General features: G+C 47.0%; 48 protein-coding genes. 13 read left to right on the forward strand and 35 right to left on the reverse strand.

The window, feature by feature from the left end; all coding sequences use genetic code 11:
• Window positions 1-362 precede the first annotated feature (362 nt).
• The 9 genes from Ga0451573_RS16740 to dapF form a co-directional block, all read right to left on the reverse strand.
• Window positions 363-2336 (reverse strand): DUF262 domain-containing protein, encoded by a 1974-nt coding sequence (locus Ga0451573_RS16740; protein ID WP_231685306.1) that lies wholly within the window; start codon window positions 2334-2336, stop codon window positions 363-365.
• Between the two features lie 296 nt (window positions 2337-2632).
• A complete protein-coding gene (gene metK / locus Ga0451573_RS16745; RefSeq protein WP_231685307.1) occupies window positions 2633-3823 on the reverse strand; it encodes a methionine adenosyltransferase in 1191 nt (396 codons plus the stop codon).
• A gap of 92 nt (window positions 3824-3915) precedes the next feature.
• Entirely contained in the window at window positions 3916-5106 is a 1191-nt protein-coding gene (gene coaBC / locus Ga0451573_RS16750; RefSeq protein WP_231685308.1) for a bifunctional phosphopantothenoylcysteine decarboxylase/phosphopantothenate--cysteine ligase CoaBC, read from the reverse strand.
• Between the two features lie 30 nt (window positions 5107-5136).
• A complete protein-coding gene (gene rpoZ, locus Ga0451573_RS16755; protein WP_231685309.1) occupies window positions 5137-5343 on the reverse strand; it encodes a DNA-directed RNA polymerase subunit omega in 207 nt (68 codons plus the stop codon).
• Window positions 5344-5397: 54 nt separating this feature from the next.
• Window positions 5398-6030: a guanylate kinase gene (gmk, locus tag Ga0451573_RS16760; protein WP_231685310.1), complete on the reverse strand. Its 633-nt coding sequence runs from the start codon at window positions 6028-6030 to the stop codon at window positions 5398-5400.
• Between the two features lie 95 nt (window positions 6031-6125).
• The gene (gene remA, locus Ga0451573_RS16765) at window positions 6126-6398 is read right to left on the reverse strand and encodes an extracellular matrix/biofilm regulator RemA (protein WP_231685311.1); all 273 of its coding nucleotides are present in this window, start codon (window positions 6396-6398) and stop codon (window positions 6126-6128) included.
• Between the two features lie 110 nt (window positions 6399-6508).
• Entirely contained in the window at window positions 6509-7387 is an 879-nt protein-coding gene (locus Ga0451573_RS16770; RefSeq protein ID WP_231685312.1) for a YicC/YloC family endoribonuclease, read from the reverse strand.
• 347 nt (window positions 7388-7734) lie between these two features.
• Window positions 7735-8907 (reverse strand): LL-diaminopimelate aminotransferase, encoded by a 1173-nt coding sequence (locus Ga0451573_RS16775; protein ID WP_231685313.1) that lies wholly within the window; start codon window positions 8905-8907, stop codon window positions 7735-7737.
• Window positions 8908-8956: 49 nt separating this feature from the next.
• Window positions 8957-9784, reverse strand: a complete 828-nt coding sequence (gene dapF / locus Ga0451573_RS16780; RefSeq protein ID WP_231685314.1) for a diaminopimelate epimerase — start codon at window positions 9782-9784, stop codon at window positions 8957-8959.
• Between the two features lie 267 nt (window positions 9785-10051).
• On the opposite strand from dapF, the gene Ga0451573_RS16785 reads away from it, so the two are divergent.
• Window positions 10052-11803, forward strand: a complete 1752-nt coding sequence (locus Ga0451573_RS16785) for an Rqc2 family fibronectin-binding protein (RefSeq protein ID WP_231685315.1) — start codon at window positions 10052-10054, stop codon at window positions 11801-11803.
• A gap of 60 nt (window positions 11804-11863) precedes the next feature.
• On the opposite strand, the gene pyrE is transcribed toward Ga0451573_RS16785, so the two are convergent.
• The 24 genes from pyrE to Ga0451573_RS16905 form a co-directional block, all read right to left on the reverse strand.
• The gene (gene pyrE, locus Ga0451573_RS16790) at window positions 11864-12439 is read right to left on the reverse strand and encodes an orotate phosphoribosyltransferase (protein ID WP_231685316.1); all 576 of its coding nucleotides are present in this window, start codon (window positions 12437-12439) and stop codon (window positions 11864-11866) included.
• Window positions 12433-13161 (reverse strand): orotidine-5'-phosphate decarboxylase, encoded by a 729-nt coding sequence (gene pyrF / locus Ga0451573_RS16795; protein WP_231685317.1) that lies wholly within the window; start codon window positions 13159-13161, stop codon window positions 12433-12435. Before pyrF ends, pyrE begins: the two co-directional genes overlap by 7 nt.
• Window positions 13162-13177: 16 nt before the next feature.
• Window positions 13178-14053 carry a dihydroorotate dehydrogenase gene (locus tag Ga0451573_RS16800; protein WP_231685352.1) on the reverse strand — a complete coding sequence of 292 codons (876 nt, stop codon included), beginning with the start codon at window positions 14051-14053 and terminating at the stop codon, window positions 13178-13180.
• A 100-nt stretch (window positions 14054-14153) separates the two neighbouring features.
• Window positions 14154-14909: a dihydroorotate dehydrogenase electron transfer subunit gene (locus tag Ga0451573_RS16805; protein WP_231685318.1), complete on the reverse strand. Its 756-nt coding sequence runs from the start codon at window positions 14907-14909 to the stop codon at window positions 14154-14156.
• A gap of 92 nt (window positions 14910-15001) precedes the next feature.
• Window positions 15002-16117, reverse strand: coding sequence for an aminotransferase class I/II-fold pyridoxal phosphate-dependent enzyme (locus tag Ga0451573_RS16810; protein WP_231685319.1), 1116 nt, complete (start codon window positions 16115-16117; stop codon window positions 15002-15004).
• Between the two features lies 1 nt (window position 16118).
• Window positions 16119-16982, reverse strand: coding sequence for a metallophosphoesterase (locus Ga0451573_RS16815; protein WP_231685320.1), 864 nt, complete (start codon window positions 16980-16982; stop codon window positions 16119-16121).
• A 130-nt stretch (window positions 16983-17112) separates the two neighbouring features.
• Window positions 17113-20337: a carbamoyl-phosphate synthase large subunit gene (gene carB / locus Ga0451573_RS16820; RefSeq protein WP_231685321.1), complete on the reverse strand. Its 3225-nt coding sequence runs from the start codon at window positions 20335-20337 to the stop codon at window positions 17113-17115.
• A 4-nt stretch (window positions 20338-20341) separates the two neighbouring features.
• Complete coding sequence (carA, locus tag Ga0451573_RS16825) at window positions 20342-21424, reverse strand: glutamine-hydrolyzing carbamoyl-phosphate synthase small subunit (RefSeq protein ID WP_231685322.1); 1083 nt, start codon at window positions 21422-21424, stop codon at window positions 20342-20344.
• A gap of 79 nt (window positions 21425-21503) precedes the next feature.
• A complete protein-coding gene (locus Ga0451573_RS16830) occupies window positions 21504-22796 on the reverse strand; it encodes a dihydroorotase (RefSeq protein WP_231685323.1) in 1293 nt (430 codons plus the stop codon).
• On the reverse strand, window positions 22780-23721 hold the full coding sequence (locus Ga0451573_RS16835; RefSeq protein ID WP_231685324.1) for an aspartate carbamoyltransferase catalytic subunit: 942 nt from the start codon (window positions 23719-23721) through the stop codon (window positions 22780-22782). The genes Ga0451573_RS16830 and Ga0451573_RS16835 overlap by 17 nt, the downstream gene beginning before the upstream one ends.
• Before the next feature lie 481 nt (window positions 23722-24202).
• On the reverse strand, window positions 24203-24748 hold the full coding sequence (gene pyrR / locus Ga0451573_RS16840; protein WP_231685325.1) for a bifunctional pyr operon transcriptional regulator/uracil phosphoribosyltransferase PyrR: 546 nt from the start codon (window positions 24746-24748) through the stop codon (window positions 24203-24205).
• Between the two features lie 228 nt (window positions 24749-24976).
• Window positions 24977-25864 carry a copper amine oxidase N-terminal domain-containing protein gene (locus Ga0451573_RS16845; protein WP_231685326.1) on the reverse strand — a complete coding sequence of 296 codons (888 nt, stop codon included), beginning with the start codon at window positions 25862-25864 and terminating at the stop codon, window positions 24977-24979.
• 267 nt (window positions 25865-26131) lie between these two features.
• Window positions 26132-27016 carry a putative beta-lysine N-acetyltransferase gene (ablB, locus tag Ga0451573_RS16850; protein WP_231685327.1) on the reverse strand — a complete coding sequence of 295 codons (885 nt, stop codon included), beginning with the start codon at window positions 27014-27016 and terminating at the stop codon, window positions 26132-26134.
• Window positions 27013-28287, reverse strand: a complete 1275-nt coding sequence (kamA, locus tag Ga0451573_RS16855; protein WP_231685328.1) for a lysine 2,3-aminomutase — start codon at window positions 28285-28287, stop codon at window positions 27013-27015. The genes ablB and kamA overlap by 4 nt, the downstream gene beginning before the upstream one ends.
• Before the next feature lie 429 nt (window positions 28288-28716).
• On the reverse strand, window positions 28717-29727 hold the full coding sequence (locus tag Ga0451573_RS16860) for an RluA family pseudouridine synthase (protein WP_231685329.1): 1011 nt from the start codon (window positions 29725-29727) through the stop codon (window positions 28717-28719).
• A 2-nt stretch (window positions 29728-29729) separates the two neighbouring features.
• Window positions 29730-30188, reverse strand: coding sequence for a signal peptidase II (gene lspA, locus Ga0451573_RS16865; protein ID WP_231685330.1), 459 nt, complete (start codon window positions 30186-30188; stop codon window positions 29730-29732).
• A gap of 177 nt (window positions 30189-30365) precedes the next feature.
• Entirely contained in the window at window positions 30366-31106 is a 741-nt protein-coding gene (locus tag Ga0451573_RS16870; RefSeq protein ID WP_231685331.1) for a TraR/DksA C4-type zinc finger protein, read from the reverse strand.
• Window positions 31107-31126: 20 nt separating this feature from the next.
• The gene (locus Ga0451573_RS16875) at window positions 31127-31672 is read right to left on the reverse strand and encodes a nitroreductase family protein (RefSeq protein WP_231685332.1); all 546 of its coding nucleotides are present in this window, start codon (window positions 31670-31672) and stop codon (window positions 31127-31129) included.
• A gap of 17 nt (window positions 31673-31689) precedes the next feature.
• Entirely contained in the window at window positions 31690-32004 is a 315-nt protein-coding gene (locus tag Ga0451573_RS16880) for a DUF5665 domain-containing protein (RefSeq protein WP_435052297.1), read from the reverse strand.
• Between the two features lie 211 nt (window positions 32005-32215).
• Complete coding sequence (locus Ga0451573_RS16885; RefSeq protein ID WP_231685333.1) at window positions 32216-33667, reverse strand: cytochrome c3 family protein; 1452 nt, start codon at window positions 33665-33667, stop codon at window positions 32216-32218.
• Between the two features lie 159 nt (window positions 33668-33826).
• The gene (locus Ga0451573_RS16890; RefSeq protein ID WP_231685334.1) at window positions 33827-34840 is read right to left on the reverse strand and encodes an SMP-30/gluconolactonase/LRE family protein; all 1014 of its coding nucleotides are present in this window, start codon (window positions 34838-34840) and stop codon (window positions 33827-33829) included.
• Between the two features lie 51 nt (window positions 34841-34891).
• Window positions 34892-35557 (reverse strand): tetratricopeptide repeat protein, encoded by a 666-nt coding sequence (locus tag Ga0451573_RS16895; protein WP_231685335.1) that lies wholly within the window; start codon window positions 35555-35557, stop codon window positions 34892-34894.
• A 14-nt stretch (window positions 35558-35571) separates the two neighbouring features.
• On the reverse strand, window positions 35572-36753 hold the full coding sequence (locus Ga0451573_RS16900; protein ID WP_231685336.1) for a cytochrome c3 family protein: 1182 nt from the start codon (window positions 36751-36753) through the stop codon (window positions 35572-35574).
• A 385-nt stretch (window positions 36754-37138) separates the two neighbouring features.
• The gene (locus Ga0451573_RS16905; protein ID WP_231685337.1) at window positions 37139-37507 is read right to left on the reverse strand and encodes a DUF6385 domain-containing protein; all 369 of its coding nucleotides are present in this window, start codon (window positions 37505-37507) and stop codon (window positions 37139-37141) included.
• A 171-nt stretch (window positions 37508-37678) separates the two neighbouring features.
• Here Ga0451573_RS16905 and Ga0451573_RS16910 point away from each other — a divergent pair, with 171 nt between their 5' ends.
• From Ga0451573_RS16910 to neuC, 9 genes are all read left to right on the forward strand, one after another.
• A complete protein-coding gene (locus Ga0451573_RS16910; RefSeq protein WP_231685338.1) occupies window positions 37679-39670 on the forward strand; it encodes a TPR domain-containing glycosyltransferase in 1992 nt (663 codons plus the stop codon).
• 19 nt (window positions 39671-39689) lie between these two features.
• Complete coding sequence (locus Ga0451573_RS16915) at window positions 39690-41177, forward strand: tetratricopeptide repeat-containing glycosyltransferase family 2 protein (RefSeq protein ID WP_231685339.1); 1488 nt, start codon at window positions 39690-39692, stop codon at window positions 41175-41177.
• Window positions 41178-41282: 105 nt separating this feature from the next.
• Window positions 41283-42293 (forward strand): NAD-dependent 4,6-dehydratase LegB, encoded by a 1011-nt coding sequence (locus Ga0451573_RS16920; RefSeq protein WP_231685340.1) that lies wholly within the window; start codon window positions 41283-41285, stop codon window positions 42291-42293.
• Window positions 42290-43462, forward strand: coding sequence for a LegC family aminotransferase (locus tag Ga0451573_RS16925; RefSeq protein ID WP_231685341.1), 1173 nt, complete (start codon window positions 42290-42292; stop codon window positions 43460-43462). The genes Ga0451573_RS16920 and Ga0451573_RS16925 overlap by 4 nt, the downstream gene beginning before the upstream one ends.
• 24 nt (window positions 43463-43486) lie before the next feature.
• Window positions 43487-44719, forward strand: a complete 1233-nt coding sequence (locus tag Ga0451573_RS16930; RefSeq protein WP_231685342.1) for a phenylacetate--CoA ligase family protein — start codon at window positions 43487-43489, stop codon at window positions 44717-44719.
• Window positions 44720-44823: 104 nt separating this feature from the next.
• Window positions 44824-45909, forward strand: a complete 1086-nt coding sequence (locus tag Ga0451573_RS16935; protein ID WP_231685343.1) for a radical SAM protein — start codon at window positions 44824-44826, stop codon at window positions 45907-45909.
• Window positions 45909-46559, forward strand: a complete 651-nt coding sequence (locus tag Ga0451573_RS16940) for a PglD-related sugar-binding protein (protein ID WP_231685344.1) — start codon at window positions 45909-45911, stop codon at window positions 46557-46559. The genes Ga0451573_RS16935 and Ga0451573_RS16940 overlap by 1 nt, the downstream gene beginning before the upstream one ends.
• The gene (neuB, locus tag Ga0451573_RS16945; protein WP_231685345.1) at window positions 46546-47577 is read left to right on the forward strand and encodes an N-acetylneuraminate synthase; all 1032 of its coding nucleotides are present in this window, start codon (window positions 46546-46548) and stop codon (window positions 47575-47577) included. Before Ga0451573_RS16940 ends, neuB begins: the two co-directional genes overlap by 14 nt.
• The gene (gene neuC / locus Ga0451573_RS16950; RefSeq protein ID WP_231685346.1) at window positions 47568-48734 is read left to right on the forward strand and encodes a UDP-N-acetylglucosamine 2-epimerase; all 1167 of its coding nucleotides are present in this window, start codon (window positions 47568-47570) and stop codon (window positions 48732-48734) included. The genes neuB and neuC overlap by 10 nt, the downstream gene beginning before the upstream one ends.
• On the opposite strand, the gene Ga0451573_RS16955 is transcribed toward neuC, so the two are convergent.
• A complete protein-coding gene (locus Ga0451573_RS16955; RefSeq protein WP_231685347.1) occupies window positions 48731-50119 on the reverse strand; it encodes a B12-binding domain-containing radical SAM protein in 1389 nt (462 codons plus the stop codon). The two genes, neuC and Ga0451573_RS16955, sit on opposite strands and share 4 nt — an antisense overlap.
• A gap of 184 nt (window positions 50120-50303) precedes the next feature.
• Between Ga0451573_RS16955 and Ga0451573_RS16960 the strand changes: the two genes are divergently transcribed.
• Genes Ga0451573_RS16960 through Ga0451573_RS16970 form a run of 3 tightly spaced genes read left to right on the forward strand, consistent with a single transcriptional unit; the run spans window position 50304 to window position 54362 of the window.
• Window positions 50304-51347, forward strand: a complete 1044-nt coding sequence (locus Ga0451573_RS16960; protein ID WP_231685348.1) for a nucleotidyltransferase family protein — start codon at window positions 50304-50306, stop codon at window positions 51345-51347.
• A complete protein-coding gene (locus tag Ga0451573_RS16965; protein ID WP_231685349.1) occupies window positions 51344-52048 on the forward strand; it encodes an acylneuraminate cytidylyltransferase family protein in 705 nt (234 codons plus the stop codon). Before Ga0451573_RS16960 ends, Ga0451573_RS16965 begins: the two co-directional genes overlap by 4 nt.
• Window positions 52032-54362: a 6-hydroxymethylpterin diphosphokinase MptE-like protein gene (locus Ga0451573_RS16970; protein WP_231685350.1), complete on the forward strand. Its 2331-nt coding sequence runs from the start codon at window positions 52032-52034 to the stop codon at window positions 54360-54362. The genes Ga0451573_RS16965 and Ga0451573_RS16970 overlap by 17 nt, the downstream gene beginning before the upstream one ends.
• 155 nt (window positions 54363-54517) lie before the next feature.
• Here Ga0451573_RS16970 and Ga0451573_RS16975 read toward each other — a convergent pair.
• On the reverse strand, window positions 54518-55018 hold a 501-nt coding region (locus tag Ga0451573_RS16975; protein WP_231685351.1), incomplete at its 5' end, for a hypothetical protein.

The following is a 55018-nucleotide window of genomic DNA, read 5'->3' on the forward strand; positions in this document are numbered from 1 at the left end:
ACCCAGGAACTGCTCCCCTCCCATTGTGGCTTAACTACATAAATTTTTGCTGATTTTGGGGAGGGGGAAAGTGCATCCATTGCTTTACCAAATTATATCACAAATGACGTTTTATGTATGAATACTGTCGGTTTTCTGTGTTATCAAGAGTTTAGCCGGGGTTTACAAAACTTTGAATCCCCATAAGTGTTTCTGAACACGCGGCTTCGTCCAACACGTGTTGCCGCAATTGAGCATATTGAGTAATGACTTAACGCCGGTAGGGCCAGTGCTTAGCCGGTGTTTTTGCATGCTCAACTGCGGAAACACGGCTAAAATGTTAGATGATGTTGTGCCTCCCCAATGAATAACCGTAATCTCCTTCACTCTATAGTCTCAACCTGCCATTCATCAGTTGTTAATTCTATAGCTTCTATAGCTTGAAAACAAAATTTTTGGATAACCTGAGCTGACAAGTTAATTTCTATAAAGGCTCCATTCTTTAGCTCCCGAATTGCCCGGAACTTTTTTTTGTCTCGTCCAATAAAGCGAGGAAACTGCTGAATTAACTGTTCAAACTTATCTGGTTCTAGCTCCGCGATTGTATTTGTGGTCTGCTCAAGGACATCTCTCCAAGAATTTACCGAGAATTTTTGACCAAGTATCCATAAGGCCTGAGGAGTTGTTCCGGTAACATCTGCATGCCCATTATATTCATAATTTTTATCCCCAAAATACGGCCAAACTTCCAAAGCTTTTTCAGCAAGAAAGTTAGCACGGCTTAAAATGTCTTCCTTATTCCAAGAGAGCTTGTCCACAAAGTATTTGTTTAGTTCAAGATGACTTTCAGTAAACCGAATCCTCTTGTTTTCAAAATCATCGTTTGACAATTCCGGGTTATATGCGGTTAATGTTAGATTACCGAGGGTATGTAGATGTAAATCGTGTATTATCCCCCAATCATCTCCTAAATGGTCTTGCCACCATTCTGTGAGAGTTTGAGGCATCACATGCTCAATAGTTAATTCTTCAAACGGCACTTGTTCCTTATGATTGTAAGACTCTTCTATGCTCTCTAAAATAATCTTCGTCTTTCTTGCTCTGTCACCAGTACCATATAAGTTTGAATCCTGTAATCTAGCCTTAAATTCGGAATCCTTCGGATAACCTTTTGATTGGAGGATACCTTTTAATTTATCAACAAAACTTCCAGTTTCTTTGTTATTAATTGATGTATAAAGGGGAGGGAATATTTTATTGAGTTGGTTGGTGGGAACGTTACAAACAAAACGACGAATCATAAAGTTTTCTATTACTTTAAGAATTTCTATAAAATCATCGTCCGAGATTTTAGTTTGAGCGTAATCATCGTAACAATTCAATAAGAAAGGATATGCTGTAGTTACCTCAATTCGATTGATGCGCTGTAAAGCTTTCCTCACCCCTAAATTGGTTTCATTATCGGGACAAAGAAGCTTTTGGTAGTATTCTGCAAACCTCGAAAGGTTTTTTAGATGATTAAGTGCATCTTCCTGACCAACAAGCTCTTTAAGCGATAAATAAACATCACTTTGCTTAACCTTGGAGCCAGTTCTCATCAAATAATGACGTATAAATTCAGTTAAATTGTCCCCAAGACCCTCTTGCATAGGTTTCCAGTAATCAGAATAAACATTTTCCTGGTCGTTAATATGAATCCGCATAAAGAAATAGTTACGAATCAAATCAGACTGAGTCAGCGGTCTTCCTTTTGCATTAAGACTCTCAAAAACCAAATGAGGATTATCTTCTGGGTCAAGAACAATACTTACCACTGACAAATAACTAGAAATAACTTTTTGTAGGGTTTGGCAGTCAATATTACTCTGCTTAACTTTTCTTTCAAAGTATTTATATGCTTCTGTAACTTTATCTTCAGGCAGAATAGGTTCTGAGTCTATTAACTTTTTAAAAGAAGCCCGGTCAACCTGTGTTGGCAAGAGTTTATAATGGTCTGACTCCTTTTTATATGGATTAACTAGCAACGTATTATTTATCTCTTCGGCCAGTTCATTTTGTTGAATTTTAGTTAACTGATCGCGTAGAAGAGTAAGCAATATGAAAATCGTTGAAAGACGCTGCTGACCATCAATCAATAGGTACTTTGCTACACCTTCAGGTACCGAAGTAGTAGGCATGGTGACTATTGAGCCTATGAAGTGGTCACGAGGATTTTCCATCTCACTTAATTCTATTAAATCATTCCATAAAATCTCCCATTCCTTTTTATCCCAACTGTAGGAACGCTGAAAAAGAGGAACAACGTACTGTTTCGTCCCTTCAATAATTGGCTGTAACTTTGTTTCGGATGCGTTCATTGAATGACCACCTTCCCAAAAATCAATATATTTTTTGACCCCAAAGAATACTCCGATAGCACAATTTCATCTAACTCCCGCATTTACGCCCAAAGCTTTCGTTTATGCCACCTATAGCCGCCTCAAATCAAACTTCCGCCTTCAATAATAATTTCTTTTTCTCCAAACCTCCCTATAATCCCTTCTTTTTCCACCAATGTCACAATTTGATTTATAACCTCCTAACAACCTGCACAAAAAAAGGTATCCCATTTTTACATGGGACACCCACTTCTGTGCCTTTTGGGTCGCAATATTTAAATTCCGGCATCTTTCCGGAGAGCTTCTGCCTTGTCGGTTTTCTCCCATTTCAGGTCTACATCAGTCCTGCCAAAATGTCCAAATGCAGCAATCTGCCTGTAAATAGGTCTTCTCAGGTCAAGATCCCTGATAATGCCTGCCGGTCTCAGGTCAAAGTGTTTTCTGACCAATTCAACCATTTTTTCCTCTTCCAGTTTGCCGGTTCCGAAGGTTTCCACCATTATGGATACCGGCTGGGCTACCCCAATGGCGTAAGCCAATTGGACCTCACAGCGCCCGGCCAGGCCAGCGGCAACGATATTCTTGGCCACATAACGGGCGGCATATGCTGCCGACCGGTCAACCTTTGTGGGGTCTTTGCCGGAAAAGGCTCCGCCGCCGTGACGCGCCATCCCGCCATATGTATCGACAATTATTTTCCTGCCGGTAACCCCGGCATCCCCCTGTGGCCCGCCAACTACGAACCTCCCGGTGGGATTGACCAGAATCCTTGTTTTCTCATCCATTAATTCGACCGGAATCACTGGTTTGATTACTTTTTCGATGATGCCTTCCCTGATTGTATCCATGGAAACATCAGGTTTATGCTGGGTAGAGATAATTACAGTATCGACTCTTTTGGGGGTATCGCCCTCATACTCGATAGTCACCTGGCTCTTGCCGTCAGGCCTGAGAAAAGTGAGTTCTCTCTTTTTCCTGACATCTGACAGTCTTCTGGTGAGTTTTTGAGCCAGCGAGATGGGTAAGGGCATCAATTCCGGGGTTTCGTTGGAAGCATAGCCAAACATCATCCCCTGGTCGCCGGCGCCGATTGCTTCAATCTCAGTGTCTGACATTTCACCGGATTTTGCCTCCAGAGCCTTGTCCACTCCCATTGCTATATCAGGTGACTGTTCATCAATAGAAGTAATCACCGCACAGGTATCACAATCAAAACCGTATTTGGCTCTGGTATATCCAATCTCCCTGATAGTTTCCCTGACAACTTTGGTGATATCCACGTAACATTTAGTAGTAATTTCCCCCATTACCAGGACCAGACCGGTGGTTACTGCGGTTTCACAGGCAACTCTGGCCATAGGATCCTGCTCAATGATTGCATCAAGTACTGCATCAGAAATCTGGTCGGCTATCTTATCAGGATGGCCTTCAGTTACAGATTCAGATGTAAAAAGTCTTTTTGCCAAGAATATCCCTCCTTCAATGATTTTAAGTCTTGCGGAAAAGTCTTCCTTCGAAAATATCTTTTCCTTTATATTCAAGGATTTGCCCTAATGTTTTAAAACACAGCTATGAGCCTGTCCAAAATTCGGTGGGCAACTTCCTCTTTTGCCATTTTATCAATTTGCTCCATATGCCCGTCTTTGTAGATTAACTTTACAATATTAGTATCTGTACCAAAACCGGCCCCACGCTGAGTAATGTCATTGGCAACTATTAAATCAAGATTTTTTGCTGTAATCTTTTTGATGGCATTTTCCACTACATTATCAGTTTCTGCAGCAAACCCCACCAAGACCTGTTTACCCTTGTTTTCTCCGAGATAGTGCAGGATATCAGGCGTCCTTTCAAAAATTACCTCCAGGTCGCCCGGACCCTTCTTCATTTTGTTGGCAAAGCTTTCTTTAGGGCTGTAATCAGCTACCGCGGCAGCCTTGACGATTATGTCAGCCTCCTGATAATGCTCCTTCACCGCCGCAAACATGTCCCTGGCGCTTAATACAGGAATGTGCTCCACACCCTGCGGCGCCGGGATGTTCACCGGTCCTGACACAAGTATTACCCTGGCTCCTCTGCTGCGTGCCGCCCCGGCAATGGCATATCCCATTTTTCCGGTGCTGCCGTTGGACAGAAACCTAACCGGGTCCAGGTATTCCCTGGTAGGCCCGGCTGTTATCAAAAATGTCTTCCCTGAGAAATCGCCGGATTTACTAACCAGACCGGCAATTTCCTCAAAAATAATATCCAAACCGGGCAGCCGTCCTTTGCCCTCATAGCCACAGGCAAGCCCTCCTACGTCCGGTTCGAGAAAACGGCATCCATAAGATGCCAGCTTTTTGAGATTACTCTGAAAAACGGGATTTTCATACATATGTACATTCATGGCCGGTACAAAAAGAACCGGAGCCTTTGTTGCCATGATTACTGTAGACAGGATGTCGTCAGCTATACCGGCGCTGACCTTGCCGATAATGTTTGCTGTAGCCGGCACAACTGCCAGCAGATCGGCCCTGTCAGCAAGGGAGATATGCTTTACTTCCCACTTTTCGGGTGTTTCAAACATACCTGTTGTCACCGGGTTCCGGGATATCGTCTGCAGGGTCAGCGGCGTGATAAACCGTGTGGCAGCTTCAGTCATGACCACATGGACATCTGCACCTGTCTTAACAAGCCTGCTGACCAGGTCGGGAGTCTTATAGGCAGCTATACCCCCGGTTATCCCAATAACTATGCACTTTCCTGTCAACATCAGCCTTCACCAACTTTTCCGGGCGGGAGATTACTTAATCCCTGCTTTGGTTCTCTCATACTGAATCAGATTTTCAGAAATTTCCTCAAGAGCTACAGAAACAGGTTTATAAGAATCGGATTCAACAAGCTTGGGCATCCCTTCGGTAATTTCTCTGGCCCTTTTCGCTGCAGCTACAACCAAAGTATACTTACTGTCTACGTGTTTCATCAAATCATCCAAAGAAGGCTGCTTCATTTTTTACCCCCTCACCAATTCTTTGTTCCAGTCCTGTCCGGCTGGCTTTTTCTGTTAAGAAAGCTTATCTGCCAGGAGCGGCGCCTCCGGACCAGCATCACGCTGAATCCGGTACCTGTTGGTACGGCTGCTTTCAGCGACAATTATACACTCCACCTTATCCACTGCCTCTTCTAAAATATCATTTACCACTACATAATTATATTCATGCAGGTGAGATAATTCCTCCATGGACTTGCCCAATCTTTTGGTAATAACTTCCATCGAGTCGGTACCTCTGCCTGTTATCCGCGCTCTGAGCGCTTCCATGGACGGTGGAATCACAAAAATATATATACCATCCGGAGCTTTTTGCTTTACTTTAAGAGCGCCCTTAATATCTATTTCCAGCAATACATCACGGCCCTGAGCTAAAGCTTCGTCAACCGGGGTTTTGGGAGTCCCGTAATAGTTATCATATACCGGCGCCCATTCCAGGAACTCATCCCGGGCCAGCATTGCTTCAAAATCTGTTTTATCCTTAAAGTGATATTCCTTTCCATCGGTTTCTCCGGCTCTAGGTAGTCTGGTAGTGGCAGAAACCGAAAGAAATATATCAGGTCTCCGCTTTAAGAGGGACTTGCAAATAGTCCCTTTTCCTGTACCCGACGGACCTGAAATCACAATAAGCAAACCCGGTACTGTCATACCACCATTCCCCTCTATTAAATTTTTTATCGGCCAGGTTCTCCTTCAAATCAACAGACCTCCGGTATTGACCGGCTTTCGCCTGCTGTTGACTCTTAGTCTGCCGGGTCTTCCTGGTGCGAATTATCCTTGTTTGACAGCCGGTGAGCAACTGTTTCGGGCTGAACAGCCGATAGAATGACGTGGTCACTGTCAGTAATGATAACAGCCCTGGTCCTCCGTCCATATGTCGCATCAATCAGCATACCGCGATCACGGGCTTCGGTAATGATCCTTTTTATTGGCGCCGATTCCGGGCTGACGATTGCAATAATCCTGTTGGCAGAAACGATATTGCCAAAACCGATATTGATTAATTTGATATCCATGAAATCTTCCTCCTCAAATGGAATTAGTAAAAACCTGTCTTCTGCAGGTACTTTATAATATTTTCCCCGACAAACCTCCTTTTACTCGAAAAAGTACGTATTGCTCACAGTTATTCTATATTCTGCACCTGTTCTCTTATTTTCTCCACTTCACTCTTTGCTTTTATTACCATGGAGGTTATGTTAACATCATTGGCCTTGGAGCCAATTGTATTGAACTCCCGGTTAAGCTCCTGGACCAGAAAATCAAGTTTTCTGCCGGCAGGTTCGTCCTGTGAAAGTGTTGTCCGAAGTTCCTCAAAATGGCTTCTGAGCCTGACCAGTTCCTCAGATATGTTGCTGCGATCAGCAAAAACAGCAATCTCAGAGGCTAGCCTGGCTTCATCAATATCAACCTCCGCATCCAATTCCTTCAGCCTCAATTTCAGTTTTTCGCGGTATTCGGAGACAACTGCCGGAGCTCTCCCGGTTATTGTTTCAGTGTACTGCTCCAGTCTGCCGGCGCGCATGAGCAAATCTTCTCTCAGCCTGCTGCCTTCAGTTGTACGCATTTCCACAATCTTCTCCACGGCTTCCTCAACCGCTTTTTGCAGGACTGGCCAGATAATGTCGAGATCATCCGGGACATCTTCGGTTACAATCACATCCGGAAGTCTTGCTATATCTATTATTCCGGGTTTATCCGAAATTCCCAGTGTTTCTCCTAAATCCTCCAATGCATTATAATAAGCCATTGCAAGGTCTTTGTCAACTTGAATTGACTTATTTCCCCTGCCCAAATCGCTGACATTTATAAAAACATCCAGCCTGCCCCTGGAGACATATTCCTGAATCAATTTTCTGATACGATCCTCCAGGGCTATGTAATACTTGGGCATTCTTACTACAACTTCACAGAACCTGTGGTTTACGGACCTTATTTCCACCGTAAAGGCCTTTTCCTGAGTTTCGTTTTCGCCCCTGCCGTAGCCGGTCATACTTTTCACCATATCTGTATTTATTCAACCCCTTTTTGTCTTATTATGTACTGCTTTATGCAAAATTTTGTGTCTAATTGCTGTTTTCTTTTTGTTACTCATTATTTCCAGATCCTACACAAAAATTATAGTTCTACTTAATATGAAAAACTCCTTTTAAAATCAAAAAAAATCAAAATATCTCCTTTGGCATTTCCTATATTTCTACATTCTACCGCTTTTTCCTGCAACACCACGTATAACTCTACGGACAAATCCGCTGTCTCTCCCGAAAGAAATGGCCGCCCCACTATTCTTATGTGGGACAGCCTCGTCTATGTTACAGTTTTTTTCAAAACTCCGGTGGTCCAATATCCGTCTTAAAATTCTAATGGTCCGATACTCTTCTTGAAACGGCCAATGGCTTCTTCTATGCGCTCCTTTTCCACTGTCAGGGCAATCCGGAAGAAACCTTCCCCGTATTCACCGTAACCATTGCCTGGAGTAATAACCACCCCGGACTTTGCAAACACCATCTCAGCAAAGGATATTGAGGTATATCCCTTGGGCACGGGCACCCATAGATAAATAGTCGCTTTTGGCATATCCAGGTTCCAACCCATGCTGTTCAATCCGTCAATAACAATTTTAGCCCTTTCCTTATATACTTCGCTCATTTCAGCCGGACAATCCTGCGGGCCTGACAGGGCAGCTATCCCAGCATACTGTACTGCCTGGAAGGCCCCGGAATCTATGTTTGACTTAATCCTGCCAAGGGCCTCAACCACGCGGGAATTACCAACAGCCCAGGCAATCCGCCATCCGGTCATGTTAAAGGATTTTGAAAGTGAGCCAAACTCAATACCAACATCCTTGGCTCCGGGATACTCTAAAAAGCTGGGTGGCCTGTATCCGTCAAAGGCGATTTCCTGATAAGCCGCATCATGACATACAATCACATCATACTTCCGGGCAAATTCGATTACTTTCCTGTAAAAATCATCGTTGGCAATTGCCCCGGTAGGATTATTGGGGTAATTAATAAACATTAGTTTTGCCTTTTGAGCAATTTCCTCCGGTATTGCATCCAAGTCAGGCAGGAAACCGTTTTCTGCCTTTAAAGGCATTGCATACGACTCTGCCCCTGCCAGCAGGGCGCCAATTCCATATACGGGATAACCAGGGTCAGGAATCAAGGCAACATCACCGGGGTCCAGGTAGCATAGTGAAATATGGGCAATGCCTTCTTTCGAACCTATCAGGGTGACCACTTCGCTTTTAGGATCAAGGTCAACCCCAAACCTTTCCTTATAATATTGTGCTACTGAATCACGGTACTTGAGCATTCCCACTGAAGACGGGTAGCGGTGATTCTCCGGGTTATGTGCCTGCTCACAAAGCTTATCAATAATATGTCCGGGAGTCGGCCGGTCAGGATCACCGATCCCCAGGCTGATAACGTCAACCCCTTCGGCTTTTGCCTTTTCAATAGTCTTTTCAATGCGGGCAAACAAGTATGGTGGTAACTGTTTAATTCTCTTTGCCTCTTCCACTTAATAAACAACCTCCTTGTATTTATGGGCAGCAGCCGGTCTGTCTGCCTTAATATTCTCCGGTAAATACGTATTCACCCGGGCCGGTCATATAAACATGGTTATTCTCCGCCCACTCAATAACGAGGTCACCACCTGCCAGGTGAACCGTTACCTTCCTGTCGGTGAGACTGTTCAAAACACACGCTACCCCGGTAGCACAGGCACCTGTGCCGCAAGCCAGGGTCTCCCCGGCTCCCCGCTCCCAGACCCTCATATTAACCTCCTGCCTGTTAAGCACGTGTACAAATTCAACATTTGTCTTCCTGGGAAAAACCGGGTGACTTTCCAGTGCCGGACCAACCTGTGACAGGGGCACATTATTTACATCACTGACAAAAGTAATACAATGGGGATTTCCCATTGATACACACGTTACCCTGTATTTCTCTTCATCTACCGCTACAGGTTCATCAACTACCCTGCCGGCAGCGCCCTCCATGGGGATTAATCCTCGCTCCAAACGCGGTTCACCCATGTCCACCTTAACTGAAGTCACAGTTTCGCCATCCAGGACTAATTCAGGAATAATTATGCCGGCAAGGGTTTCCACCGTAAGCGCCCTTTTCCTGACAATATTCTGTTCATAAACATACCTGGCAAAACACCTTATCGCATTCCCACACATTTCAGGCTCACTGCCATCAGGATTAAATATCCGCATCCGGATGTCGGCTTCCCGGGAGGGAAGAATTAATACCAGACCGTCAGCTCCGACACCGAAATGCCTGTCACAAACTTTCCGCGATAATTCACCCAAATCTCCTGTTAGGTCATATTCTAAAGAATTAACCAGGACAAAGTCATTACCCAGTCCCTGCATCTTAGTAAACTTCATTCTTCCACCCCCTTCCATTAATCGGCGCGCGCCTTTCAGTTCCGCTGCGCGCGCCATTTTATACCTTCATACCTTTGAGCCAAGCATTAGAGGCATATATCTATTTCAATATCTTATAACAACTTTTTCCGTTTTGCAACACCCCACACAATTGTATACAATATATAGCAGTTTACGGCAGGCGAATTGACTGGTTTTTCAATAGAGTGTTATACTATAATGACCGAAAGTTTTTCATTCTATTCCAAGAAAAGGAGGGGTGATCAAATGGCTTTTGACGGACTGGTAATGGCCGCTGTCCGCGAAGAACTCAATAGAATCGTCATTGGCGGCCGGATTGAGAAAATTTATCAGCCCCTAGCTAGGGAAATACTCCTGGTAATTCACAAGGACCGCACCAAATACCGGCTCCTGATATCGGCAGATGCCGGCAAGGCCCGGATCCATGTTACCAAAACCGTGAGGGAGAATCCCCTGACCCCTCCCCTGTTTTGCATGGTCCTGAGAAAGCACCTTGAAGGAGGAAAAATCTTTGGTGTGGAACAGCCGGGTCTGGAAAGAATTCTTAAAATACGGGTAGAGGCGGCAGACGAACTGGGCATCCTGGCGGAAAAAACACTGATCTGCGAGGTAATGGGAAAACACAGTAATATTATCCTGGTTAATCCCAGTTCCAACACTATCCTTGACGGGATCAACCGTTATTCATATGCCACCAGCAGACACCGCGAAATACTGCCCGGCAGGCAGTATGTTTCCCCGCCGGAATCAGAAAAGCAGGACCCGTCTATTGTAACCGAAGACCTTTTCCGCTCAAAGCTGTGGAATCCCTCCCAGGACCTGTCTGTTGAGAAAATACTGCTTAACAGCTTTGACGGGCTCAGCCCGCAAACCTGCAGAGAGATAGCTGCCCGGGCGGGTCTTGAGCCCGATACCGGGTGTCAGTTTCTTGGTGAACTGGAGCTGAACCGGCTCTGGAGCTCCTTTGAAACAATTCGGGAACAACTCCGGTCAGGAGTTTTTCAACCGGTGGTCTGCTATTCCGACGGCGCTCCGGCTGCCTTCTCAGCCATAAGCTTGACCCATATTCCTGAAGCCTGCTGCAAACAGGGGGGCATCAGTGAGGTCATTGACGAATTCTATTCGGTAAAGGAACGCCGGGAACAATTCCGGCAGGAAGCAGCCAACCTGCTGAAAACCTTGAAAAATGAAATTAAGAAAACCGGAAAAAAGCATTCCATACACACCCTGAATTTGAAGAAGGCCGCTGATGCCGAACAGCTAAAGATTTTTGGTGAATTAATTACCGCAAATCTGTTCCAGATACCGGAACGTACCGATACTGTTGAACTGGAGAATTATTATGACCCTGAGGGAAAAACAGTGCTGATCCCTCTGAACCCCAGGTTTTCCACAGCAGAAAATGCCCAACTATATTTCAAGAAATACACTAAGGCCCGCCAGGCAGGCGTAATTGCCCGGAACTATCTTCAGGAGACCGAAGCTGAACTGGATTATCTGGAATCTGTTGTTACTGCCGCTGAGCAGGCCGAAAACATGACTGAGCTTAAGGAAATAAGAGCAGAGCTTATCAAGGAAGGGTACATTAAACCGGAAAAACCCGGCCCCAGAGGGCCCAAAAAACAGGAAGCGCAGGCTTCCAAACCGGAACCTATGAAAATAAAAACAGAGGAAGGCTTCGAAATCCTGGTGGGCCGTAACAACCGACAAAACGACTACCTGACCATGAAGCTGGCCCAGCCGGACGACCTCTGGCTGCACGTCAAGGATATCCCGGGTTCCCATATTGTTGTCAGGAGCCCCCAAACTGCCGGCGTTCCCGACAATGTCATCGAAAGGGCTGCAGAGGTGGCCGCATACTATTCCCGGGGTCGGGAATCGTCAAAAGTACCTGTGGATTATACGCTGCGGAAGAATGTCCGCAAACCAAAAGGCGCCAAACCCGGGATGGTTATTTATGACAGTCAGAAGACTGTCTTTGTGGAACCGAAACCGTAATAAATGCAGTGAGTCAGCCTTTGCAAGGCTGACTCACTGCATTTTATCGGGAACAAATCTTTATACCTGTCTGCTGCCCGGTTTTATCACAGGAAGGCCTTCTCTGCACAAAGGGCAGTCCTCAGGGTCATAAGACTGAATTTCCATCGAGAGCACGGCTTCAGCTTTGACGCCAAAGTCCACCTTACCATTGCTGCGGTTAACCAGAACGCCAACTCCGACAACCTCGCCGCCTTTTTGGCGCACTACTTCAATTACCTCTTTGACAGAGCCCCCTGTGGTGACCACATCCTCCACAACCAGAACCTTTTCACCCGGTTCAATGACAAATCCCCGTCTTAGTGACATTACCCCCTGTTCCCGTTCGGTAAATATTGTCCTGACCCCCATTGCCCTGCCGACCTCGTAGGCTACGATGATTCCGCCAAGGGCGGGGCCGATAACTGTATCCACTTTGACGCCCGCAAACCTCTCTGCAAGGTCACGGCACAATCGGGAAGCATATTCAGGGTACTGCAGGACCTGGGCACACTGCATATACTGGCTGCTGTGCCTCCCTGAAGTCAACCTGAAATGCCCTGTAAGAAGAGCTTTTGATTTAGTGAAAATTTCGATAGCCTGTTCCTCGGTTAACAATTTAACCCCTCCTCCATTTCATCAACTATTCTTTTAGCTGCCTCAACTGGGTCAGCAGCCCCTGTTATCGGCCTGCCAACCACCAGGTAACTGGCGCCTGCCTTAACTGCCTCTGCCGGTGTCATCACCCGTTTCTGGTCATTTACCGCCGCCCACGCCGGACGCACCCCGGGAGTAATAATCACGAAATCCGGCCCGCAGGCTGCCCTGATAGCGGAAATCTCTTTGGGGGAAGCCACCACGCCGTTCAATCCTGAACTTTGTGCCAGCCTGGCCCAGCGGACAACCTGGTCAGCCACAGTTCCGGAAACGCCCATTTCATCATTCAGGATCTTCTGATTAATACTGGTCAGAACAGTGACACCGATTACCAGCGGCTTTGGCTCACCGGATTTGGCGCTCTCCGCTGCGGTAAACTCCACAGCCTTTTGCATCATTTCTGACCCACCGGCTGTATGTACATTATACATAAATACCTTCATCCGGGTCAGCACAGCTCCTGCCTTACCCACCGTATTGGGAATATCATGCAGCTTCAGGTCAAGAAAAACCCGGCCGCCAAGGCTGTGAATCCGCTTCACAACATCAGGCCCTTCACTGTTAAACAGCTGCATCCCGATCTTAAATACCCCTACATGGTCCTGCAGCATTGCGACAAGTTTTTCCGCCTCTGTTACAGTATCCACATCAAGAGCTATAATCAGCCTGTCTTTTACAGACATATCGTTCACCTCCATATTATTTCCAGGCGGCCCCCACCAGGTCATTTACATCTGTAATGCCATTGTCTTTCAGATATTGTTCAATCCCGGCAATGATCTCCATAGTTGCCCCGGGTTTAACAAAGTTGGCCGTCCCCACAGCAACCGCAGCGGCCCCGGCCAGGATGAATTCAATGGCATCCTCTGCATTCATAATGCCGCCCATTCCCAGGATGGGCATCCTGACAGCCTGAGCAACCTGCCACACCATCCGGACAGCCACCGGCCTGATAGCCGGACCTGACAGTCCGCCCATAACATTGCCCAGAAACGGTTTCCTGGACCTGATATCTATTTTCATGCCCAGCAGGGTGTTGATCAAAGCCAGGGCATCTGCCCCCGCTTCGGCAACTCTCCCGGCTATTTCGACTATGTCTGTCACATTGGGTGACAGCTTGGCAATCAGGGGAAGTGTGGTGTTTTCCCTGACCACCCGGATTACCTCTGCAGCCATAAGACAGTCAGTACCAAAAACCATCCCGCCCTGCTTCACATTGGGGCAGGAAATATTGACCTCCAGGGCAGATACGCCCTGGGCCCCGGACAGCCGCCGGGTAACCTCTGCATAATCATCCAGTGAATTGCCGGCAATATTAACAATGACCGGTGTATCGTAATTCCTGAGATATGGCAGGTCTTCCTCGATAAAGTGATCCACCCCGGGGTTCTGCAGGCCTATACAGTTAAGGATGCCGGCAGGGGTCTCGGCAATCCTGGGGGTCGGGTTGCCCTTCCGGGGTTCCAGGGTAGTGCCTTTTACAGTAATAGCACCAAGCCTGTTAAGGTCAACATATGGCGCATATTCCGGACCAAATCCAAAGGTACCGGAAGCTGTTGTTACCGGGTTTTTCATCTGCAGCCCACCCAGGTTAACACCCAGGTTAACAGCAGGTTTAACAGCAGGTTTAACAGCAAGGTTATCTGCCGGGATATCTGTCGGGTTATCTGTCGGGTTAGTCATCCAGAATCACCTCACTCGCCTCAAAAACCGGGCCATCTACACATACCTTTTTATACTCAAAGCCCTCTGCTGAATCATCCGGCTCCCTGCCGGCAGCAGTTTTGCTTTTACACACACAGGCCAGACAAGCGCCCACTCCGCAGCCCATATATTCCTCCAGGGAAACCTGGCCGCTGAGCCCAAACCCTTTGGTCAGGCTGATCAGCCCTTTAAGCATGGGATTGGGGCCACAGGCAAAGAAATAATCAGGTGTGCCGCCAGATATTTCATCTTCAGCCAGTAGGGTGACAAAACCTTTGTAACCAAGACTGCCGTCATCTGTAGCTATCTTCACTTTTACACCAAGTAACTCCAACTGTTCCCTTCCGATGATAAAATCTGCAGACCGTGCTCCCAGCAGTACAGTCTGTTGAATTCCATAATGTTTCAGGCTGTGGATGAGGGGAAACAAGGGAGCCACCCCGATACCTCCACCCACTACCAGCGCCTTTTTAATCCCATCAGGTACTGTAAACCCTTTTCCCAGAGGCCCCATAACATCTATCTCGTCACCGGGGGCCATCTCCGCCAGCAGGCGGGTCCCTGTGCCAACGACCTGGTAAAGAAGACTTATGGTTCCTTTGCCATAATCAATCCCATGAAGGCTGATGGGCCTTCTCAGCAGCGGGTCCAGACCGCTGCTGCAGCGAACATGGACAAACTGCCCGGGCTTGGCCAGTTTTGTTAATTGAGGGACATATACCCTCATAAGAAAATGCTCCGGCCCAACTTTCGTATTGACAACAACTTCACCTAATCCAGAATAAGACATGCTTGTGAACTCACCTCACATATTGGTAGTCAACGGCCTGCCACGTAATCAGCGACCAGGCCAAGGGCTGCGGGGAAATCCCGTCTCCCCAGGCCCACCCTGAAGTGGTTACCGCCGAAATCAAAAACCGACCCGGGAAGTATCATGACATTTTTGCTGCGGACAATTTCTTCACAAAACCCCTCTGCCGGCATGCGCCGCTCCAGCATTGGGAAGGCCACTGAACCTCCCATAGGTGGTATCCAGGTAAACAGGTCCGGATACCTGGTAAAAAATTCTTCCGCAACAGCCTTATTTCTACTAATGATCTCCATATTCCTGGCAATGATCTTATCTTTTGCCTCCAGTGCCATAATGGCCAGGACCTCTGAGGGTGCACTGCCGCAGATGGTGGTATAATCCTTGAAAGAGGCAAACCTTTTCAGAAGCGCCCGGTCACGGGTTGCCAGCCAGCCTGTTCTTAGTCCGGGAACCCCGAAAGCCTTGGAGAGTCCTGACAGGGTAATCCCTTTTTCATAACGGGCAGCCACTGCATCAAGGCGCCCGGTAATGTCAAACTCCAATAACCGGTACATCTCATCGGAAAATATGTATATCCCTCTACTGCGTGCCAATTCAATAATCCGGTCATATTCTGCCCTTGTGGGCAGATAACCGGTAGGATTGTGCGGGAAATTAACAATAATCAGCCGGGTTTCCGGCCGGAAATCCTTTTCCAGGGCATCAAGGTCCAGATGCCATGAACCGCCTCCGGGTTGAAGGCCCCACCGGGTCACCGTGCAGCCCAGGGATTCCGGGATCTCATAAAGGGACTGGTAAGCGGGGTGAATCACAATCACATGGTCACCCTTATCCAGAATGGTGTTCAAGGCAATAAAAATCCCCTCTTCCGGAGCGGCTGTCATGATATCATCAGCAGAGATGCCCGGGTAAAGTCTTGCTATAGCTTCGCGCAGATCAGGATGCCCCGCTGATTCCGTATATCCAAGACCCAGGTTTTCCCACAACCGTAAGCTGTGAGCATCGGCCATTGCCAGCATTTCAGCCATGGTCAGGCTCTCACAGTCAGATGCACTCAACAGAAAACGGACACTGAACTCATATTTGGCAAAAAACCTTTCTAACTTAAATTCCGGCAGCTTCAAATCAACATCCCCTTCCGTAAATGATTTTCCGCTCCTGGTTTCTGTCAGCAGGCAGCAGAGTAACCAGCACAATTTCCGGTTTAATATTTAATCTTATGGGCAGATCGCTCTCCCCGAGTCCCGGGTTGATTATCATCGTGGAAGGGCCTGATTGGTACCTGCCATAATTCCATCGGGGGAATAACCCCTGGCCAGGCGTAAAAACAGCGCCAACCAGCGGGAACCTCACCTGTCCCCCGTGAGTGTGCCCGGCCAGCACCACATCAACCTTTGCGGCAGCTGCCTCAGGGAAGATATTGGGCGAATGGGCCAGCAATACCCGCGGCGCCGGCGATGCTCCCGGCTCTTCCCCGGCTGCCTTTAAAGCCTCATCAAGCCTGTCCCTTCCGGTATGCGGGTCATCTACACCCAGTACCCAGAGGTAACCTTCATCTTCTCCGACCCTTTCAGCCTTATTATCCAATATCCGGACTCCCAGTTGCACAAGCTTTTCCCTCTGCCGAAAACCTGTGGTCCACTCGTGGTTGCCGGGAACAAAATATACCGGCTTGTCCGGTAGCTGTTCAATGAGTTCCACTGCAGGACCAAAGTCAGGGTTGAATTTATTTACCAGGTCACCGGTAATGGCAATCATATCAAACTGCTGTTGTCTGATAAGGTACAGCAGTTTTTGCTGCGCTTTCCCAAACCGTTTTCCGTGAAGGTCACTAAGGTGGAGTACAGTGAACCCGGCGAGACCTTCAGGCAGGTTTGCCAGGCAGACACTGTACTTCCTTACCCTTAAGGCATACCGTTCCCTGTACCATAAAGAAAACAAAATTATTATTGCCGCAATCAGTATAATACCATACCGGAACGTTAGCAACAGTATCTATCCCTCCCCCGAAAGTCCGCAGACCGGTCTGTACTATGCGTCAGTGGCCAGTGGTCAGTGGCCAGTGGTCAGTGGCCAGTGGTCATTTACCGCCGGCCACCCCCAAAAAAGCCGAAACCGCTTAACTCAGATATTCCTGCAATGGAATTATGGCAAAATCTTTCCCTTGCTCCAGTGACTGCAGCACACTAAGGATAACATTTGTGGTATCAAGTGAAGTCAGGCATGGAATAGCATGTTCCACTGCCGCCCTTCTTATACGGAAGCCATCGCGTTCCGGCATCTTACCCCTGGTCAGGGTATTGATGACCAGATCAATTTTGCCCTGTCTGATAATATCTATAATGTTGGGAGAACCTTCTCTTATCTTGTTTACTTTTTCCACAGGCAGACCGGCTTCACTGATGACCTTTGCGGTACCACATGTGGCTGCCAGCCTGAATCCCAGATCAACAAAGCCCTTTAGGACAGGCATTACTTCATCCTTATCCTTATCAGCAACCGTTGCCAAAATAGTACCCTTCCTGGGAATATCCAGCCCGGCTGCTACCACGGCTTTATACATGGCCATGGAGAAGTCGGTATCAAAGCCCATTACCTCCCCGGTTGATTTCATTTCCGGACCAAGGGACGTATCTACGCGGAGCAGTTTGGCAAAAGAGAATACCGGGGCCTTAACAGCTATATAGTCAGGGGCGGGGTACAGCCCGTTTTGATATCCCAATTCCTTCAGGGTTTTACCAAGAATCATTTTGGTGGCCACATTTACCATCGGGACCCCGGTAATTTTGCTGAGGTAGGGTACTGTCCGGCTGGAGCGCGGGTTTACCTCAATGACATATAACTGCTCATCATGGAGTACATACTGGATATTGATGAGCCCTTTGACATGGAGCGCCCTTGCCAGCCTGGTAGTATAATCAACCAAATCCGCAGCCTGTTTGCTGTTGAGGCTGCGCGCCGGATAAACAGCGATACTGTCCCCGGAGTGAACTCCGGCCCTTTCAATATGCTCCATTATCCCGGGAATCAGGACGTCCTCGCCGTCGGAAATAGCGTCAACCTCGATTTCCTTGCCTATCATATACTTGTCAACCAGCACCGGATGCCTCGGTGAGACATTAACCGCTGAGGTCATATACTCCAACAGCTCAGCCTGATTATATACAATTTCCATCGCCCGGCCTCCCAGTACGTATGATGGCCGTACCAGGACGGGAAAGCCTACTCCCTCAGCAATCACCTGGGCATCTGCCACCGATGTGGCCGTCCTGCCCGGAGGTTTGGGAATACCCAGTTCCATCAGCAATTGGTCGAACTTATCACGGTCTTCAGCCATATCAATATATTTAACAGGTGTGCCCAGTATCTTTATCCCTGCTTCTGCCAGAGTCTCGGCAAGGTTGATAGCAGTCTGGCCGCCAAACTGGACAACCACACCCTCAGGTTTTTCCAGTTCAATGATATTTAAGACATCCTCCGGAATAAGTGGTTCAAAATAGAGCCTGTCAGAGGTATCAAAATCAGTACTTACAGTCTCTGGGTTGTTATTGATAATAATGGTTTCAATTCCCTCTTCTCTCAGGGACCAGACCGAATGCACCGAACAATAGTCGAACTCAATGCCCTGACCGATACGAATAGGCCCTGACCCCAGCACAACAGCCTTGCGGCGTTCGGTCGGGATGGCCTCGTTTTCCTCCTCATATGTCGAGTAATAGTATGGTGTCACCGCCTCAAACTCAGCGGCACAGGTGTCTACCATTTTATAAACCGGCTGCAGTCCGTAATTCTTCCTGAGCTCTCTAATTTCCTTCTCATCCAGATTAGTCAACTGAGATATATATATGTCAGGAAAACCCAGGTGTTTTGCTCTTGTCATCACATCTTCCGTCAGGAAACTGCTTCCCCCGGCTTCTACGCCCTTCGTAAGTTCCGTTTCAAAATCAATCAGATTCTTTATTTTCTCCAGGAACCAGACATCTATTTTTGACATTTCGTTCAGAGACTCAACATTCATCCCGCGGCGCAACCCCTCCGCCACAGCAAAAATCCTCTCATCATCAGCAATTCTGATCTTTTTCTCCAGCGCTTCCTGTGGCATCCTGTCTATCCCCTTCAGGGAAAGGCCGAAAACTCCAATCTCCAGTGAGCGAATGGCTTTCATCAGCCCTGCCTCAAAGGTCCGGTCAATAGCCATAACCTCACCGGTTGCTTTCATTTGAGTACCCAGATAACGGTCAGCAAAAGCAAATTTGTCAAATGGCCAGCGGGGTATTTTGACAACAATGTAGTCAAGGGCGGGCTCAAAAGCCGCATAAGTCTTTCCGGTAACTGTATTCCGAATTTCGTCCAAGGTAAATCCGATGGCAATTTTTGAAGCCACCTTGGCAATCGGAAAGCCCGTCGCCTTTGAAGCCAGGGCGCTGGATCTGGACACCCTGGGGTTGACTTCTATGATAACATATTCAAAGCTGTCGGGATTTAAGGCCAGTTGGACATTACAGCCCCCCTCAATTCCCAGGGCTCTGATTATCTTCAATGATGCCGTCCTTAACATCTGATATTCCTTATCAGCAAGGGTCTGTGAAGGAGCCACAACAATACTGTCCCCGGTATGAATCCCAACCGCATCAATGTTTTCCATATTACAGATGGTAATGCAATTATCATTGCCGTCCCTGACAACCTCATATTCTATTTCCTTCCAGCCGGCCACACTGCGCTCAATCAGGCACTGCTTAATCATGCTGAGCTTCAGCCCTTTGGTGGCGAATGCTCTGAGTTCTTCAACATCATTGGCGATTCCGCCCCCGGTACCGCCAAGGGTATAAGCGGGACGGACAATCACCGGGTAACCTGCATCTTCAGCAAAGGCCACCGCATCCTCAACATTGTCAACAATAGTACTGTCGGGAATGGGCTCCCCTATTTCCTGCATCATGGCTTTGAACAGCTCCCGGTCCTCGGCCTTCTTAATAGTTTCCAGAGGGGTCCCCAGGAGCACTACCCCTTCCTCAGCGAGAACACCCTGCTCCGCAAGCTCAACCGCTATGTTCAAGCCTACCTGCCCACCCAGGGTGGGGAGCAGCCCGTCAGGCTTTTCTTTCCTGATAATCCGGGCCACAAACTTAGGTGTGAGGGGTTCAATATATACCCTGTCAGCAATATTGGCATCTGTCATAATGGTAGCCGGGTTGCTGTTTACCAGCACCACTTCCATGCCTTCCTCCCGGAGGGCTTGACAGGCCTGAGTGCCGGCATAGTCAAATTCCGCAGCCTGGCCGATAATTATTGGTCCGGAACCGATAACCATTACCTTTTTTATTCCTTCTTTAATGGGCATAGTTCTATCTCCTCTCCTGCGAAATGAGCTGCATAAACTGGCCAAACAGGTATTCAGAATCCCACGGTCCCGGAGCAGCCTCAGGATGGTACTGGACCGAGAATACAGGAAGCGATTTGTGCTTCAGGCCTTCCACTGTACCATCATTAAGGTTAATATGGGATACCACGACTTCATCCTGAGGAACTGAGTCTGCGGCCACGGCAAACCCGTGGTTCTGTGAGGTAATGTGCACCTTTCCGGTAGCCAGATCCTTAACCGGATGGTTAGCCCCCCTGTGCCCAAACTTCAGCTTGTAAGTCCTGCCTCCGAGGGCCAGGGCAATAATCTGGTGACCAAGGCAGATACCAAACATAGGTATTTCTCCGATCAACTGCCGCACTGTTTCAATAGCAAAAGGAACATTCTCCGGATCCCCGGGCCCATTTGACAGCATGATGCCATCCGGTTTAAGGGCCAGGACTTCATTGGCAGTTGTAGCGGCAGGTACCACAATAACTTCACAGCCCAGGTCATGGAGCGACCTGGCAATGTTCAGCTTGGCCCCAAAGTCCATCAGGACAACCCGGTAACCCTTATTTGACATGACATAACTTTCTTTGATGGTTACTTTGAGGACATGGTCAGAACCCATCAGGTCCGGTTGGCCAATTACCCGCTGCTTCATTTCCGCCACGTCAATACTGTCACCGGCAGCAATTACAGCCCCCATCGTCCCGTGATTTCTCAGCCGCCTGGTAAGCGCCCGGGTGTCTATTCCACAAATACCGGGAATACCGTTTTCCTTGAGGTACTCGACAACAGTCTTTTCAGACCTCCAGTTGCTGGGAAGCTCACAGAACTCCCTGGCCACAAAACCCAGGACAAAGGGTTTCCTGGACTCAAAATCTTCAGGATTTATCCCGTAATTTCCAATCAGAGGATAAGTCATGGTAACAATTTGTCCACAGTAGGAAGGGTCTGTCAGAATCTCCTGATACCCTGTCATACTGGTATTAAATACTATCTCGCCAAAATTCTGAGTTTCCGCTCCAAACCCCTTACCCTCAAAAACGGTGCCGTCCTCAAGGACCAGTGCTGCCTTCATTAGCCAATCCCCCCAGAGTATATTATCTAAAACGGTTCGCTAAACATCCGGTAACTACATGCTGATTCTGTTAATACGGTCAGACCAGAAGCTTCCGTTTATGCATCACAAGCTGTCCTCCGACTATGGTTGTTGTAGGCATGCCAATAAGTTCCCACCCTCCGAATGGAGAGTTCTTGGCCTTAGAGGCAAAGCTGTTTACATCCACAATCTCCTTCAGTTCAGGGTCAACCACTGTAATATCGGCATCTGTACCGACTCCCAGGTGTCCTTTACCTTCCAGACTCAGAATACGTGCCGGGTTAACACTCATCTTCATAACCAGTTCTTCCAGGCTCAGGACTCCCGGTCTGACCAGTTCCCGGAAAGCCAACCCAACAGCAGTCTCCAGCCCGACTATGCCAAAAGGCGCATAGTTATATTCCACATCCTTTTCCTCAACCGTATGTGGAGCATGGTCAGTTGCAATGACATCTATGGTCCCGTCCCGGAGTCCTTCTTTGACCGCCCTGACATCGGCTTCGCCGCGCAGCGGCGGGTTAACCTTGGTAGCTGTGTCAAAGCCGCCTACAATCTCATCAGTCAGGCTGAAATGGTGCGGGGTGGCCTCTGCAGTAACCCGGATTCCCTTCTTTTTAGCCATTCTGACCAGTTCAACCGAACCTGCAGTGCTGATATGGGCAATATGGAGCCCGGCGCCTGTCAGCTCTGCCAGCATGATATCTCTGGCAACCATAGCCTCCTCAGCCAGCCTGGTAATTCCCTTAAGACCATAAACCGTGGAAAAGTAGCCTTCGTGCATCACCCCGTCGGCGACAAGGTTCAGATCCTCACAGTGAGAAATAACCGGCATCCCAAACATAGCCGCATACTGCATGGCCAGCCTCATTACCTGGGCATTCATTAGAGGCCTGCCGTCATCAGATATGGCCACAGCCCCGGCCAGCCGCATATCACCAATTTCCGCAAGCTCTTCACCCTTGGAGCCCTTGGTGACTGCTCCTATGGGAAAAACATTTACTGCCCCTTCGCCGGCAGCCCTGAATTTGACGAACTCCACCAAGGCCTGATTGTCGATGACCGGATTTGTATTAGGCATACAGGCCACACCGGTGAAACCTCCCATGGCCGCAGCCCTGGTTCCGCTAGCGATAGTCTCCTTGGCCTCCAGACCGGGTTCCCGCAGATGGACATGCATGTCAATAAAACCCGGCATCACCAGCTTACCGACTGCTTCAACCACTTCTGCCCCGTCAGCAGCAATATTTTTGTCTACCGCAGCGATCTTTCCTTTATCAACAAGGACATCAGCGTCCTGAGAAATTCCGTTAACCGGATCGATTACTTTTCCGCCCTTAATTAACAGCTTCATGGGGGTTACCTCCTCCTGTCAGCAGATACAGCAAGGCCATCCTTACGGCAACTCCGTTGGTGACCTGCTCATTTATAACGGCCTGGATGCCGTCAGCAACATCAGGGGCAATCTCAATTCCCCTGTTCATGGGGCCTGGGTGCATCACCAGAGCCTCAGGGGATGCCAGCTTTAACCTCTCCGCAGTTACTCCATACAGTCGGGAATACTCCCTGATGGTGGGGAATAACCCTTTCTGCTGCCTCTCCAACTGCATCCGGAGCACCATTACCACATCCACATCGCGCAGTCCCTCTGCAATGGAGGTATAAGGCGTCACCCCCAGCTTCCCAATATCAGGCGGCAGCAGCGTAGCCGGAGCTATTACCCGCACCTCGGCCCCCATCCTGGTAAGTCCCCAGATGTTTGACCGGGCCACCCTGCTGAACATGATATCACCTACAATCGCCACCTTAAGCCCTTCAAGTCTGCCTTTTTTCTCTTTTATGGTGAACATGTCCAAAAGCGCCTGGGTTGGATGTTCATGAAAACCGTCCCCGGCATTTATCACAGCTGCCGAGAGGTGTTTTGCCAGGATATGAGGAGCGCCCGAAGCGGAATGCCTGATAACAACTACATCTGCCCCCATTACTTCAAGAGTTTTCCCGGTATCCTTCAGGGTCTCACCCTTGACCACACTGCTTGTTGAGGTACTGATATTGATAGTGTCAGCACTCATATACTTCCCGGCAAGTTCAAATGATGTCCTGGTCCTCGTGCTGGGTTCATAAAAAAGGTTAATTACGGTTTTCCCCCTAAGGGTCGGCACCTTCTTAATCTGCCTGCCGATGATATCCTTCATCGGTTCAGCCGTTTCCAGAATAAGTCCGATTTCCTCTATTGACAAATCCCTTATCCCCAAAAGGTCTTTCCGGTTCAGCCCCATTGCTGTCCCCTCCTTTTATATCATTATACTTTTTGGCTTCCCCTTTACGAGTTGCTCTGGAAATAACTGTCGCTTATGGTGAGGTGTTGCACAAGTTTTTTCCTTGCACAGGCGTTGTGAGTCTTGCTGCAAAGCACCGGCAACAAGGCAGAGAGTCCCCGCATGTCCGAAGATGGCGAAGGCCGCCGGGAAGTTTTGGCCTGCCAAAACGAGAGGCGGCCATCTTGTAAAAAAAGCCCAATGAGCCATCGAGTTCGGGGACGCTGCCTTGTTGCCGGGGGGTGGCAGCTTAGACTCATAGGCGGCAGTGCGGAAAAATCGGTGCAATGCCTCACCATATGCACCCCGGTCATTTCCAGAGCTTACTCGTAACGCCCGGGAAACAAAAAACTCCTTACCGGCTCTTGACAAGCCAATAAGGAGGTAAATGCATTAAAACGTCTACCTGCCCTTATTGGCCTCACAGGACCAGTTTAAAGGGTTATCCGGTATCCTCTTCAATAACAACTTTATCATCTTTATCTATTTCGGAAAGATATACCGAAATGATTTCTTTCTTTGAAGTGGGAACATTCTTGCCAACATAATCTGCTCTTATCGGCAGCTCCCGGTGGCCTCTGTCAACAAGCACCGCCAGTTGAATGGAATTGGGTCTTCCCAGGTCGATAATTGCATCCAGAGCCGCCCTTATCGTCCTTCCGGTAAATAACACATCATCAACAAGAACCAGTGTCCTGTTATCGACTGCAAAGGAAATATCTGTCCGGTGAATTACCGGCTGCTGAGTGATAGTTGTCAGATCATCCCGATAAAGGGTAATGTCCAGAACCCCTATCGGAATATCCTTGCCCTCAATTTCCTTTATCCTTTTAGCCAGGCGTTCAGCAAGGGGAACACCGCGCCTGCGGATACCAATCAAGGCAACTTCTTCCACACCCTTGTTCCGCTCAATAATCTCATGAGCTATCCTGGTTAGCGCCCTGCGGATTCCATCAGCATCAAGAATTACCGCTTTTTCACTGAGCATTTTATCACCACCTGTCCAGTTGGATTTTAGAACACCGGCAAATCTACACTCAATTAGCATACTTAACTACAAAAACTGCACATTAAAAAGCCTGCTTACTGAGACGCAAGCAGGCATAGTTTCCCCAAAATAAATAACTACTATGTTCCCTTACTAGCCTCTCGGACTAATTTAAAGGAGATATTTTTATTTAGTGTATCAGATGGGTAATAGAAAGTCAACTTTTAATTACCAGTGTGTTTTAATTACCATTGTGGCAATAATTTTGTCGACTACTGCCAAATCCTGTTCCATGGCTTCGGAATTGGTTTCAACACTGTAGACCATGTTCCCGCTGCCTGCTTTCCGGGCCGAAAATATGTAGGTATACGGAACCGAACTCACATATACATTAGCCTTGGTCAGCCTCAGGGAGGTGCTTGTTTCACTTTCCAGAGTCCATCCTTCTGAAAGCAACAGTTCTTTCTTTAATTTTATGACAGTGGCCAGGTCTCTGTTGTCATAAGTTAATTCAAATTCTGTCTCCTCAGGACTCTCAATAATCAGGGCGCTTCCTTCGGAAATTGATTCCCAGTCCCCTTCGGGAAATAGAACAGAACTGCCTGTCACAGGCTCAATATATTCTTCCCAGTCTGAGGTATCCACATTGATAACTGTAATTTTGCGGGCTGCTGCATCCCAGTCTACATTTGCCCCCATGGCTTCCCCTACAAATCTGAGTGGTACAAAGGTACGTCCTCCTTTGATGACCGCAGGAACGTCCAAAGCCTGGGGTTTATTATCAACAAAGGCTGTTTTGCTTCCTATGGCAACCTTGATAACGGTTCCGGAATCAGTTTCAATCAAAACCGTCCTGGTAGATGGCAGCCAGTCAACATATGCATCCAGAGCTTCAGCAATAAATCGCAGGGGAACGAGAGTCCTTCCCGAATCTATGTAAGGAGCCTGGTCAGAGTAGTAGGGACGTTCATTTATATGAGACAGGTTTTCCCCAACAGTGAGTTTAACCACTTTGTAGAAGTCATAGTAATCCACCATTGCCGAAACAGGCGCCGCCAGCAAGCCAAGGGTCAAAATCAGGAACAGCATAACCATCATCTTTTTCATTCTGCGCATATATTCCCCTCCCGGTTCATTTTGTTAATACCAACCTTATTATACAATTTTGTATAGCCTGACTTCAATCCCTAACAGGGAATTTTGTGTATTTCAGGGCCCTGCCCCCTAAAAATCTGTTTTTCTGACGTAATATTAGGTGGAAGTGGTTCCAACTGGATTTACCCTTAAAATTATATAATCTTTGTGGAGATAAGCCCCAACGTCTCTACCAAAAAGGAGCAGCCTGACTCAGCTGCTCCGTTTTTTCCTTTGGTGCTCAAGGCTTTATTTTATACTTTTTTCCCAGATATTCATGTTTTCATACCTGCCGCCAATATCACAATTGTTTATCAGCCTGCCCCCATATGTGTACCCCTTCTTGTACATCACTGCATTAATGGGAGGGATTCCTGCCCTGGCAAGACTATACAGGCAGATTAACTTTCTTTGGGCCAGTTTTTGCTCCATGTGGTCAATAAGCATTGCCATGACTCCCCTGCCCCTGTGTTCCGGGAGGGTAACACAATCTGTAAGTTCAGCGCTCAGGTGCCTATTATCTATGTCGGCGGAAATTATTCCGGCAATTTCACTTTTGTATTCAGCTATCAGCATGATATTCCCTTCCCGCCCGGTGAGTTCTTTAAAATACCGGCGTTCCTCGACAGGACTGGGATAGGTTACAAAAACATCTCTAAAAATATCCATAACGGTATTTATATCATCATCTTTAAGAATTCGAATAGAATAATTTTTGCAATTACTGCTCTTATCCGCTCCGACACAGCTTCGTTTTCTCTGGAGAATTCTTTTCAGAATGAGGTCTTCATTGACTAAATGTTCACTGCCAGACCTGTCAGCACACAGAAACCGGCTCATTAAATACACAGGGTCACCCCTGAAATAAGTGTTCATCACACCTTCAAGCCTATAGCCGAGAGACAGAAACTTCTGCCAATCATTCTTATGTGAATAGACAATTATTTTCCCCGCCTGGGACTTACTGCCAAGAATTTCAATGTAATTTGCCAGGGCCCCAATATCACGAGCCTGATAATCCACCACGCGTATCCGCCTGCTGCGGCAGTCATTAACAGCCTCCACAGCAAACTCATCTGTGTTCATTTTTACTAAACTGGTTTCCCGGTCAAAGGTGTCTTTTTCCCCTATCATGATACTGTTACACCATTGTTTTCGCGTCTCTTCTCCCTTGAGTTGCCTTTAGGAGTAAGGCTTATGCTTTGTTCACCAAACAGCTTGGCTACCCCCTCCCTTGATTTTATCCTGATACTTTTACACTCCCCGCACTCCATACAGGCAGCAGTCTTGTCATCAGGTTCGCGATAAGAGCAGAGAACACCCTCATAATTCCGGAGAATAATTTTATTAGTTGAATGGGAAATAACATACTGCGGCCCGACCGGGATTTTTCCCCCTCCGCCAGGTGCGTCGATAACATAAGTCGGTACTGCCAACCCGGTAGTGTGTCCCCGCAAGGTCTCCATTATTTCTATCCCCCTGGATACAGGTGTCCGGAAATGTTCAATTCCCTGCGCCATATCGCACTGGTACAGGTAGTACGGCCTTACCCTGATTGTCAGCAGTTTCTGAAGCAGCTTTTTCATAACATTGGGGCAGTCGTTGATTCCGCGCAGCAGCACACTCTGGTTCCCCAGGGGCACCCCGGCTTCATTCAGCCTGCTGCAGGCATTTCTGGCTTCAGCGGTTATTTCCCGCGGGTGATTAAAATGAGTATTAAGCCAAACGGGATGGTATTTCTTGATAATCCTACAAAGGTCTTCAGTAATTCTCTGGGGCAGCACGACAGGGGTGCGTGTCCCTATCCTGATCATTTCAATATGCTTGATGAGCTTAAGGCTTCCAAGAATGTATTCCACAGTCTCATCTGGGATTACCAGCGCATCACCCCCGGAAATAAGCACATCTCTGATGCCGGGATTATTCCTGATATAGTTGATTGCCCTGTCTAAGTATTTCTTGGGCAGCGCCTTGTCCGACTGGCCCGCAAAACGTCTTCTGGTACAGTGTCTGCAGTACATGGAGCACTGGTCGGTGACCAGGAAAAGCACCCTGTCGGGATATCTGTGGGTAATTCCCGGAACCGGCGAATCCCCTTCTTCAAACAGGGGATCTTCCATATCATACTGGGTGTGCTTTAACTCCAAAGCAGTAGGGATAGCCTGTTTTCGGATGGGGCAGGATGGGTCTTCACGGTTCATCAGGGCGGCATAATACGGAGTGACCGCCATGCGCAGGGACTGCAGGCATTCCGCTATCCCTGTCTCCTCCTCTGGTGTAAGATTCACTATTCCCTGCAGGTCTTCAACACAGGTGAGCCTGTTGGACAACTGCCACTTCCAGTCATTCCACTGCTCTGGTTCAACTTCCTTCCACTTTTCAAACTTTTTATAATTTGCTAACATTACATTCCTCCTTATATTTTGTATAGGTTTCGGTTTGAAAATAAAAAACCCGGGCACTCTAACTCTCTTTCGCTAATGTCGAAAGAGAGTTAGAGTGCCCGGGTTTCGTCATCACGTGACTCACCCTAAACCAAATGCCTGATTTATCCCTAGCCCCGGTCGATGTGACCGGAACTAAAAGAAGGCCCCAGCTCCCTAATTCAGATTTTTCCATTCAGGTTTCGGTTTGATAACTTACATAACATCAACATGACCCTTACAACAATCCACACCCGTTCAGAAGCCCCGGCGTATTGCTGCTCGAACCATACTTACTCCCTGAATTTACTTCACCTTAAATTTGCTCTTATATTTTACCATTAAATTACTTAAATGTCAAGCGGCAGTAAGGCAGCCGATTTAGCAGCCTTAGGCTCCGGGGCGGCCGGCTTACTTTTCCTGAGCTCTCAGCCCTGCAATAAGCTCCTCAAAATATGGCGGAATATCTGCCTGAAACTCCATAAACTGCCCAGTTACCGGATGCCTGAAGCCCAGGAGCAAAGCGTGCAGCGCCTGTCCTTTAAGGCCCAGAGCATCCTTTTTAGGTCCGTAAACAGGGTCTCCGGCTACCGGATGGCCCAAATAGGCCATGTGTACCCTTATCTGGTGTGTCCGGCCTGTCTCCAAATGACATTCTACTAAGGTATAATGTTCAAACCGCTCCAAAACCCGATATTTTGTGACCGCATTTTTGGAGTTTCTGGTAACCACCGCCATTTTCTTGCGATCCCTGGGGTCACGCCCCAGAGGGGCATCAACAATGCCCCCAGGCTCCTTGACCACACCTTTGACCAGAGCAATATATTTTCTGGAAACAGAGTGTTCCTTGAGCTGGTCGGCCAGGCTCAAATGGGCCCGGTCATTTTTGGCCACGACCAGCAGCCCTGAGGTATCTTTATCAATTCTATGGACAATACCGGGCCTGATCACCCCATTAATGCCCGAGAGGTCATCACAGTGGTACAAAAGAGCATTTACAAGTGTCCCCGAATAATTTCCCGCCGCCGGATGTACAACCATCCCCTGGGGCTTATTGACTACCAGCAGGTCACTGTCTTCATATACGATATCCAGTGGTATGTTTTCGACCGCAACCTCCTGCAGCTCAGGAACGGGGATTTTCACCAAGACCCGGTCCCCCTCCCTGACCTTATAGTTTGATTTAGCCACACCTCCGTTTACAGTAACGGCACCTATTTCAACAAGCTTCTGCGCTCTGGTGCGTGAAAAATCGGGGTCCAGACCCGCTATAAAAACATCGAGTCGTTGTCCTTTAGCTTCCCCGGTGACACCTTGCTCCAGTTCCTGCCCGGCGCCGCTTAATTCTTCAGGCTCATCGTCCCATTCCCTGAATTCATCTGATGTTTCCCGTATTTCTTCGGTTCCTTTGTTTCTATTCATAGTTATATCGGCTCCTGTTTCTGTTTTCTCCAGTCATCTTTCATTAGTTCTATAAAAAGTATGCCCACACCAAAGACTATTCCCATATCAGCAATATTAAACACCGGCCAGACCCTGAAATCAAAAAAATCGACTACCTGGCCAAATCTCAGGCGGTCTATCAGGTTTCCAACCGCACCACCAACCTGAAGCGCCAGCCCGGTTTTCAGGAGAACTTTCCTGGCCGGAATCCGCCTGGCAAAAAAAATAATCCCCAGCAGCACAACTACCGTGACAGAAACAAAAAACACTGTCTTATAAGGCAGCATGCCAAAAGCTGCTCCCGGATTCATTACATAAGTTATGTAAAACACCGGTTCAATAACAGGTATGGATTCACTTTTAGTCATCCTGCTGATAACAAACCACTTGGAAAACTGGTCTGCAGCCAGGAGTCCCAGAGCAAGTAATATGTACCGCAATGGCTGATACCTCCGTCAGTTTTAGTCAGTCTCTGTTCCCATATTTATTTGCTGCTTCATTTTATCATAGGCGACAGGCAGATTCAAGCTAACGGCTTTAGGATAAGCGCCCATCTCTGCAGACGGAAAACAAAGGGCTGCCTATCTGCTGCTGCAGCATTTGGCAACCCGTTTGATTCACAGGTGGGAATTCTTTTGTGTCCCCTTCTTTTCCCTGCTGTGGATGGTTTCATCATCTTCGCCGTCAAAGTCCTGATAAATCATCCCATCAACATTCTTCTCATATGGGATCTGTTCAACCCGTTCGACAGTGCCGACATTTTCATCGGCATCAATATACATATGGTCATAGTCGGTGACCCCGTGGACACTGATATCCTGGGGAGTCTCCGAGGTACCGAACCTGGCCACTGCCTGCCAGGTATCCTCACCGTCAAACATTATTTCATCCTCGGCATCACCCAGTTCGAACTCTGAGTTATCATGTGTAAAGCCGCCAAACGGGGGTACAATCACATCCTCTTCAATCGGCCTCGGATGCCGGTCTGGCAGTTGTTCCCCCTTCTCTTTACATTTAATGCACATAGTCGTGGCCGGCATAGCTTCTAACCGCTCCAGAGGAATCTCAGTACCACAGGTATCACACTTTCCGTAAGCACCTTCTTTAATCTTTGTCAGGGCATCTTCAATTTTGGCCAGGTGCATTTGGGCGGCTTCCCTGAGAGCTATATCCTTACTTCGCTCAAAGGTCTCTGTTCCCAGATCCGCCGGGTGATTGTCATACATTGAAAGTTCACTGATCGAATCCTGGGCAGGAACCTCCAGGGCCCCTTCCTCCATGTGTGTTATCCGTTCCCTGATTTCCTGCCTCTCCTGCACCAGTTTCTGCCTGAACTGCTCCATCAGTTTCCTATCCATGTCCGCCTCCTGAGTTGGTGTCATAATTGCTGCTTGTCCGGCTGCTCAATTATCCTGACAATTTCATCAACCGGCCTCCGGGCCGGTGGTTCGTTTGTCTCTGCAGCATAGCCGACAGGCACAATGGCAACCGGAATTGTGCCCCGTGGGATATCCAGGGCTTCCATAACAAGGGGCTCATCAAAAGAGCCGACCCAGCAGGTGCCAAGTCCATAACCCTCGGCAGCCAGCAGGATGTTTTGCACGGCAGCCGCCGTATCCTGGATTACATACAGGTTGCGGCCCCGCTCCCGGTAACGGGCAGCCGTCATCTCGGGAATAGCACATACAACGATTATTACCGGGGCTTCACCGATAAAACGCTGGTTTGCCGCTGCCGAAGCCAGCTCATATTTCTTCTTTTCGTTATATATCACGTAGAATTCCCATGGCTGGACATTACCGGCACTGGGAGCCCATCTGGCGGCATCAATTATCCTGCCAATGGTTGCCATGGGAACCTGTTCATTCTTAAATCTCCTGGTACTCCGTCTCTCCAGGATTGCTTCGATAACATCTTTGGTCACACCTGTCCCTCCTCATTTTACTGAAGCTTAAGGTTGTTTTGAACAATTTTAACAATATCGGCAATAAACTCCCCGATAATCGGTAGGTTAAGAACCTGCAATCTCTGCAGGGTGTAAATAACCAGCGCCCCAAGAAGGGTAAAGCCCACCGCCATTCCCAAACCCCGGGCCACCCCGGCAAAAAAGTTAATATAAAACAACCTCCCGGGACGGTTCAGCAGCTCAACATATTCTGCAAGCTTCATTTTCTCCATTGCGGTCCCGAGCTCGTCGATTTTACGGGTCAGATAAGTTTCGTCCCCGTTCTGTTTCTTTTCCGCCAGCGCAACCACCCCCGCAGGTTAGTAATAATTTGCCCAGAATGTTTTAAATAAACACATGGTTTCACTACAATATATTTGGAATGATATACAATATAGAAGTCTTTAGACAAATTTCCTAAAAAACCTTCCTTATCAGTTGATGAACGAAAAAAAAGAGGGCTGTTTAAGCCCCCCGATAATCTCAGAGTGTTTCCGAAACTGATTCTTGATTATTTAATTGTTAGATAGTCGGGTTGGTTCCTGCTGCTTTTTGATCCCAGAAATACTGAGTGTTCTTGAAGGTTTCAGCCTTAGAATCACTGTGGCACTTCCAGCATACAGCCATGTTGGTGTAACGCTTCAGAGCTGAGGATGCGTTTACGTCAGGTGAAGTTACAGGCTGATTCTGAGCATCCAGCATAATTGCAGCATCAGTACCGTGAGCAAAGTGACAGGTCAGACATACCATGTTAGTGCCTTCACCGATCATGTCAGACTTGAGGCCCTGGCTGATCTTGTGACGGAATGCTGAACTGAAGGTACCTGTTTCTTCTGCGGCGCTGTTAGCATTGTAATCAGTGTGGCAGGCAGCACAGAATGCGTTAACACCTGACACATAAGTTGTAACTTCGTTAACAGGTACATTGTTGGGAGCGGTAGCAATCTGGTTCACGCCTACCTTAACAACTGTAACAGGAGCTACATCCATCTGAACCTGACCCAGGTCAGCCGGCAGTACGCCGCTTGGATCTGTGAAATAGCCTTCATTGTAATGAACTTCAAGGACATCATTATAGGATTTGGTCGGGTCACCCTGAACCTTGTAGTTCCATTCTGCTGTCCCGTCTCCGTTGCTGTCATACAGGACACGAATCTGTGACCAGTAGGCCTTGGGCTTTCCATAGGTGTAACCATAGAGCCATGGTTCTGTAATAGCATTTCCATCAGCATCTGCTGCTGTATAGTGTCCGGTTGTTGCATCTAAAGCCAGGGTAGCATTTACAATCTTCTTACCACCAGTCGGGTTGCCGGCTGCATCTGTAGGAGCAGTGGCGCCCATGTTATTAGGGTTGTAGTGGAGAAGCCTGTCACTGTAGGAACCGTGCGGAGCGTGGCAGCTTGCACAGGTAAATTCCTTACCCCATGTGTTTACATCAGTACTGGTTCTGTTACCACCTGGTGCTGCACTGGTAGTCATTACACCGGTAGCCATGTGAACTGAAGCATTACCTACTGCCTTGTCAGGGTCACCGCCGAAGGTACCGGCATTGGAACCCTCAAATACGTTATAGAAGCCTAAAGTACCGTCATGGCAAGCTGTACAGGTGTTATAAACACCGTTTTTGAACAGCAGGTCCCTGCCTGAAGCGGTGTGAGTCTGGTGGCAGGAAGCACAGGAGTTGGTGTCATTGGTGTACTCACCGTGTGTCGCGTGCCCTTCAACGTTTTTGATAACATCACTGAAACTGGTTCCATCATTAACATCTACATTTTTACCTGTTTGGTTAGCGTTTACCAGCCCGGGTGTAACGGTGGTTGAATCTACATGACCACCGCCGGAAGTCAGAGGAGTATTGTACTTGTCAGAAGTTGTGTCAGGATCATAATCTCCTGGTGCGGCAAGTGCAACACTTACTCCGAGTGTCAGCATTAAGGCCAGCGCTAACGCCATTACTAAACTGAACTTTTTCACTTTGTTTCCTCCTTTAATCTCTGCGGATAGTTTAGAATATTTCACCATACTTTTCATAGTTTCACCTCCTTTCTTAAGCAATCTCAGGTGATTGATCAGTGGAATACCACTTGATACCATAATGATGGATTAATGATTGATGGATTGCTGATAAATGGATTACTGTGTCTGGAAAACGGCTACCCTCTGATTGGTGGTGTCTGTCACATATATCCGGCCCCTGTCGTCAATAAACATACCGTTAGGCAGGGAGAACTGTTTTTCACCTTCACCGTATCCACCGATGGAAAATACCTGTTTACCGTCTTTGTCAAAACCGTAAATCCTGTGGGTCAGATTGCTGACGGCATATAAATTCCCCTTGGAGTCGACTCCGATACCCCTTGGATTGACAAACACAGACTGGCCTTTGCCATCCTTGGAACCATTAACTGTCTTCTTGTATTTCCCGTCTTTGTCAAAGACCTGGAGCCTCTGGTTTCCTGTATCAGTAACATATACATTTCCGGCGTCATCCACGGCTGCCGCATTGGGAGCATTCAGCTCACCGGGTTTAGTGCCTTTCTTGCCGAACTCGCTGACTAATTTACCGTTTAAGTCAAAGACCTTTACTGTATGAAGCTTGACATCAGTTACATAAACCCTGTCATTTTTAATTGCTATCCCGGCAGGCATCTGAAAAACACCTTCCGAGGCGCTCTTCTCGGCAAACAGGCCCTTGAAATTACCATCCTTGTCAAACCTGGATACAGACCCGTTATACAGGTCGGCTACATATACATTACCTTTGCTGTCTCCTGCCAACCCGTACGGGAACTGGAATTGTCCGGGTTCGGAGCCTGCTTCGCCAAAGGTCTTGATGGGATTTCCGTCATAATCAAAAATCTGGACCCTCTTGTTATTTGTATCAGCAATATAAATCTGTTCATTGGCTACGGTAACTGCCATTGGTTTATCAAACTCACCGCCCCCGAACTTGCCGTAAATCAGTCTTACAAAAGACGGCTCACCCGAAGGAGTGTTGGCAAAATTCTGCAGACCATTGAAAACATCCTTATTGGTAAGGTAACTGTATAGAAAACCTGTCAGTGCGATTACAAACATTAACTGTATAATCCAGTAGACGTACTTTCTCTTGATAATAATACCTGTTTTTCCCGCAACTTCTGCCATATGCCCCCGGCCTCAAATTCAGCCGGTCTTCACCTCTCTTACGGTTTATTTTTACTTAAGCCTGGCCAGAGCATCCTTGGCTTCCTGGAACTTAGGATCATAGTCTAAAGCTTTCTGGTAAAGCTCCTTGGCTCCATTTTTATCCCCTGTTTTCTCAGCAGAAACACCGATCTGATAAATAACATCTGCTGAGCCCGGATTCTCATCATTAGCCCTGTTGAGAGCAGTAATCGCCGACTTGTAATTGCCTTGGAGGTTATAGACCACACCCATCATCATGAAGGGCTTGTAATCCCTCGGTGACAGCTTGGCAGCCTGGGAAAATGCTTCCAGCGCCTCATCATACTTATCCATGTCCTTATAAACCAATCCCATATTGTAGTAAGGAGCAGCATATTTCTTGTCCAGGTCGGCAGCAATCTGAAACTGCTGCAAGGCTTCATTATTTTGACCTTTAAGGAACAGAGTGTACCCGTAGTTGACCCTCATTTCAGGCTTTTTCGGTTCAGCGTCAACCTGGGACTTATAAAATGCCAGCTGTTGTTCCACACGGGTTTGTTCCACGGACTTCCAGAAAAAAGTCTTACCCACCAGGAAACCTGAGGCTGCGAATACGGTTGCTGATATCAAAATAACAGCGATAGCCTGTAAAAGAGTAAATGTCTTTTCATGTGAATTAATCCTTATCTTCCCGGCTTCAGGTGCTGCAGAACTCATCAGTCAATTCCCCCTTATTGTACTGGTGTAACTGTTATCTTTGGCTTTGGAAGTATTTTGCTGTCAGTTTCCTTAATCCGGTGACATCCGGAACATGTATCCTTTACATGGCATTGAAAACACCGCGGTTCCAGGACCGCATATCTGGGCGGAATCTCAATAGGATGAGACACACGCCAGGGACGGTTTTTATGGATACTGGGGTGGCATGAAGAACAGGCAGCCTTTTGGGTGGTTCCTTTGACATCCCTTCTAGGGCTGTGGCAGACCAGGCATTTCTGTTCATCCTGTTCCGCCCTCTTGCCGTGTTCGAAGGGCCAGTTGTCATCATGGGTCACAGGCCGCTTTTTATGACAATCAACACAGTATTCGTTGGTTTTGGCATAATCGGTATAGTCAGAATCTGAACCTGTCTGCATACTGGCCAGATAACGAGCTACCGGATCCTCCTCGTCAGGCATTTGGTTTGAGGTTACTCCCGGGGCTTTAATATATGAGTGACAGGTATCACAATAATTGATATCCTTTTTCGCCTGCTGTCCGTGATTCAGTTTAAATGACTTCTCCCTGTGAGCTTCTGGCATCATATTGCCGCTGTGGCAGGCTTCACAAGCCACTGTGACCCCACGCCGGCCATGGCAGTCCATACACAGCTCCATTTCCGGCAGGGTAAATTGCGGGTCCATCACCTTGGTCCCGGCTGCCTTGTCCCACTCATTAAAATCCCCTCCCATGGTCATTCCCCTGGAGGCAATATTTCCGTGGGCCACCCCCTGGTGGCATTTGACACAGGCAACACCTTTTTCATTGTGCCTTTCATGGGGTATATACAGCCCCGGATATGAAGGTGACACCTGTCTGTCTGTCGAATGACACTGCAGGCAGCGGTCATCAGGAATCTCTTCTGTCATTCGGATTGGCAGTTCATAATTCTTGGTTACATAATTGTACAGCTCTTTAGTAGCTTCAACTTTATGTTTAAGGGCATTGGTCATCCCCGGATCAACATGACAGGTAACGCAGTCTACCTGGCTGTGGGATGATGCTTCCCATGTGGCCACCTCAGGTTTCATTATGTGACAGGTTGCACAAAGCTTCGGAGTTGAAGTTGCATAGGTCACTCCGATAAATGCTATAATCGCAAATAAGGAGACACCCATAGCGATGATTGTGAATTTGAGTATTTTTACTTTCATGGCGGACCTCCAGGCCTGGTTAATGATTGGGCTATAGGACTAATATGGTTGCTATGTAGCCTTTATCCATGAGCCTTTGGAGCGTTCCGTTCCCGGTCAAACACAATGTTATCACAAGTCCATGGTTCAAACATGTGCCAGAAGTCCTGTAATTGCACAGTCAGAACATACTATTTATTTATACCTAAATGGGCCTGTACACAGTAAAAAGGCACATGTACTTTCATACATAGTGCCTGTACCCGCCATAACACAACCAAGATAACGGAATAATTATCATTCGTCATAAAAATCTGCCATAGTATACTTCCTTTTGGTTACCAAAGACATACCTGGAGCAGTTGTTAGTATTCATAATAAATATCCCTTTCTGTTAGATTTCTATTTAACTCCAGTCATTCCCCACGCCATAACATTGTTTTGCCGGCGGTCTGACCATCTGGAACCAGATGTCCAGTTTTACCGGGGAATTATTTGTTTTCGATTTATACTGGACAGATGAATATTTGGAAAAATAGTTGGGCACCAGATTGATAAGCTGTTTAGGTTGTACTTCTACCTCTAAGCCGTCATCCATCCAAATTTTCCTGTCAGGGCTTATCAGCATTTGGACAACTGCGGAATTGGTCTCGCATTCATTATAGATAAAATATGAAATGTAATTCAGAGCAAAGGAAACCCTCCGGGTCGGAGCCTTTTGAAAGTCATCCGAAGTTATTACCGTTTGCTTTAAATTGACAAAGGTTATTGCCAAGGGGCTCACCTCATTATGTTTCGTTGATATTACTATATGAATATTTTCGAGACGTGGTTAACTAAATCAGACAATATATCAGCGATTTTTCACCCTTATTTTGAGGAACTTCTAAAATTCAAATTTCATATAATGACTTATGGATATTAAGTTTCAGGGAGTTGTTAGAACTTGAAGAGTCAAACCGTTAGTGTTTGCCTGGTGATAGAAAACGAGGAAAAACACCTGGAGCGCTGCCTCATGAGCGTAAAAAACGTGGCAGATGAAATTATAGTAGCCGATATAGGCTCCACTGACAGTTCATTGGAAATTGCCGGGCAGTATACCGACAAGGTTTTTGAAATCCGATGGCAGGAGGACTTTAGCAGAGTCCGTAATTTTGCCCTTAATAAGGCGACCAGTGACTGGATCCTGATACTTGACGGTGATGAAGAACTTGATCAGCAGTGCATAACTGCCCTGAAAGAAAAAGTCAGTGAAGGTGACTCCGAAGGTTATCTGATAAAGGTACTTAACTATTACCAATCCGGGAACAGAGTGGAAGTTTCACCGGATGTGGTTTTCCGGCTGTTCAGGAACGACAAGGCTTACCGTTTTACCGGAGTTATCCAAGAACAAATTTGTGGCAATATTATTAAGGCCAATCCCCAAGCCAAAATTTCCATCGCGGAGGACATCTGTATAGTTCATTACGGTTATTTGGCAGAAGAGATTATAGCCAAAAATAAAGCGGCACGCAATACCAGGCTGTTGGAAAATGCCGTACAGAAAAATCCTGATGACCTGCTTAATCGCTTCCATCTTGGTTTGGAATACTTTCAAGCCGGCCAGATCAGCAGAGCTTTGGGCGAATTTCTCTATGTGCTCGACAAGGTAAATTTGCAGGCCATCTATGCTCCAAAACTCATGAGGCATGTGGCCCAATGCTACTATCTCCTGGGGGACTTTGAAGACTGCCTTAATTTTATAGAAAATATATGGATGGAACACTTTCATGATCAAGGGGACTTATATTATCTGAAAGGGTTAGTATGCAGAGCCCTTGATCGCCATGCGGATGCTTACAACGCATTTAAGCTGTGCCTTGACGTATCTGCCCAGCCGGCCTATTATGCAAACTTATACTGTCAGTATAAAGATAGAGTATATAATCAGTTGGGCGAGATAGCAGAGTTTTTCACCGACCTGGAAACCGCCTTAGAATATTATACAAGCGCTCTCCGGGAGAACCCACGGGCACTCTATTCACTTGAAAGAATAGTTTCCATTCTGAATCCAAAGGATAACCCGGATTATACCGTAACAGCTTTAAACAGCGTTTTTGACCTGACTGATCCGGGAATTCAACTCAACTTAGGCCATATCTTTTTCCGGGAAGAAGCTTACATACTGGCAGTAAAATTTTTTGATTCCGCTATGTCACAGGAACCGGCGCCGGTAGAGGTACCCCTGGTAAAAGGACTGTGCCTGATGAGGCTAAAGCAGTATCAGGAAGCCCTCGCAGAACTTGAAAAGATTCCCCCGGGCAGTAGCTTTTATGGGATAGCCCAGGGCAACATGTTTCTTTGTTACTGGTTACGCAGGCACAGCAGAAAATCGGCTGAATGCCTGAAAAACCTCAAAGCAGCCGGAACAAACCCGGGATTAGCGGAAGTATTGGATAAACTTCGAAAAAAACGGAAAGTCACTACTGATGAGTTAATAAACAGTGAACAGCAGGTTTACCGGGAATTACATGAAATATTCGAAAGACTGGTTGAGTTAGGTGAATTTGAAAGATTTGATGAGGCCTGGAACTGCTTTGCAGGGCTTTATGAGAAGCCGCCGGCTAAATTGTTCGGAGATTTATATTTTAAGTACCGTTATTACGAAAAAGCCGAAAGGGAATACCGGATTGCCCTGGAAGAGAATATCACCGATACCGAAACACTTTACCGCCTGGGCAAAACTTGCTGGGCCCTGAATAACCTCTCAGAAGCCGAAAAGTATATCTGTGCAGCGGTAGAACTGGGCTTAAATTTCCCGCGTGTTAACCGGGAGCTGGCCGGGCTGTATCAGGATCTGGCTGTTAAGACTCTGGAGGAAGGCCTTGCCGCTTACCCCGGAAACCAGGAATTATCAGTTCTCCTGAAAAACATCAAAGAAAATCCCATAGAGGTTTGAAACTGCCAGGTGATAATTCATGAACAAAAAAATTCAGCGCCTTTCCCTTTGCATGATTGTCAAAAACGAAGCGAAAACACTTCCCCGCTGCCTGAAAAGTGTCCTCAGCCTTGTAGATGAGATTGTTATTGTCGATACAGGGTCCACTGATGCAACTTTATCTGCCGCAAAAAAGTTTGGCGCACAAACATACGAATATGCCTGGAATGACAGTTTCAGCAGCGCCCGTAACTACTCCCTTGAAAGGGCAACAGGGGATTGGATACTGGTCCTTGATGCGGACGAAATACTTGTCTACGACAGCGCCAACCAATTTAAACTGCTTCTCGACAGTAATAAATATGAAGCATACTTCATCAGAATTGTAAGCCTCCTGGGAGCGTCTTATGGCATCGAAACCAGTGAAAACCTTGTATTAAGGCTTTTCCGGAACTGCCCTGAGTACCGTTTTTCAGGTGCGATTCACGAGCAGGTATATCCATCGGTAATCAACCATGCCGGAGCTGAATCAGTGACAAAAGCTCCGGTAACCATTTATCATGACGGTTATCTGCCCGAAATAATTCAAAAAAAAAATAAGACCTCGCGTAATTTGCAAATAATCAAAAAGGCCCTGTACCAAAACCCATGTAATCCATTTCTCTTATACAGCCTCGGCTGTGAATATTTTTTTTCAGAAAAGTATGCAGAAGCGCTGGAAACATTTCAGCAAGCCCTGCCTTTCATCAGTACAGGAATGGAATATATACCTGACATGGTCATCAAATTAAGTCTCTCTTACTATAAAGTGGGAAAAATACCTGAAATGCTTCGTTTATTTGACAGCCTTCGCAACATATCACCCCCATCCCCCGAATTCCTTTTTTTGGCAGGGTTGGTGAGCCTTGAATCAGGAAAACCGGCTGAAACAGAACGGAACATAAAAAAATGTCTGGAGAAATTACCCGGTACTCCCGCGTCAAATCTAAATATTCGGGAACACCAGATTTACCAGATACTAGGGGAAATCTACGAAGCAAAACAATCATGGAATGAGGCCGTCAGGTTTTATTTTCTGGCCGTGAAATCCAACCCGGTTCACCTTTATCCTCTGCAGAAAATTATTGATCTTTACAAAAGACGGAAGCCCGGCCTTCCGGCAGAAGATATCCTGGGGTTCTGCCCACCCCATCAAAAGTGCTCCCTGTTAGACAGACTGAATTGGCAAACTGAGGAAGATACAGCTATTTTACTAATTCTCAGCCTTACCCGGGACATAATGCTTAGTGATTCATATATTTGCCAATCAATTAAACCAGCAGTTATTGCTGTATTTAACAGAAAAAAAACTAAAAACGCCGGTTACCGCACCATTTCGGCTATGCACCTGACAAAAGCGGTAATGTCACTGGCAAGCTATAAATATGCGGACCCCGGATATATCATAAAAACCTGCCAAAGTCTCTCAAAGAATATCAGGGATATTTTGCTGTTGCAGCCTATCGGATTAACAGAGTTATCGGATTAACCGGGGGAAAATCTGGTGAGACATTTTTGGGAACAAGAAGCATGAAACTTGAATATTTTAATAAATGAGGATTACAAAAGTGTTTTTCCTGAGGAGGATAAGGGAATGAACCTGCGCAACAAAAAAATCCTGGTTACCGGAGCTGACGGCTTTATCGGTTCACATTTAACGGAAGAACTGCTGAGATCGGGCTGCAACGTGCGCGCTTTCGTTCTATACAATTCATTTAATTCCTGGGGATGGCTGGATGAAGCGCCCAAGTCCCTCCAGGATAATCTGGAGATATTTTCCGGCGATATCCGTGACCCGCACGGGGTTTACGAAGCTGTGAAAGGATGTGACATAGTCCTGCACCTGGCAGCTTTGGTTGCTATCCCCTATTCCTATCATTCTCCAGACACTTATATAGACACTAATATTAAAGGAACTTTAAACATTCTGCAGGCCGCCCGCAAGCTGGAAGTGGCAAAAGTCGTCCACACATCCACCAGTGAAGTATATGGTACCGCCCGGTTTACCCCTATAAATGAGGACCACCCCCTACAAGGACAGTCACCCTATGCAGCCACCAAGATTGCCGCTGATCAAATGGCCATGGCCTTTTATAATTCTTTCGATACCCCAGTTGCCATCATCCGTCCCTTTAATACTTATGGCCCCCGCCAATCGGCCCGGGCAGTTATCCCTACTGTAATAACTCAGATCGCCGGCGGGCAGCACAAAATTAAGCTGGGCTCCACTCACCCCACCCGGGATTTTAATTATATAAAAGATACTGTAAAGGGCTTTATCTCTGTAGCCGAAGCAGCTGCTACTGTCGGAAAAGTAATTAATATAGGCAGCAATTACGAGATCTCTATTGGAGAATTGGTTGAACTTATCGCCGAAGTAATGCAGGTCAGGATAGAGATCCAGACTGAGGAGGAACGGCTGCGCCCGGAAAAAAGCGAGGTGGAGCGCTTATGGGCAGACAATACCAGGGCGGAAAAGCTCCTGGGCTGGAAACCCGAATATGCCGGATATGAGGGTTTAAAGCGTGGCTTGGCGGAAACGATAAAGTGGTTTAGTCAAAGCGGGAATCTTAAAAAATACCGGCCGGAAGTTTATAACTTATGAAAAAGGAACTTGATTTAAATACAATCATCAATACTTTGCAAAGGGTTTTACCTTCGATACAAAAATCAATTGCCCTGCACGAACCGCTGTTTACCGGGAATGAATGGGATTATGTCAAAAAGTGCCTGGACAGCGGCTGGGTTTCTTCAGCTGGAAAATATGTCTCCCTCTTTGAAAAACAAATTGCAGAATACACTGGAATCAAACACGTTATAGCAGTTGTAAATGGTACAGCAGCGCTACATACCTGTTTGCAGCTAGCCGGAGTCAGAGCCGGTGACGAGGTCTTAATGCCGGCGTTGACCTTTGTCGCCACCGCCAATGCTGTCATCTATTGCGGCGCAGTGCCTCATTTTGCAGACAGTGAGGAAAAAACCCTGGGTTTGGACCCTCTCAAACTGGGCAACTATCTAAAAGATATCACTGAACTGCGGACTGTCGGCTGTTTCAACAGGAAAAGCGGTCGCCGCCTCAAAGCGGTGGTGCCCATGCACACCTTTGGACACCCGGTGGATATGGACCCCTTATTAGACGTCTGCCGGAGATTTGGCCTGGCGCTGGTAGAAGATGCGGCAGAATCTCTAGGTTCATTATACAAGGGAAAGCACACCGGAAGCTGGGGACGGCTTTCCGTGCTCAGCTTTAATGGCAACAAGGTCATTACTACCGGTGGTGGCGGGGCTGTTTTAACTAATGACTCTTCTCTGGCCGTTTTGGCCCGGCATCTGACCACACAGGCTAAACTGCCCCATCCCTGGGCGTTCCATCATGATATGGTGGGATATAACTATAGGATGCCCAATATCAATGCAGCCCTGGGCTGCGCTCAGCTCGAAAGGTTACCGGAGTTTATCAGGCAGAAAAGAGCTCTGGCTTTACGATATCAGGAAGCCTTTGCCGGAATTGAAGGGGTCCGGATATTCAAAGAGGCGGATTTTGCGCACAGCAATTACTGGCTCAATATACTTCTTCTTGATGAAGGTTACTCCGGTAAACGCGAAAAATTACTTGAATTAACTAACCGGCAGGGTATTATGACCCGCCCCCCCTGGACCCTGATGCACAAACTGATCATGTATCAGGATTGCCCAAGAATGGATCTTGCCTGTGCTGAGAGTCTGGAAAAAAGACTCATTAATCTTCCGAGCAGTGCATTTCTCGCTGAGTGAAATAGCTTTAAGGATGTGGGTAAGTTGAAACAAGAAAAGTTACTCCTGGAATTAGTACGGCAGCAGGCGGAAAAAAGTTCTTTTTACCGCAGTTTATATAAGGGACTTACCATTGATCATTTCACTGATATCCCATTTACTACCAAACGAGTGTTACTAGACGATCAATTACAGAATCCGCCTTTTGGCACCAATGTCTGCGTGGACCGTAATAAAATTGCCCGCTTGCACAGAACCTCCGGAACCACCACACGGCCGCTGACCTTGGTACTGACAGCTCATGATGTGGAACAGGTTATCCTTGCCGGCAGCCGGGCCTTTCGAACTGCCGGAATGGATGACAATGACATAGTTTTCAATTGCATGAATTATTGCATGTGGATGGGCGGCTTTATGGACCACCAGAGCATGGAAGCAACCGGAGCTGCTGTTGTACCCTACGGCGTCGGAAAAACAGAAAATCTCATCGATCTGCTTTTGGAAATCGACAGCCCGTGTCTTCACTCCACGCCTTCCTATCTTGCTGCAATTCGCAAGGTCCTGCATGAGAAATATAGTTTGCCGCCGGAACGCCTCGGACTGAAAAAAGGCTTTTTTGGCGGGGAGGCCGGCATGCAGGATGCAGGTTTCCGTAACAAAATAGAGGCTGAATGGCAAATGCAGGCAATCAATGCCAACTATGGAGTTTCAGAGGTTCTCAGTATCCTCGGCGCCGAATGCAGCCGCCGGGATGGGCTTCATTTTACGGCTTTGCCTTTTTTACATGTGGAGATAATTGACCCGGCAAGTGGAACAGGGCTGCCGCTGGCAGCGGGCAGTTGCGGTGAAATGGTCCTGACCAACCTGGTGAAAGAAGCACAGCCTTTGGTCAGATACCGTACCGGGGATATTATTGAAATTGTGGCCATAGATGACTGCCCTTGCGGAAATGAAGGCTTTCGCTTCCTAACCCGGGGGCGAAGTGACGACATGCTTGTTATTAAAGGAATAAATTTTTATCCGGAATCCCTCCGCTCCCTGCTGTCCCCCTATCCCGAGTGTACCGGAGCCTATGTTGTAATGGTCCCTAACCGACAGCCCATTGATGAAATTGCCGTCAGGGTACAAGTGCTGGCCGGAAAACAGGACCATACTACCCTGGCTGAAAAGCTTAAAAAAGAAATCCGGGATAGATTATTTATTACGCCGCAAATCACCCTGGTCGAAAATCTGGCATACGGGGAAAACAAAATCAAGCTGGTGGAAAGGTGGAATTAGCCGTGTATACACTAAAGCGGAATCAAGTCCTGCCGCAACTACCGGCCGGAGTAAAACTGAGGCACGTCCACTGGATGACAGAGCAAAAGGGAGGATAACACCAAATGCCGGATGGGAAGAAAGCCGCCTTTAAACAGAAGGTGTCGGAATACCTCAAACATCTGCTTGCCAGAATCAGGAGTGAGTACGGGGAAAAATCCCCTGAATATGATGCTATATATAACCAGTATTTCTATTCGCCGCTGGAAGACATGGTGGAGCAAGAGCATAACCTGAAGCATTACGAAGCGGCGCTCACCAGCAAGGGAGGATTACCGCGCGGCCTGGAAAGGCTGTACAAACGGCAGCTTGTGATCGACCTGACAATGGTCTGTGCTGCCCACTGCCGCTATTGCCTGCGCTCGAACTATGACCCGGTGCGAATCAAAAGAAGCGACATTGCAGGAATTGTAGCTTATATCGCATCTGATGAGTATCTGAAAGAGCTGCTGGTCACAGGCGGTGACCCCTTGATGGTGCCACATTTGCTGATGCAGTTAATTTCGGAAGTGGTCCAAAAAGCTCCCAATATTCAAATTATCCGGATTGGTACACGCCTGCCGGTTCAATCTCCGGATAAATTTGATGAAGAGCTGTTCAATTTTTTTAAGTCATATCAGGAAAGTGTCAGCTTTGAATGTGCCATTCAAATCAACCATGCCATAGAATTACAGGAACAACCCCGTAAAATTATTGAAGACCTGCAGAAATCCGGGGTCCGGATTTACAGCCAAAACGTTTTACTAAAAAATGTCAATGATAAGATCACCGCATTGGTGGAGTTATATGACCATCTCAGATATTTGGGCGTAGAAGCACATTATCTCTTTCATCCTGTTCCTTTAATCGGTACCCACCATTTCCGCCCCAGTATTGCCAAAGCCCTTTCCCTGATTAAGGAACTGACATCATCAGGCCGGATATCCGGCAGAATCAAACCAATGCTATCATTAATGACAGATGTTGGCAAAGTAACCCTCTATGAGGGGACCCTCGGCGCAAAGGACGAACAGGGTTATTTAGATATCCAAACCAATTATCAAATTGAGGACAGATTACGCTGGAACCCGGATTACCTGCTTCCAGACTCGGCCCGGGTAGATGAGTGGGGGCACATTATTGTTAAATATCTTGATGGCAGTGATGACTGATGGAAAAAGAAATGATTATCCTCATTGGCTGCGGTGAACATGCCCGCATGGTCATCGACAATATCGACCAAATGAAAGACATCGAAATATTTGGCTTAATCGCGGCAGACAAGGCGGAGACCGGCAAAAAAGTAATGGGGTATGAAATCATCTGCTGTGATGATGACATCGACGTATTGTTACAGGAAAACCCCGATATCTCCGGATACTTTCTGGGAGTCGGAGACATGCGGACCAGGCAGCGCTTAGCGGTAAAGTATGATCATAAGATCAGAGCCGTCAACATAATCCATCCGGCAGCCATTGTATCACGCTATGCCACAATCGGAACGGGCAATTTGTTTGAAGCCTATACCAAAATTGCCAATGGTGTGATGCTCGGTTCTCATTGCATTATCAACAGTTTTACCAGTGTAAACCATGACCAAATTATTGGCAGCAATGTATTGCTGGCCGGTAATGTCAGCATGGCAGGCAAAAGTATTGGTGATAATACCCTGATTGCCGATGGCGCTTCCATCGGTTTTAAAAAAAATGTGGGCTGCTGCTGTATTATAGGTGATGGTGCGGTAGTTACCAAAGACATCCCTGATTATTCCATCGTCTATGGCAACCCGGCCAGAAGGGTCAGAGAAAATGTTTGGGAATAGTAAGATGCACTTTGGTCAGGGTAAGGTATACATCATTGCCGAAGCAGGCGTGAATCATAACGGCTCTCTGGCTATGGCTAAGGAATTAATTGAGTCAGCTTGCCAGACCGGTGCGGATGCCGTTAAATTTCAAACCTGGAAAACAGAAAATGTCATTACCCGTTCTGCGCCAAAAACAGCCTATCAGCTTGAGCAGGCAGGCCTTGATACAGACCTGTTTACAATGTTAAAAAGGTTGGAACTGTCCTATGCTGATTTTGCTAAGCTGAAGGAATACTGCGATGCCTGTGGCACAGCCTTTCTCTCAACAGCAGATGAATATGAGAGCGCGGCATTTTTGAACACCCTGCAGGAATTTTTTAAGATCGGGTCTGCGGAATTAACAGACTGGCCCTTTTTGCGGAAAGTCGCGGCTTTTGGAAAACCGGTGCTCCTTTCGACGGGAATGAGTGACCTTGCCGAAATTTCGGCCGCCCTAAAAGTTCTTAGCGAAAGCGGCCTGCCCAAAGAGCAGGTTGTTGTGTTGCATGCCAATACCGAGTACCCGACTCCCTTTGCCAATGCAAACCTGCTTGCCATCAGGACTATTGCCGCAGAACTTGGTGTCAGGACCGGATATTCCGACCATACGCCAGGGATAGAAGCTGCGCTGGCAGCAGCTGCCCTGGGCGCCTGCGTAATAGAGAAGCATTTTACGCTGAACAGGGAATTACCGGGACCGGACCACAAGGCCAGTATCGAACCGACAGAATTCAGGAAAATGGTTTCCGGTATCAGAAAGATTGAACTGGCTCTGGGAACTGGTGTCAAAGCGCCCAGCCCCGGAGAAAAGAAAAACATCCCATTTATCCGCAAGTCAATCGTCGCCCTAAAACCGATTCGAACAGGCGAAACCTTCAGTGAGGAAAACATCACGGTGAAAAGGCCGGGCTTTGGTATCAGTCCTATCCATTGGGATCAGGTGATTGGGCAAGTTGCAGACCGGAATTATGAAAAGGATGATTTCATATGCCTTTGAAAAGAAAAATTTGTATCATCACAGGTTCGCGCTCTGAATATGGCTTGCTCCGGTGTCTGATCAGAAGGCTTGATGAAGATGAGGACATTGATTACCGGCTTATTGTTACCGGAAGCCATCTGGCTCCCGAGTATGGCCTGACCTGGCAGGAAATTATCAGAGATGGCTTTGAAATAGCCAAAAAAGTGGAAATTCTTTTATCCTCCGATACCCGAAAGGGGACCTGCAAGTCAATGGGATTGGCGCTGATGGGAATGGCTGATGCCCTTGAAGAGCTCAGACCGGATATTGTTGTTGTCCTGGGAGACCGGTTCGAAATCTTTGCAGCAGCAACAGCCGCCATGGTTTGCGGATACCCCCTGGCCCATATCGACGGCGGCGAATTGACAGAGGGGGCATTGGATGATTCCTTCCGACATTGCATCACCAAAATGGCCCATGTGCATTTTACGGCAACTGAAGCGTACAGGCAGCGGGTGATTCAACTGGGTGAAATGCCGGAACGTGTCTATAACGTTGGTGGCATCCATGTGGATGCCATAAGAGATATTCCCCTGTTACACAAAAAACAGGTGGAGACCAAATTAGGTACTCCTCTGAGTGGAAAAACGATTTGCGTTACCTATCATCCCGAAACATTGAACACCCATAATCAGGAAAGTAATATCCGGGCATTGCTGGGGGCTTTGATGATGCTGGCTGACACAACAATCATTATTACTCTGCCCAACGCCGACCCCGGAAGCCGGACCATCATTGAAAAAATACGGGAATTCAGTCAAACCGAAAATGTTTATATTTTTGAGTCCCTCGGACATACCTGTTATTTGTCGCTGCTGCAGTATGTTGATGCCGTTGTCGGCAATTCTTCGAGCGGTATAGTTGAGGCGCCTTTATTTGGTATTGGCACTGTCAATATCGGAGGCCGCCAGAAAGGCCGGGTTGCCGGAGAATCTGTAATAAATGTACCTCATAATAAAGAAAGTATTTACCAGGCTATTCGCCGGGCCCAGTCCGCTGAATTTAAAGCGGGACTGAAGTCTCTGGCAAATCCTTATGGAACTGGAGGAGCCGCAGCCCGTATCAGGGATATTCTTAAGCAAATTGAGCCGGAAGGCCTGACCAGGAAACAGTTTTACGATTTAAGGTGTAACTAAGTTTGGCGGAATCCCCTGAAAGAACTGTCTTTTTCGAGATACAACCTGCGCAGCGTTTCCCCGGCTTTTTGTATCTGCATCTGGTAATAATCTGTAATTAATTTTTGGTTAGCTTCATACAGGAGCCTGTGAACTTCATCATCACTGAGACCGGTAAAATTCACTGACAGCAAGTCGGAATTCACATGCTTATGCTCATAAAAATCTTCACAGTCTTTTAACAGGCCTTTCGCAATGGCGTAATAGTATAACGGGGACCCGGGATAAGGGGTTACCGGTCTAATGGTTCTCATCTGGGCATGATCAGTGTATTTTAACAGGAATTCAACCCCTAACCTTAGTGACTCTGCGTTTTCGCCAATATTGCCAAAGATTATATTAAACCCTGGGCTAATTCCTGCAGCCAAGGTGTTTTCTATGCCGCCAGTAATCTGTTTTACGGTCAGGGCTTTATTCATATTGCGCAGGGCCTGTTCATCCAGGGATTCGATGCCGTAGTTAATAAAAACACATCCCGCCTCTTTCATCAGTTTCAGTACATCCGGTTTGGCATAATTAAGCCGGCCGTTGCAGTCCCACTTAACGTTAAGTTTATGCTTGATAAAACATTCACAGATTGCAACAGTCCTATGCGTTGAGCTCATCAATAGCTCGTCAGAAAAGGTTATAAAGGAAATCCGGTAATCTTTTTTCAGACGCTGGATTTCTTCAACTATGCTTTCCGGGCTTCGTCCCCTGAAGCCCTCGTCCATGCGATAGCAAAAATTACACTTAAAGGTACATCCCCTTCCCGATAAGACCGGCATCCAGCGTTCGCTGTTATTGATATGGGGCACCCTGAGCAAAGCATAATGGTCTATCGGGAACAACTCCCAAGCAGGATATGGTATGCCGTCTATATCGGCAATTAAATCCTGCCGGGGCGTCTGGATGCAGGCCCCGTTTTCCAGAAAAGCTATGCTGTTTACCGAGTGCAACGGCTTCTTTTGTTCCAGCGCCTCCAAGAGGTTAACAACAGTTATCTCGCCTTCTCCAATAACAACAGCATCTGCTGAAGTTTTTCTTAAAAAATAATCAGGTTCCGGTGCAGCCAAATGTCCCCCCAAAACATAAAAAGGCCGGTGTTTGGCTTGATTAACAGCCTCGGATATCTTTAACACCTTCCGGTATTGGTAATATCCTCCACACGCACTGACCCCAATAAAGTCATAATGTTTCTTATCTAATAAAGCGGTTAAATGGGATTCCGGCCAATGATAAACGTCCTGGTTATAAATTTCAACCTCATGACCGGCCTGAAGACATGCTGATGCAATATACGCCAACCCTTGTGGAAACCAGGAAATGAAAGAGTCGTTATCATATGCCACTAAAAGTATTTTCATTTCTCTCCTCCTATTTTATCCTCATATTCTCTCGGAAATTCTACATCCTCAAAGCACATCTTGTATTAAGTTATGCCCGGACAATACGGGTTATGTTTCAATGACCTGCTGGCTGCGCACTATTTCTGTGATAATCACATATTATGAAATACATCATGTAAATAGTAAGAAAAGGGAACGTCACATGTGGAGAAATGTTCTTATCACCCCTAAAACTCCTATAGTAAAAGCTATAGATATAATCGACCGGTCAGGTTTGCGAATCGCTCTGGTGGTCAATGATAACGGCAGGTTACTGGGGACTGTCACCGATGGTGATATCAGGCGCGCAATTCTCAAACAGCTAAGCCTGGATGAAGCTGTAAGTGTGGTCATGAACCCGGCCCCCAGCTATGTTTACAGTGAGCAATCCCGGCAAAATGCCATCCAGCTGATGAAAAGTAAAAAACTTCATCAGATCCCTGTTCTCGATAAAGGCCATCACGTAGTTGGGCTGGAAATTGCCGATGAACTGTTCGCCCCCCCTTCTCGTGACAACTGGGTAATGCTCATGGCCGGCGGGCTGGGACGCCGCTTAGAACCACTCACAGAAAACTGCCCTAAACCCTTGTTGAAAATAGGCAATAAACCGCTTCTGGAGACAATCCTGGAAAGTTTCGCCGAACAGGGATTCAGGCATTTCTATATCTCGGTGAATTATAAAGCAGAGATGATTAAAAAACATTTTGGGGATGGTTCCCATTGGGCGGTAGACATTAAATACCTGCAGGAAGGTAAGTCTTTGGGCACGGCCGGCGCCCTGGGACTGCTGCCCGCTAAACCGGAAGAACCGCTGCTCTTGATGAATGGGGATATCCTGACCAAAATGAACTATGGAAAATTGCTGGATTTCCACTATAAGAATCTGGCCGAAGCTACTATCTGTGTTAAGGAATATAACAACCAGATACCCTATGGGGTAGTCACTGTTAAAAAAGACCGGCTCCTGAAAATTGAAGAAAAACCTCAGCACCATTTTTTTATTAGTGGAGGAATCTACGTGTTTAATCCTGCCGTTCTTGATTATGTCCCACATGGCTCAAGTTTGGATATTCCTGATCTCCTCAGAACACTTTTGGCACAAGAAAAAAAGATAGCTGCTTTTCCCATTCGCGAATACTGGATAGATATCGGGCACTTTGATGATTATCAAAAAGCCAATAATGATTTTGCGAAGGTGTTTAAATGATAAACAACAATAAGGTTCTTGGCATAATCCCGGCACGGGGCGGTTCCAAGGGCATTCCCCGCAAAAACATTAAACTCCTGGCCGGTAAACCATTAATCGCCTGGACTATAGAAGAGGCAAAAAAATCTCAGTACCTGGACCGTTTGATCCTCTCCTCTGAAGACACAGAGGTCATCACAACGGCAAAAACATGGGGGTGTGAAGCCCCCTTCGAGCGCCCGGCTGATTTGGCCCGGGACGATACCCCGGGGATAGAACCCGTAATCCACGCTTTGGATCAATTAGATGAGCATTATGACTACGTAATCTTGCTACAGCCAACCTCCCCCCTGCGTACTGTCGAGGACATTGACGGCTGTATCCGTTACTGCGTCCAGGAAGGGGCGCCGGCCTGCATTTCGGTGTCTTTAACAGATAAACACCCTTACTGGATGCATACCATAGATGAACGCCACCGTTTACATCCCTTGCTTCCAACAGCTCAGGCAATCCAGCGGAGGCAGGACCTTCCCCCTGTCTACCTTGAAAACGGAGCAGTTTATGTTGCCCAAAAGGACTTCTTACTTAAAATGAAGAGCTTTACCACCGGGGAAACACTGGCTTATATCATACCTCCTGAGCGCTCATGGGATATTGACAATGAATTTGATTTCTACTACTGTTCACTGATAAAAGGAGGATATCATGACATTACAAGCTAATCTGGAAATATTGAAGGTCTCTTTTCCTGAAACATGGCAAAAAATTTGCGAACTTGAGACCACTTTGGATAAAAATCTGGTTAGGGTAGTAACTAACAAAAAAGCAGCGCCCATTCTTCAGGTTGGGCAGGTATATGTTCATGACAGAAAAAATCCCCGTCAGGACGCGAAAAATTTTATTGAACAGTTCAAAAACATCCCTGAACATTCGGACATCCTTTTTTACGGAGTAGGATTGGGCTACCATATAAGCGCTTATGCAGAAAAATACCCGGATAAATCTTTTTCCATCTACGAACCCGTTCCTGAGGTGTTTTATCAGTTTCTCTGCAATACAGACCTGCAGCAGTTCCCTTTTCATCTCGTCAAAAACATTCATCTTGAATCCAGCCAGGATGACCCAGAGAAGTTTTGCAGAAACCTGGTAACGCGGGTTAGAAAATCAATACTGATTATCGCCCTTCCCGCTTACCACAGTCTATTTCCTAAAAAGAGCCAGACATTCTTTAACCAGTTTACAATTCATTTGAATGAGCGAAAAATGGAACTGGGCCCCTATATGATATTTCAAAAACTCTGGACCACTAACATCGTAAAAAACTTCACCCATGTTCTAAATAGTCCTAACGTCCTGCTGGGGAAAAGGAAATGCTTTTTTAATAAGCCTGCTATTTTGGTGGCCTCCGGGCCTTCACTGGAGGAGGAAATCGAAAATTTGAGAGAAATCAGGCAAAAGGGACTGGCTTATATCTTCTCCGTCGGAACAGCCCTCAATGCTCTGGTCAAACGTGGCATATATCCCCATGCAGCCTGCACCTATGACCCCAGCGAGGAAAACCAGATTGTGTGCAGAGAAGTCCTGGAAAAAGACATCAAGTCCATCCCCTTGCTTTTTGGCAGTACAGTGGGTCACGAAACTGTGGAAAAATACCCGGGCCCCAAAATGCATATGTTGATCAGCCAGGACTCCTTAGCGAGATTTTGTTTAAAACCCCAGGGGTCTGAGAGCCTGGACTTTATCAATGACGCGCCATCCATTGCGGTGATTGCCCTCCAGCTCCTTTATAAGCTGGGATTCAACCCAATCATCCTGGTGGGGCAAAATCTGGCTTATCTGGACGGTAAAAATTATACCGACGGGTCAACCTATCCCTCCCATGAAGCCTGTCAAATGCATCTGAAAAACGCAACCCTGGTTAAGGATGTAAATGGCAACGAGGTCCCTGCCAGTGAAACTTACATTCGTATAAGACTACATATCGAGAACTACCTTCGCGATTATCAGGATGCCAAGGTAATCAACACAACAAAAAGGGGCGCTCATATTGAGGGAACAAAGTTTTTGCCGCTGGATGAGGTCATGGGACAATATCTGCTTTCCCCTGTGGTAGAAAAAGATTGCTGGCATCTTTCAAGTCGTAGTTATGACCTGGATTATTTGTTTGAACAAAACAACAGCATGAACACTGCCTGTACACAGGTTACCCAGCTGCTGGAAAAATGCAGGCTGGACCTTGATAACATCGTTTCACTGGCTCCAAGCGGTGATGTGGTGAATATCGAAGAAAGCTATAACCGGTTTAATCTTAGTATGGAGAATTTACGGAAAAATTTATTTTTTGCCAACTTAATCACTCACATGAGCCGCGTAGAATTGCAATTTCTGCTCCAGGTTATTCCTGAGATTTCCAGGGAAAGAAACCCCTTGCGAAAAGCTCACATGATGGAAAAAGAATTCCGTAGTTACCTTGATGTTTGCGAACAGGATATCTACTCCGTTATTCCCATCTACCAGGAATTGAATCAAAAGCTGGATCAGTTTAACAAAGTATATTCAGTACGCAAGAAAGCTGCCAAAACCAAGGTCTTGCTTCTGGTCTGTGATGGTATCCTCACCGACGGGTATGTCTATATTTCTGCAGCAGGGGAAGAATCAGAAAAGTTCAGCCATAAGGACCGTGCAGGTATACGCATTTTAAGAGAAAAAGGTATTCAGACCCTGCTGATAAATCCCGAAGCCAGTCCGCTGTTGAATCAAGCAGCACAAAAATTAGAAATTGATACAATAACATCAAACAAAAGGGAAATAGTAGACACTACCCTGGCAAAATACTCGCTCAATATATCTGAAATTGCCTGCATTTGCAGTAATCCAAGAGATTGGGAATTGTGCAGGAAGGTGGGATTAAGCTTTGCCGTGAAAGATGCTTCACCCGAGGTGCAGCAGAATGTTGATTTTGTACTTACGGCAAAGGGGGGCCAGGGTGTGCTCTGGGAAATTGCCGACTTGCTGACCAAAGACCTGAGATTCTAACCATTAAAATCAAAAGAGGGGAGCTAAGGGCTTGTTGATAGATGCTAAAAATGACAAATGGGGGTTGACATATCTGGAGGTCTTCGAGCTGGAAAACCAGAGGAACAGTCAACCCCTTTTGCTTTCATTGAATTTGTCAACTAGCCTTAAGAATACTAGTTTTGAGCCTGGAAGGTTTGATACAGAGTACCACTGCCTGAACCGGGATTGATATAATACAGACGTGCGTATCTTGGTGTTACACCTGTGGTTAAGAAAAGCCAGTTTTGCGATGCGAAGTTTCCGCTGGAATCATAGATATAGTCCCCACCGGAGGCAACACCGCCGCTTACTGCAGATTTCTGCAGAATAACATGGACATCGGCTCCAATAGAACCGCTGTATTCAACTGCCAGGGTCCATGAGCTATAGCTTAAGACATCAAAGGCGCCGCTAACTTCTCCTGAGGTGCTAGGGGTAACATCAGCTGAGTCAGGACCGGAATCCACGATACTATGCCCACTGATGGCGACACTTCCACTGATATCTACAGCGCCGCTGATACTGGCTGTTACTGCGCCGCTTATCCCAATGGCGCTGCTGGATGTGATTTCGATTGGACCACTAACGGCGACACTTCCACTGATACCGGCTGTTACTGCTCCACTTATCCCAAT

Source organism: Phosphitispora fastidiosa, from assembly GCF_019008365.1.
Lineage (GTDB): Bacteria > Bacillota > Thermincolia > Thermincolales > UBA2595 > Phosphitispora > Phosphitispora fastidiosa.

Coding starts and splice junctions, on each gene's coding strand:
- Ga0451573_RS16740 (WP_231685306.1), bottom strand. CDS start 2,336: ATGAACGCATCCGAAACAAAGTTACAGCCAATTATTGAAGGGACGAAA.
- coaBC (WP_231685308.1), bottom strand. CDS start 5,106: ATGTTGACAGGAAAGTGCATAGTTATTGGGATAACCGGGGGTATAGCT.
- rpoZ (WP_231685309.1), bottom strand. CDS start 5,343: ATGAAGCAGCCTTCTTTGGATGATTTGATGAAACACGTAGACAGTAAG.
- gmk (WP_231685310.1), bottom strand. CDS start 6,030: ATGACAGTACCGGGTTTGCTTATTGTGATTTCAGGTCCGTCGGGTACA.
- remA (WP_231685311.1), bottom strand. CDS start 6,398: ATGGATATCAAATTAATCAATATCGGTTTTGGCAATATCGTTTCTGCC.
- Ga0451573_RS16770 (WP_231685312.1), bottom strand. CDS start 7,387: ATGGTGAAAAGTATGACCGGCTACGGCAGGGGCGAAAACGAAACTCAG.
- dapF (WP_231685314.1), bottom strand. CDS start 9,784: ATGAAGTTTACTAAGATGCAGGGACTGGGTAATGACTTTGTCCTGGTT.
- Ga0451573_RS16785 (WP_231685315.1), top strand. CDS start 10,052: ATGGCTTTTGACGGACTGGTAATGGCCGCTGTCCGCGAAGAACTCAAT.
- pyrF (WP_231685317.1), bottom strand. CDS start 13,161: ATGTCTGTAAAAGACAGGCTGATTATAGCTCTTGATGTGGATACTGTA.
- Ga0451573_RS16800 (WP_231685352.1), bottom strand. CDS start 14,053: ATGAAAAACCCGGTAACAACAGCTTCCGGTACCTTTGGATTTGGTCCG.
- Ga0451573_RS16805 (WP_231685318.1), bottom strand. CDS start 14,909: ATGAGGGTATATGTCCCTCAATTAACAAAACTGGCCAAGCCCGGGCAG.
- carB (WP_231685321.1), bottom strand. CDS start 20,337: ATGCCCATTAAAGAAGGAATAAAAAAGGTAATGGTTATCGGTTCCGGA.
- carA (WP_231685322.1), bottom strand. CDS start 21,424: ATGAAGGCAGCACTGGTCCTTGAGGACGGCACCGTTTTTGAGGGTAAG.
- Ga0451573_RS16830 (WP_231685323.1), bottom strand. CDS start 22,796: ATGAAGCTGTTAATTAAGGGCGGAAAAGTAATCGATCCGGTTAACGGA.
- Ga0451573_RS16835 (WP_231685324.1), bottom strand. CDS start 23,721: ATGGGGCTGAACCGGAAAGACCTTTTGGGGATAAGGGATTTGTCAATA.
- pyrR (WP_231685325.1), bottom strand. CDS start 24,748: ATGCTCAGTGAAAAAGCGGTAATTCTTGATGCTGATGGAATCCGCAGG.
- Ga0451573_RS16845 (WP_231685326.1), bottom strand. CDS start 25,864: ATGCGCAGAATGAAAAAGATGATGGTTATGCTGTTCCTGATTTTGACC.
- ablB (WP_231685327.1), bottom strand. CDS start 27,016: ATGATAGGGGAAAAAGACACCTTTGACCGGGAAACCAGTTTAGTAAAA.
- kamA (WP_231685328.1), bottom strand. CDS start 28,287: ATGTTAGCAAATTATAAAAAGTTTGAAAAGTGGAAGGAAGTTGAACCA.
- Ga0451573_RS16860 (WP_231685329.1), bottom strand. CDS start 29,727: ATGAATAGAAACAAAGGAACCGAAGAAATACGGGAAACATCAGATGAA.
- Ga0451573_RS16870 (WP_231685331.1), bottom strand. CDS start 31,106: ATGGATAGGAAACTGATGGAGCAGTTCAGGCAGAAACTGGTGCAGGAG.
- Ga0451573_RS16890 (WP_231685334.1), bottom strand. CDS start 34,840: ATGGCAGAAGTTGCGGGAAAAACAGGTATTATTATCAAGAGAAAGTAC.
- Ga0451573_RS16895 (WP_231685335.1), bottom strand. CDS start 35,557: ATGAGTTCTGCAGCACCTGAAGCCGGGAAGATAAGGATTAATTCACAT.
- Ga0451573_RS16900 (WP_231685336.1), bottom strand. CDS start 36,753: ATGAAAGTAAAAATACTCAAATTCACAATCATCGCTATGGGTGTCTCC.
- Ga0451573_RS16915 (WP_231685339.1), top strand. CDS start 39,690: ATGAACAAAAAAATTCAGCGCCTTTCCCTTTGCATGATTGTCAAAAAC.
- Ga0451573_RS16920 (WP_231685340.1), top strand. CDS start 41,283: ATGAACCTGCGCAACAAAAAAATCCTGGTTACCGGAGCTGACGGCTTT.
- Ga0451573_RS16925 (WP_231685341.1), top strand. CDS start 42,290: ATGAAAAAGGAACTTGATTTAAATACAATCATCAATACTTTGCAAAGG.
- Ga0451573_RS16935 (WP_231685343.1), top strand. CDS start 44,824: ATGCCGGATGGGAAGAAAGCCGCCTTTAAACAGAAGGTGTCGGAATAC.
- Ga0451573_RS16940 (WP_231685344.1), top strand. CDS start 45,909: ATGGAAAAAGAAATGATTATCCTCATTGGCTGCGGTGAACATGCCCGC.
- neuB (WP_231685345.1), top strand. CDS start 46,546: ATGTTTGGGAATAGTAAGATGCACTTTGGTCAGGGTAAGGTATACATC.
- neuC (WP_231685346.1), top strand. CDS start 47,568: ATGCCTTTGAAAAGAAAAATTTGTATCATCACAGGTTCGCGCTCTGAA.
- Ga0451573_RS16955 (WP_231685347.1), bottom strand. CDS start 50,119: ATGAAAATACTTTTAGTGGCATATGATAACGACTCTTTCATTTCCTGG.
- Ga0451573_RS16960 (WP_231685348.1), top strand. CDS start 50,304: ATGTGGAGAAATGTTCTTATCACCCCTAAAACTCCTATAGTAAAAGCT.
- Ga0451573_RS16965 (WP_231685349.1), top strand. CDS start 51,344: ATGATAAACAACAATAAGGTTCTTGGCATAATCCCGGCACGGGGCGGT.
- Ga0451573_RS16970 (WP_231685350.1), top strand. CDS start 52,032: ATGACATTACAAGCTAATCTGGAAATATTGAAGGTCTCTTTTCCTGAA.